We start from the raw sequence: 57,671 nt of genomic DNA on the forward strand, positions 1-57,671 counted from the left end.
GTTGATGGTAGCCGTTCCCTTGCCGCGCTTCAACTCCGCGCCAAATTCGATCGTGCTGATGTAATCGGTCTGGAGCAAATGGTTTTTAGAAACAAGATAGTCAATAAACGGCTTCAGGGGAATGGACGCTTTCAGCAACGGTGTTTTGCTTGCGAATACCAAGACCTTCCACTTCCAGTTGTAAGATGCATTGATGACTGTGTGCTCAAACACCTCAAACTGATTCCCATCAACCGTAATCGTGTCGATTACCGGATCATCTTTCCACGTCTGCTGCACCTTAATCATGATCTCCGCTTTATGCGGCCAGTGGTCCGTAGTGGCAGTCGAATCCACCCAAATGTCATAGGTAAGGTTGTAGTCGCCTGTGGCCGAAATGGCAACGTCGTGATTGACGCTCAACCCTGCGACATCTGCGAATGGAATTGAAGTCATTCCTTTGCCGCCGGGCCTATACAGTATTTCAGGATATGCCTTGATATCGGAGCTGGAGTTTTCGGTCGGCCAATCCCAGCGGAATTGCGCCGTCACGCCTGTCTGTACAGCCGTATTGTCGATCACGGTTCCGACCGACGCGCCACTGATGCATTGCGTGAAATCCGTGATCTTCTCCCTGCCCCAGGGATTGCTGTTCAACGCATAATCTCCGAGCGCAAGTGATGCAAATGACTTATCGCACGATGAAGCCGCGACTGGTTTAAAAACCACCGAGGTAACCGGTGCGGCCTGAGCATCAACAGTTTCATGGTTATCTTCAGAACCGGTCGGCGCTGGCGAACTGCCGCCACCGCAACCCACAAGTGCAGCAACGATGAGGCTGGTCAAAACTAAATTTTTTAACTTCATTTTTCCATTTTCTTAAAATAAGAGGCTGTTGCAAAACGCAATAACCAGCTTCCCAGGTGCGCATGTTTTGCGCTGCAAAATGCCCTCTGTGAAGCGGCTTCTGAGAGTGCTCGCGAAGCGCTTTTGTTTCATGCTCGCAGATAATCCTGCTGCTAGCCGCCACAAGGAAGGGCGGCGACAGACAGGAATTGATGAGATGGCTAGTAATTCATGGACAGACTCTAAAGTCCAGCGGTTCCTACCATGTGCGGCAGTCAACCAGACCAATATTGGCATCTGTGAAGTGACGATGCAACGCACTCCGCCGCCCGACGGCGACAACACTCAATTGTCAGTGGCGTCCAGGGTGAAAATGGCATAGGCCTTGGCAGGTGTCTTCTCGGTCGGTTTCTCAACTTGGAGCTGGACACAATCTTCCACCACCAAACTACGCCAATTTGAAATCCCGGCGTTTGCAAACGCGGTGTTGGCCTTGGATGCCAAGCTAATGTCCAGCGCCAGTCGGGCATTGCGCGCTCCCGTCTTCGCATAGTTGACGCCGCGCAGTTCAAAGCCGAACACGGTCAACCAGGGTTCCCACAGGCCTTTTTCGACGCCGAGTACGATGCGATCGAGCATGTCCTCAAGCGGTAAGCCTTTTTTAATCACGCCGCGCAAAACTTTCAGCGACGGCGCAAAGCGCGCATCGCAACTCTGCTTGCCTGCGCCGCGTTCCGAGATAGCCTTCAATTCTTTCGAGAACGCCGCGTCACGCTCCGTGTAATCGCGCATCCGTACGTAAAACTCGGTATTCAGAAACGGATTTTCAGCGCGCCCTGCAGGCGCATCGATTGTTTTTTTCGCTGGAGGCTGTTTCTTGTTCGTCATGGGTTCGGAGCTAGAGGGTAAGGGGCGCAGTTTAGCACTGCCGGCTCTTAGGCTGAGAGCGCCAGCAAGACCGCGATTGCGGATCAGCGGAGTCGACATTTTTGCTATGCTAGCGACTTTCCACTGGCCGGAGCCGTTGCCTGGGCCGGCGGACCCTATTTACGGAGTAGCACATATGGCTTCTTTGCAAGAGCAGTTTTTGAAAGCCGGCCTGGTCGACAAAAACAAAGTCAAACTGGCCCACCAGGACAAGAGCAAGCAGAAGAAGGTTGAACGCCGGACCGGTACGATCAGTGTCGATGAAGCGCGCCTGGCCGCACTCGATACGCAACGCAAGAATGCCGAGCGGGCCCGCGAACTCAATGCCCAGCGCGACGCGGCCGCCACGCAAAAGGCAATCGTGGCGCAAATTGCCCAGATGGTGCAGAAGAATCGCCAGAGCAAGGGCGCCGGCGACATCGCCTACAACTTTACCCACGACAAGAAGATCGCACGGCTGTATGTGTCGGCCGCGGTCCAGGCGCATTTAATAGCCGGTCGCCTGGTGATCGTCTGCCAGGGCAACGCCACCGAATTGGTGCCCAGGATTATCGCCGACAAGATCGCCGAGCGCGACGCCTCGCTCGTCGTGCGAGTGAACAAGACCAGTACCGAGATCGATGCGGACGATCCGTATGCCGCCTTCCAGATTCCGGACGACTTGATGTGGTAGCGCCAAAGCCTGGCTGACGCTGCGCTTGCTGGACGATTCGGTCGATTTTAGAAGAGGAGTTTGATCGGCGCAGCGCGATACCGGCCGGTGCCGGAAATAGACCGGAGATGATGACTTCCTATTTCTGAAACTAAAACGCCAACCGGTAATGGTTGGCGTTTTAGTTGAGATGTTCTTGGCGGCCTGGGGCGGAATCGAACCACCGACACAAGGATTTTCAAAGCCAGGCTCTGTCGCTTCCGGGAAAGCCAGATGGCATCAGACCGTGGACACGATCTCCACATCGTTGTCGTACACATCGATGCGTTTGTCATACAAGGGAATGGTGGTGCCGTTGACGCGGTTCATGACCAGCTTGCCGAGGTCCACGTCGGCAATCACGATTTGCTCCATGTTGGGTACGCCTTCGGCGGCAATACCGTCGCGCGCGAAGGGGAAGTCCGACGGCGTGATGATCGCCGCCTGGCCATAATGCAAGCCCAGACCTTCGACCGGGAGGTTGCCCACAGTGCCGGTGACCGCAACATAAACCTGGTTCTCGATCGCCCTGGCATGGCAGCAATAACGCACCCGTAAAAAACCCTGGCGGTCATCGGTGCACGATGGCACAAAGATGATGTCGGCGCCCATTTCACACACCATGCGGCTGAGCTCGGGAAACTCGATGTCGTAACAGATCAGGATAGCAATGCGGCCGTGGGGGGTGTCAAACACCTGCAAGTGGTGACCTGGGTCCCCTTTCCATTTTTCCTTTTCCCAGCGCGTCAGGTGAATCTTGTCCTGGGTAAAAACTTTCCCCTCGGGCGTGAAAAGATAGGCGGTGTTCAGAAGCTTGCCGTCGCTTATCGTCGGATGGCTGCCGCCGATCACATGCACATTCCACTGCGCAGCCAGTTCCTTGAACAGCTCGATATAGCGCGTGGTGTAATCGTTCATGTTGCGCACTGCCTGCCGCAAGTCGCTGGTATCCATAAACGACAGCAGCTGAGTGGTGAATATCTCCGGCAGCAGCACAAACTGCGGTTTATAGTCGCCTGCGGCTTTCATCACGAAGCGCACCTGGTTTTCAAAATCGTTCCAGTCGTGGATGGAGCGCAGCAGGTATTGCACCGCCGCGATGCGCACGGTGAGCTGCTTGGGTTCGTATGTGCTGGTTTTGGGGGCGGTTGTCATCTTAGATATCCTTTGCGGCGGCGCGCGCCGCCAGTTGCAGCCCGGTGGGCTTGGAGGCATCGTAATCTGGGTTGATCCAGGCGATCAGCGACGCGTACCCATGCGATTCTTTGTCATCGACAAGGTAATTCGGCATGATGCCACAGTACCTGAATCCCTCGCGCAACTGAAAGCTCAGCACCGGGTCTGTGATGTCCCCCCACAGCACCTTGCGGGCGTAAAGCTCCACTGGCATCTGGTCTGCCAGCTTGTGGTAGCCCGGCAGTCTGCCGCAGGCAATGATGCGGCGCAGATTCAAACTCTTGCACACCCGCCGCCGGGCTTCGTACAGCGCATGGCCCAGCCGCTTGCCGCGCAGCAGCGGCGCGACGAATACTTCCGCGCCGTACAGCGTGTAACCCGCCGCGTCGTGGGTGTCAAAGGTTCCTTTGGCGGTGATCTCATCCCAGGTATGGGGTTCCATCCACTCATCCCACAGGATCACCAGCGAACTGGCGCAGCCCACCAGCCGGTCATTGTAGAACGCGACGAACTGACCCTCGGGGAACAGCTCGATCTGGCGTGCCACGCGGTCGTGCTGCCAGGCCGGAATGGTCGGATAGACTTCGCGCTGCAGGCGCACCAGCGCGTCAATATCTTGCAGCGTGGTATTGCGGACAATTAGTTTGGACATGTATTTAGTAGGGGGCAAAGGAACTGGCGCCAGTTCGCAGGCAGACCGGTGTGGGTCTGATAGAAACCGGACGGCAGCCGACCGTGGCCGATGAAAAACGAGATGCGTGCATCATACGTACCATACGCACCACATTTTTCTCAAATTATTATGGGAGCGGAATTATGATCGAAAACAGTAAAGTCTGCCGGATGTGCCTGCGATTTAAGCATCCGACTTGTTTGGAAATGCAAGATATCCAAGCGGCTGCAAGCTATCCCTAGCGCGTGAGCGATACTACTTCGTATCAGGTGCAGCGGCTCATCTCGGCACATCTCCGCACGAAATGCACCGTCAGCGTGCCCAGGTCGCCATACTGAATGGCGATGTCTTCTCCTACAGGCAAGTCAAAACTCCCCGCGTACGAGCCGGTGATCACTGCCTGGCCTGCTTGCAGCCCCAGGCCTTTGCTGCGTAAAAACTCCGCTAGCCAATACAGCGGCGCACGTGGATCGCCGCTCGGGTGGCGGCCGTCAAGCCGGATTTCCTCGCCCGTCGCAAAGGTGATTGTTATCGCCATCGTGCTGGCGGCGCGTGCTTTCCCGGCATCCGCCTGCGGGCCGATGAACAGGCCGGAATTGAGCAAGCCGTCCGCCAGATTTTCAGCGAAGCTGGCGTCGTCCGGATCGCTGTAACGACTGTCGATCAGTTCCAGCGCGAGGTGGGTGCGCGCAATCGCGGCATCGACCTCGGCCGGCGTGTAGGGCTGGTCGCGAGCAGGCAGGTCGCGCCCGAGAATGAAGGCGAGTTCCGGCTCCACCCGCGCCTGGCCGGCACGGACCCGCACCGCGCATTGCGCGCCGGTGTCGATGGTGTGGACAGTGCCGGCATAGATAGGAGCCAGCACCCAATTCCCGGCTGCGGGCAAGCCGCACTTCCACGCAGCGATGCCAGCGCCGAGTTGCGCGCTGACCGCTGCCTGTATCGCCAGCGCGGCGTCAAGCCCGGATGGCCGGCAGCACTCGGGCAGGCGGGGACCCTGTGCGCCAGACCTGCGGCGCGCCGCCAGGATGGCAGCGGCAATCGAGGCGACAGGGTCGGGTTCAGACATGATTGCTTTCAAACAAGCGCTTGATGAAAATTATGTACATATGGCTGTATATTTTATGTATCAATGAATATATGCGGGAACTGCACTGAAAATAGCGATACTCCAGCATATTTGCGGATAGTAGGGTGGGTGCGTTGCTGCCGACTCAGAATTAACCCAGGCTGCCGAAATCGCTGACCAATCCCAATACACTGCAAATGCTGATCCAGTGCGGGATGGGCAGCTTGCAGGTGGGTCAGTCAAAATCGGCTCCGTAGGTCAATCCGGCATCGGCGCCAACATCCAGAAACAAAAGCGTCCACCGGTGATGGCTGGCGTTCTTTTTTTATTGCAAATTACAAATTTTTACGGATGTTTGCATTACTCCACAGTAACTGATTTAGCCAAATTTCTTGGCTTATCAACATCGGTCCCGAGCAAAGAGGGGACAGGCCACGGTTTTCTGATAGTAAAAACCGTGGTCTATCCTCTATTATTTCTATTATTTGAAGCAAATTTTTCGGTCATCCTGATAGTTGCAATATATCCCAAATTCAAGCAAAATATTTGCATCATCCAGATTGGTGCAAAATGATAGACGAACTTAGACAATTTACTGAAGTGCGTCCAGGACACCCTTTTCGCGGTAGAGTGCCCGAAATTGCTGAAGGTGCTGCATTGGCAATACAGATGCGGGACTTGAGCGTGGCGTCCGGCGTTGCATGGAACAAGGTCGCGCGTACCAGCCCGCAAGGACGCAAGGAACCCGATTGGCTGCAGGCCGGCGACATACTCTTTGTGGCCAAAGGAGCGCGAAATTTCGCGGTCTGTTTGAAAGATATCCCTGCGCCGGCAGTTTGCTCGCAGTATTTTTTTCTTATCCGCGTACGCGATATCAAGGCGCTGCTGCCTGAATTCCTGGCCTGGCAGATCAACCAATTGCCGGCGCAGCGCTTCTTGAGCAAAAATGCCGAAGGCACAGACCAACTCAGCATACGGCGCGGCGTACTGGAAGCGTTACCGATAGCGGTACCGCCGGTTGCGCAACAGCGCCAACTTATCAGCCTGGACCAGGCAGCCCGACAGGAGCGCGATCTTCTGCAGGGACTCATACACAACCGCGAGCAGCAGCTACAGACACTGGTTCTGAAGTTGTTGGCGACCAACCATCAGGCAACGACATGAGCAATAGCCCCATCGAACAATCCGTCATCAATCGCGCGGTCTGGGAAGCCTGCGATACCTTCCGCGGCACCGTCGATCCCGCCATCTACAAAGACTATGTGCTGACGATGCTGTTTCTGAAATACATCTCCGATGTCTGGCAAGACCACTACGACGGCTACAAGGCGCAGTACGGCGACCACCCGGAATTGATCGAAGAAATGCTGAAGAACGAGCGCTTCGTGCTGCCGCCGCAAGCCAACTTCTATGCACTGCATGCGCAGCGGCATCAGCCGGGCAACGGCGAGCGCATCGACAAGGCGCTGCACGCGATCGAAGAAACCAACATCCAGAAATTGCGCGACGTGTTTCAGGACATCATCTTCAATTCCAACAAGCTGGGAGAAGAAGCGCAGAAGAACGACATCCTGCGCCATTTGCTGGAAGACTTCGCCAAGTCCGAACTCAATCTCCGTCCAAGCCGAGTCGGCACGCTCGACGTGATCGGCAATGCTTATGAATTCCTGATCAAGAATTTCGCGTCCACCAGCGGCAAAAAAGCCGGTGAGTTTTACACCCCGCCCGAAGTCTCGCAATTGATGGCTTTGCTGGTCGATCCGCAGGAAGGCGATGAAATCTGCGACCCGACTTGCGGCTCCGCCTCGCTGCTGATGAAGTGCGGCCAGTTGATCCGCAAGCGCAACAACTCGCGCAAATACGCGCTGTATGGACAGGAAGCGATCGGCAGCACCTGGGCGCTGGCCAAGATGAACATGTTCCTGCATGGCGAAGACAACCACCGCATCGAGTGGGGCGACACCATCCGCAATCCCAAGCTGCTCGACAGCGACGCGCTGCTCAAACACTTCGACATCGTGGTTGCCAATCCGCCGTTTTCGCTCGAAAAATGGGGGCATGACGGCGCCGCCGACGACAAATTCAAGCGCTTCCGGCGCGGCGTGCCGCCCAAGACCAAGGGCGACTACGCGTTCATCCTGCACATGATAGAAACGATGAAGCCGGGCACCGGCCGCATGGCCGTGGTGGTGCCGCACGGCGTCTTGTTCCGGGGTGCGGCAGAAGGCGCGATCCGCAAAAAACTGATCGATGAAAACCTGCTCGATGTGGTCATTGGCTTGCCGGAAAAACTGTTCTACGGCACCGGTATCCCCGCCGCCGTGCTGGTCTTTCGCAAGAAAAAGAAAGACGACAAGGTGCTCTTCATCGACGCCAGCCGCGACTATCAGGATGGCAAGAACCAGAACATCCTGCGCGACACGGATCTGGAGCGCATTCTCGCCACCAGCCGCAAACGCAACAGCGCAGACAAGTACGCCTACCTGGCCACCCCGGCCGAAATCGCCGAAAACGACTACAACCTCAACATTCCCCGTTATGTGGATACTTTCGTCGAAGAGGAAGAAATCGACTTGATGGCGCTGCGCGCCGAACGCGAAAAGCTGAAGGCGGAGCTGGCGACGCTGGAAGTGCAGATGGATGGCTATCTGAAAGAGCTCGGTTATGAGTGAGCCGATGTCTTGCTCCCTTCTCCCGCAAGCGAATCGCATGGCGATTCGGGCCCCGGAAAAATCCAAGCCGGGAGAAGGGCCGGGGATGAGGGCGCCCGCAAAATTCCCTATCTAACAACCGTCACGACATAAGCATGGAAAATTACCAGCCACATCACTCAGCCAAACTTCCCGAAGACCTTCGTACCTGGGCCAGGGAAATGCGTGGGCGCATGACCGATGCGGAAGCATTGCTATGGAAGTTATTGCGCAATCGCCGTATCGCGGATGCAAAATTCCGACGACAACACCCGATGGGACGCTACATCCTCGATTTTTATTGTAATGAAAAGAGACTATGCATCGAGCTCGATGGTGGCCAGCATGGAGAGGCGATCGGATACGATCACCATCGGGATGCGTGGCTGCGTGCGCAAGGTGTGCGAGTGCTGCGTTTTTGGAATAACCAGATGCTGACGGAAACGGAAGCTGTTTTGGAGATGATTTATCAAAATTTGCTTGCCGTCGATTCTGCGAGCGCCCTCATCCCCGGCCCTTCTCCCGCCTGCGGGAGAAGGGAGCAAAACAGCGACCTGAGCAATCACATCAATCCTGCTGACCATTTTTCTGATGCCAATAAATTGGTCAGCACGAAAGGATTCGATCGTGAATGAGCCGATGGATGCCAAGCAACCCAGCCGCGGCGAGCTGGTGCTTTACCCGACAGAAGATGGCAACGCACAGTTTTTCCTGCGCGCCGAAGGCGGGACGGTATGGCTGACCCAAGCCGAGATCGCCGACTTGTTCCAGACGACACCGCAAAACATTACGCAGCACGTCAAGGCAATTTACAAAGAAGCTGAGCTAACCGAGGACGCAACTTGTAAGACTTACTTACAAGTTCAAAACGAAGGTCAGCGCACAGTCAAGCGCACGCTCAAGTCTTACAACCTCGACCTGATTCTCGCCGTCGGCTACCGCGTGCGCTCGCCCCGCGGCACCCAGTTCCGCCAGTGGGCCACCACACACCTGCGCGAGTTCCTCGTCAAAGGCTTCGTCATCGACGATGCCCGGCTCAAGGACCCGGCTGCGTGGGATTACTTCGACGAATTGCTCGAACGCATACGCGACATACGGGCGTCCGAAAAGCGTTTTTATCAGAAAGTGCGCGACCTGTTTGCGCTGGCCATCGATTACAGCGACAACACCGACACCGCCCATCAGTTTTTTGCCGAAGTGCAAAACAAGATGCTGTTTGCAGTCACGCAGCACACCGCTGCCGACCTCATCATCCAGCGCTCCGATCCGGCGCAGCCCAATATGGCGCTGCAAAGCTGGAAAGGCGCCCGTGTGCGCAAGGGCGATGTGATCACCGCCAAGAACTACCTTGACAAGGACGAGATCACCGAACTCAATCGCATCGCCACCATGTTTCTCGACTACGCCGAAGACCGCGCCGCCAAGCGGCAGGACATCAAGATGGCGGATTGGCGGCAGTACGTGGATAACTTCCTGCTCTTCAATGAGCGTGCATTGCTGAAGAACGCGGGCAAGAGCAGTCATGAGCGGATGGTGAAGATTGTGCATGAGCGGTACGCCACCTTTGACGGTCAGCGCAGGCACGATGAAGCGAAGTTGGCTGACGCTACGGACATGCAAACATTGGAGGCTGTCGAGCAGAAACTGAAAACAGCGAAGAATAAAGGCAAGGGGAAATGAGTTACGAAGGTAATTGCCGTCTCGGCGATCTGTTTTCCAGTCGCCGTGAAAAAGGCCGTGAAGGCTTGCCCACACTGTCCGTCACCCTCAATAACGGCGTGGTAAATCGCGACGACCTCGACCGCAAGCAGGACACTACCCTGTCTGCTAATGAGCATTTGCTCGTCAAACCCGGCGACATCGCATACAACATGATGCGCATGTGGCAGGGAGCATCCGGGATGGTAGATAAAGAAGGGCTGGTCAGTCCGGCTTATGTTGTGCTGAAACCCAAACCGGCTGTAGATCCCGCATTCGCCTCATACCTTTTCAAAACGAAGCGGATGACTTACCTGTTTTGGGCTTATTCGTATGGCTTGACAGATGACCGGTTAAGACTTTATGCCCGAGATTTCGCGAGCATTCCAGTCAATGTACCGGCGGCAGAAGAACAGAGAAAAATTGCGACGATAATTGCAAAGTGGGATCTCGCAATTGCTGTCTGTGAAAGGCTTATTGAGAACAGCAAATCGCAAAAACGTGCCCTCATGCAGCGATTGCTACCAAAGAGTAGATCTGGCCAGTCAACTCCAAATGGCTGGGCAATGGTTCATCTTGACGAACTGGTTACAGTAAATCCTGGAAAAGCATCGCGCCCACCTGATGGACGGGTTTCATTCTTGCCAATGGAAGCCGTGACTGAAGATGGGCAAATACGACGACTTCTGGAGCGTTCTTATGAATCGGTTTGCTCCGGATACACTGCTTTCATTGATGGTGATGTGCTCGTCGCCAAAATTACACCTTGCTTCGAAAATGGAAAGGGTGCGCTTGTCAGTTGTCTCTTAAACGGCATTGGTTTCGGAAGCACGGAATTTCATGTGCTGAGAGTGAAATCAAACGTATCTGCGAATCTCATTGCCCACATTGTCAGTAGCCATGAATTCAGAACACGGGGCGCATCAGAGATGACTGGCTCAGCAGGACAAAAACGAGTCCCTGCTGATTACATTCGAAGCTTCAATATTGCAATTCCTACCGAAGCTCAAGAGCAAGGTCGAATTGTCTCGATGTTGGATGCCGCAGAAAGAGCTCGCCAAGTGCTTACCATCCAGATGAAAATACTTCAACAACAAAAATCCTCACTGATGCAGCAACTCCTCACCGGAAAACGCCGTGTGCAAGTCGATCAATCACCCCAAGCCGCAGCCTGAAGCCGAACAGACTATGCCCAACCACATTCCCCAAACCAAAGAGCAATTCAGCGCCCACATCCCCGCGCTGCATCTGCTGTGCACACTGGGCTGGACTTATCTGACGCCATCCGTTTGTCTGACCAGGCGCGGCAGCAACCGAGAAGTCATCCTCAAAATCACGCTGGTGGAGGTGCTGCAAACCCGCCGCTTCACTTACAAGGGTGAACTGCATCCGTTGTCGCCGAACGCGATCGACCAGATGGTGCGTGAGCTGTGCACCGCGTCGTTGCAGGAAGGGCTGCCGGCAGCCAATCAGCGGCTGTACGAAAAGCTGACTCTGGGCATCACCGTCACCGAGTTCATGCCGGACGGAAAGAAGCATCAGCCGACCATTGCGATCATCGATTGGCAAAATCCGCAAGCGAACCGCTTCGAAGTAAGCGACGAATTCGAAGTATTGTCGGCACAGGGCACGCACACGCGGCGGCCGGATGTGGTGGGTTTTATCAACGGCATTCCGGTAGCTGTAATGGAAGCCAAGCGTCCCGATTCGGGCAACGTCAATGCGTCGATGATCGCCGAGGGCATCAGCCAGCAGTTGCGCAATCAACGCGTCGATGAAGTGCCGCTGCTGTTCGCGTATGCGCAGTTGCTGTTCTCGATCAGTCATACCGACGGCCGTTACGGCACCACGCATACGGCGGCGAAATTCTGGGCGCGCTGGCGTGAAGAAAAATTCGATGACGCCCATTTTTCCAAAATAAAAAACACGCCGCTGTCGGCCGAGGTGGAGGCGGCGCTGTTTGCCGAGAAACCGCCGCAATTGCGCGCTTATTTCAAGCGCTTGTGGTCAGGACAGATGTTGCCGACCGAGCAGGATCGGCTCTTGGTGAGCCTGCTGACGCCGGATCGATTGCTGGAATTCTTGCGCTTTTTTGTCCTGTTCGACCGCAAGGTGGGCAAGGTGGTGGCGCGTTACCAGCAATTCTTCGGCATCCGCGCACTGATCGAGCGGATCAGTCAGCGCCGCCCGGATGGCGGCCGCGAAGGCGGCGTGGTCTGGCATACGACCGGATCGGGCAAGTCGTTCACGATGGTGTTCCTGACCAAGGCGTTGATTTTGCACGACAGCCTGAAGGAATGCCGCGTATTGGTGGTGACCGACAGGCTGGACCTGGAAGATCAGTTATCGAAAAATTTCATCAGCAGCGGCGCCTTCGGTTCCGCGATCGCGACCCGGAAGGAAGGCGAAAAGTCGAAGGTCGGTTCGGGACGCGATCTGGCCACGCGCATAGGCTCCGGTACCGAGCGGATCATCTTCACGCTGATCCACAAGTTCAACACCGCATCCAGGTTGCCGGAGTGTTTTAATCCATCCAGCAATCTGATCGTGCTTGTCGATGAAGGCCACCGCAGTCATGGCGGCGAAACCCACGAACGCATGCGCCGTGCATTGCCGCGCGCCGCTTACGTCGCCTTCACCGGCACGCCGCTGCTGAAAGATGAGAAGACCGCCAACAAATTCGGCCCGATCGTGCACGCCTACACGATGCAGCGGGCGGTGGAAGATGAGACGGTGGCGCCGCTTTTGTATGAAGAGCGGGTGCCGGAACTGACCATCAACGAAGCGGCGGTGAATAGCTGGTTCGACAAGATCACGGTGGGCCTCTCCGACAGTCAGAAGGCCGACCTGAAGCGCAAGTTCGCCAACAAGGGCGCCATCTATAGTTCCGCCAACCGGGTCGAACTGATCGCCTGGGATATCGCGGTGCATTTCAGCGAGAACATCAAGAAACTGTATCCGGGCCTGAAGGGACAGCTCGCCACCGCCAGCAAACAGGACGCTATCCGTTACAAGAAATATCTGGACCAGACCGGTTTGGTCAGCAGCGCGGTGATCATTTCCGCACCGGACACCCGCGAGGGCAATACCGAGGTCGATGAAGGCGCGTTGCCGGAAGTGCAGAAGTGGTGGAAAGAACATGTCGGCAACGATCAGGACGCCTACGAGCGCAGGGTGCTCGACCATTTTTCGACCGCAGGCGACCCCGATCTGTTAATCGTGGTGGATCGCTTGCTGACAGGTTTCGACGAGCCTGCCAATACCGTGCTGTACATCGACAAACCGCTGAAGCAGCACAACCTGATTCAGGCCATCGCGCGGGTGAACCGATTGCATGAAGCCAAACGTTACGGCGTGCTGGTCGATTATCGCGGCATCTTGAAAGAGCTGGATACGGCGATCCGCGCCTATCAGGTATTGGAGACCCAGACCCAGGGCGGCTACGAGCTGGCGGATATTGAAGGCCTGTATCGGCAGTTCAGCACTGAATACAAGCGCTTGCCCGGATTGCACGATGCGCTGTGGGCCAGCTTCAAAAGCGTCAGCAATCGTCAGGATCTGGAACAGTACCGGCAAGTGTTGATGCCGAAGTACGTCGAGGACGAACAGGGTGAAAGTTATGACACGCGGCAGAAATTGCGTGAGGACTTCTATCAGGCGCTGACCCAATTCGGTCTCTGCCTGCAAATAGCCTTGTCTTCGCGCACTTTCTTTGAGGACGGCAGCTTCTCCGAGCAAGATGTTCGCACCTACAAGGAAGACCTGCGCTTTTTTACGGGCCTGCGCAAGATTGCCCGGCAGGATGCGCTGGAGACGGTGGATTACAGCGTCTACGAAGAGCAGATTCGTCGCCTGGTCGATAAACAGGTGGTCGGTCTCGAGGTACGCGAACCCGAGGGCGTGTACATGGTCCACAAGCTGGGTCAGGAAGAAGACCCTGCTACCTGGAGCGAAGAAAAAACCCGCAACGAAACCGACATCATCCGCACCCGGCTGAAGAAAACCATCGAGCAGGAACTGGCGGGGGACCCGTACGCGCAAAAGGTGTTTGCCGATCTGCTGAAATTGGCCATCGCCGAAGCAGCGGCAATGTTTGAGCATCCGCTGAAGCAGTACGCCCTGTTCACGAAGTTTGAAGAACAGGTGGAAAATCTTGCGGTGGCAGGTGTGCCTGACACCTTCGGCAACAATCGTCACGCGCGCGCCTATTTCGGTACTTTTCGGATGACTTTGGGCGATGCATACTTCAAGGCTGCTGATGCAGCCGAGATGCAGACGTATGTGGAGCAGGCATTGAATATCGACCAGGCGGTCCAAAATGCGGTGGCCGAAAATTCTCTGAACCCGCAAAACATCGAGGCGGCTATCCGCAAAACGCTATTGCCGCGCCTGTTCGCTGTCATGGGTCTGGAAAAAGCCAAGGAAGTGATCGAACAGGTGATTCAAATCACCCGTGTTGGACTGAGCCGCGGGACGCTTTGAAGTGAAGAGTTTCATTGACTACGGAGATGAGCGCATTAGCTTTTCGCTCTGCTTTGTTCCCAAACCAGTCAGGCGTATCGCGATCCATGTCTTTCCTGATGGTTCGGTGCAAGTCGATGCACCGGAGGGAGCGACGACCAGCGAAGTGCTGGAGGCAGTGCGTCGCCGCGCACGCTGGATCTGGCAGCGCTTGACCGAGCACCGTGCAAGGACCAAACATGTGCTGCCCAGAGACTATGTCAGTGGGGAAAGTCATTTTTATCTGGGCAAGCGCTACCCGCTGAAAGTGAGCGTCGACCAGAGCGGGCCGCAAGGCGTGAAGTTGTTGCGCGGTCGTCTTGAAGTGACAACGCAATCCAAAGACCGTGAAGACATCCGGAAGTTATTGGATGCGTGGTATCGGCGCCGTGCAGAAGAAGTGTTTGCGCGCCGGGTGGGTGAATGCGCGTCCAATGCGCGCTGGCTAGAGATTTTGCCTCCCTTCCGCTTGCGCAACATGCGCACGCAATGGGGAAGCTGCTCACCGAGCGGCGAATTGCTACTCAATCCGCAACTCGTGAAAGCACCTCGGCATTGTATTGACTACGTGATTTTTCACGAGCTCTGTCATCTGAAAGAGCACAACCATAGCCCCGCGTATTACAGGCTCCTGAAAAGTTATTTGCCGGATTGGGAGCAGCGCAAGGCCGAGCTCGACAACCTGGCGGAGACTTTATTAAATCTCTGAGAAAACTGACGTTTTCAAGCTTGATCATCTAGCGTTCGTTTTCTTCTGCCGCCGCTGCTCCAGCCAATAGGCGGGACGCGACAAACTGGAGCGTGTTTGTATAAGCACGGAGTATAGCAATTTTTATGGTATTTACCGCATATATTCATTGCGAAAACTAAATATACTCATGCAATAAACCGTGTTTGTCCGGTTAGTTACCACATCTTAATAGGGGACAGATCACGGTTTTCTGATAGTAAAAACCGTGATCTGTCCCCTATTATTTCCTACATACTGCTTCATCTCAGCCGCTATTTATTCTTGGGCAGCCGCAACAAAGACAAAATAACCAAGCCAAACATGGCGCTGAGAACCGCTGTGGCTTCCAGCCCCATGCCCGCTGCGACTCCGACTGCCGCGGTGAGCCAAATGCCTGCCGCGGTCGTCAATCCCTTAATGTCTTCATTCCGCAGTTTTATGATTGCGCCCGCGCCCAGGAACCCGATGCCTGCCGTTACACCCTGCAATACTCTTGAGATGTCTTCCAGCGACATGCCGGCTTGTAAAGGAACCAGTATGAAGAGCGCCGATCCGAGCGATACCAGCATATGTGTGCGCAGTCCTGCAGCTGCGCCAGCCGATTCGCGTTCATATCCAAGGATGGCGCCAAGAACAACCGCAACCAAAAGCCGGACGCAGACCCGCGTGATGTCCGATGGATCGCCTAAGTCTGAAAATTCCTTCTGAATTGTTATCCAACTTTGTGCCCACCACATTTAACTTCTCCTATCAATTGTTCACTATATTCACTGAACCTGAGGCCCCGGCGGATTCATTTTCTGGCTCAGCAACAAAGAATGGCCACAGTTGAATCTGCGGCCATTCGATTGCATCTGTTTTCCCCGCCAATCCGGCCAGGCCGTGGGTATCTGCCCGCTGATGCGCTCAATGGCGTGCGCACCGCATAGCTGTTGGGCGAAGCTTGCCGACAGAGGCCGTGATCGGGGCTTGCGTTCCTACTTTCCGATGGAGATCAGTTCGACTTCAAAGTTGATCGTGCTGTTCGGCGGTATTGCGCCAGCGGCGCCGCGTTCGCCGTAAGCGGTTTTCGGCGGGCAAACCAGCTTGGCCTTGCCGCCGATCTTCAGCTTTTGAACGCCTTCGGTCCAGCAGGGAATCACTTGCGACAGAGGGAACGTGGCGGGCGCCTTGCGTGCATAGGAACTGTCGAATTCCTTGCCATTTTCCAGTGTTCCACGGTAATGGACGGTGACAGTGTCGGATGCTTTCGGACTGGCGCCAGTGCCAACCTTGATGTGTTGAACCGATACGCCGGAAGGCAATACCTCCGGTGCGTTGGCAGCAGGGGCCGCGATAGTGGAAGTGGCGAAAATTGTCGAAACGAAGGCAAGCACGATGCGCATGAAGAACTTTCTGGAGCGTGGATAAGGCGAATATAAATGTGTGGGGCGGTTCGGCATCTTATCCCAGAAGCGGGACGTGGCAAATAGGGGACAGGCCACGGGTTTCTGATAGTAAAAACCGTGGCCTGTCCCCTATAAATCCTCAAACCTCGCTGGTGTTGCGCAAGAGCAAATCTGCATAGAATACGCCGGCATAGAATACGCCTCGTGTTCCAGAATCTGATAATTCCGTACCAAACCTTTGTCCTGACCAGAAAACCTACTCAGACCAAATGAGATCGCTTGATGTATTTACTCTGATGTTTATGACGGCGTTTATTTGCGTCGGCATGAGTATTATCATGTTTTCTGTGCACCGCAGCTTCCGAAACGAGGTTCAGGGAGTGGGGCATTGGGCTTGGAGCCAGCTAGCCATGGTGCTGGCTGGATTGATGCTGGCCTTGCGCGGGACGTTGCCGGACGTGCTGTCCGTGCCGGCATCCAACGCAGCTCTTTTGTGGGCTGTCGGTCTGTCGATGATCGGTACCCAATTGTTCTACGGGCAATCGGCTAGCTGGCGTCTGTTCCATATAATCTGGGGAAGTTGTTTGCTAGGCTTGCTCTGGTGGCTGGTCGTGACCCCGAATTTTGCCCTGCGGGTGGCACTCTTTTCTATTGCAGAAGTGGCTCTGCATATGATGCAACTGCGTTTAGTTGTACGTTATGGCGAACGGCATTTCACCAGCTATTTCTTCTTCGCGCTGTTGCTGATGCAATCGGCCTTGGTACTGATGCGAGGTGTAACTGCGTTAGTTTGGGGCGGTACCAGTGTGGATCTTCTGAAAAGCACGGCGCTAGCAACCAGCTATTTAGCGATATCCAATTTAGTCATCATGTTGCTTAGCGTGGCCTTCTTGGTGCTGGCCTCACGTCGTTTGCAGCTGGTGCTGGAGCAGCGCTCCACACACGATCCGTTGACGGGGGCGCTGAACCGGCGTGGGTTCGGGGAATTCTTTCAACGCGCGCAGATACACGCGCGCCAAGGCGACTGGCCGCTGGCGCTTATGTCGATCGACCTGGATCACTTTAAGGCAGTGAATGATAGCTACGGCCATGCGATAGGTGATCGGGTCCTCGTACACGTGGTGGCGCTGGTCCGACAGGCGTTGCGCGAGCGTGATCAGGTGGCTCGCTTTGGCGGCGAGGAATTCGTCGTTTTGTTGCCTGGAACCTCCGCAAAAGAGGCAATTCAGGTGGCATTGCGCATCCAGACGACGCTGCGCGATGCCATAACTGATCTACCTTCCTGCACCCTCAGTATCGGCATTGCTAGCCAGTCGAGCACACTTGAAGACTTCGACAGTCTGCTGGCGCGCGCTGATGCCGCCCTATATCAGGCCAAGGCAGATGGCCGCAACCGCATAGTGCTGGCGGACGAGGTGGTGCTGCGTTGCGTCGCCGGATGAGGACGAGTAAATAGGGGGACAGACCACGTTCTTACTATCAGATAACCGTGGTCTGTCCCCTATTACTGCCTTCAGCGAGACCTAGATAACTGGGATCGCTGCAGAATCATTACTATGTTGGGTTGTCTGAAAAAACCAGCACTAATCGGCAATTTCGTGGGTGTGAAACGAACGAGTTGGGCTATAGGCCTAAGGAAATAGCTCGCGGACTGGGAGGAACGGCGCCCCGGTTTCTGCTGCGCGTCTCACCTTGCGTTCCAAAACATGATTGAGTGGAATTTCGCGGTCTAGAGTGTCGTAGAGGTCCAGGCCGTCCATACAGATGACCCGTTTGCCTCTACCGAAAGCTACAAGCCCATCCGGCGTAAATCCGCTGTTGCTGACAAACAGTCCGCGCGTCCAAGCAGCTTTCTGCTCGATTTTTCCGTGAAAAGTATGCAGTTCGGCGACGCCGGTCGCGAGGTTCTGCCACTTGGCTTCCACCAAATACGTCTCGTTGCCAAGTTGAAAGCTCCCATCGATTTGCTCGCCTCGAAGTCGAAATGGATCATGTGCGGACAAGCCGTAGGCATCGAAAAGACGCTTCAATAACTTCTCGAAAGCGAATCCCCTTGGTTGAGGTGCCAGGCCTGAAATGGCGAGCAGATCGACCTTGATTTGTGCGAGTGTTGGCCGGTCGAAGGCTTGAGCTGGTGGTCGTCCTGCAGGAGGTGTGTTTTCCGCTCTTCCCTCAATCCGATTGATTAGGGAAAGGAAGCGACCGCAGGAATTTTCAATCCGGTCAGCTTGGCCGGAACGCTGGAGTAGCGCTTCGCGGTATTCCCAAAGGACCTTGAGGGTTCGAGCAATGGTTGGTTTATCGACTGTTTGAAGGAAGCAGCGTAAGCGTTTCGCCTTGGAGGTTCCATTCTTGGCGTACGTTGGATTGTCGATCTCGATATTGAGTTCTTCGACAAAAAATTGCGAAAGCGTCCGATCCGAGAAATTGAGAACATAGCCCCCACCCATATCGAAAATATCGTCGATAAACATCATATCGAGCGCGCGGATATTACTCATCTTCTTCTCCAAAAGCAGGCATGGTTTCTTTGGCGGGATCTCTAAATTGGTGACACCTTTCGGCAATCGAGCAACTGATCGCGTCACAAATCGCTAGCCTCCAGGGGGGCGAAATAGTAGTGGCCGAATGTACATATTTCCCATTGGAACGTCAACCTCAGACGATTGTTTGACTCGATAGCGCATTGGCCAGAGCCTAACCATCCTTCTCGTCTAGGTTTAAGTGGCCATATTCTGTAACGTAGTTTTTATGCGAAATCGCTCGATGGACGTTTGGACGATTCGGTCGGCCTTTGTCGCTTGGCGTGATCCTCTGTTGTACCGGAAATAGAACGGACACGAGGACTTCCAGAGTCCCGGAAACAAAAACGCCAACCTGCATGGTTGGCGTTTCGTGAGTTATGTTCTCGGTGGCCCGGGGCGGAATCGAACTGCCGACACAAGGCGTTTCAATCCTTTGCCCCCAAGACGCACTGAATGTACATGACTAGTGTTCCGAAGTTTATTTCTGCACTTCGTTGAAAAGTTCCGAACTTTATTCCAAAGGAACAATCAAGAATCGCAAAATTCACGTCTTACTCAACTGTGACCGATTTCGCTAAATTCCGTGGCTTATCGACATCGGTTCCGCGTGCCAGCGCGGTGTGATACGCCAGCAATTGCAATGCCACCACATGCAAAATCGGGGAAAGTTGGCCGTAGTGTTCCGGCAGGCGGATTACGTGCAAGCCTTCGCCGGGTTTTACACGTGAGTCGCCGTCGGCGAATACGTAGAGTTGGCCGCCGCGGGCGCGCACTTCCTGCATGTTCGATTTCAGCTTTTCGATCAGCGCATCGTTGGGGGCGATGGTGACCACCGGCATCTGGTCGGTGACCAGCGCCAGCGGGCCGTGCTTGAGCTCGCCGGCCGGATAGGCTTCGGCGTGGATGTAGGAAATTTCCTTGAGTTTGAGCGCGCCTTCGAGCGCAATCGGGTAGTGCAGGCCACGCCCCAAGAAGAGCGCGTTTTCCTTGCGCGCGAAGTCTTCCGACCAGGCGATGATTTGCGGCTCCAGCGCCAGCACGGCGGCAATCGCTACCGGCAGGTGGCGCATTTGCTTCAGATAATCGGCTTCATTTTGTTCCGCCAGCGTGCCCTTGACTTGCGCCAGCGTGAGCGTGAGCAGGAACAGCGCGGCCAATTGGGTGGTGAAGGCTTTGGTCGAGGCGACGCCGACTTCGACCCCGGCGCGGGTGATGAAGGCGAGCGCGCATTCGCGCACCATGGCGCTGGTGGCGACGTTGCAGATCGTCATGGTGTGCGCCATGCCGAGCGCGCGGGCGTGTTTCAGCGCGGCCAGCGTGTCGGCGGTTTCGCCGCTTTGCGAAATGGTGACGACCAGCGAGCGTGGATTCGGCACGCTGTCGCGGTAGCGGTATTCGCTGGCGATTTCGACGCTGACCGGGATTTTGGCAATCGATTCGATCCAGTATTTGGCGGTCATGCCGGCGTAGTAACTGGTGCCGCAAGCCAGAATCAGCACCGAATCGATTTGCTTGAAGATGCCATAGGCGCTGTCGCCGAACAGCTCCGGCATGACGGCGTCGATTCCTTGCAGCGTATTGGCGATGGCGGTTGGCTGCTCGAAAATTTCCTTTTGCATGTAATGGCGATACGGCCCCAGTTCGGCAGCGCCGGTATGAGCCTGTACGGTGCGCACTTCGCGCTGTACCGATTTGCCGTCGGTGTCGACAATCCAGCAGCGCTGCAATTGCAGATCGACTACGTCGCCTTCTTCCAGATAGATGATTTGATCGGTCACGCCGGCCAGCGCCATCGCGTCCGAAGCCAGGAAATTTTCGCCTTGGCCGACGCCGACGATCAGCGGCGAGCCTTGGCGTGCGCCGATCACGCGGTGCGGCTCGTCGCGGCAAAATACCGCAATCGCATACGCGCCATCGAGCCGTTTGACCGCTTGCTGCACGGTGTCGAACAGGTCGCCCGCATACATGTGGTCGATCAGGTGGGCGATGACTTCGGTGTCGGTCTGGCTCTGAAATACGTAACCGAGCGCGCGCAGTTCATCGCGCAGTTGGTCGTGGTTTTCGATGATGCCGTTGTGTACCAGCGCGATGCGCGCATCTTTGTCGCTGGGCGAAAAATGCGGATGGGCATTGTCCGAAGAGGGCGCGCCGTGCGTGGCCCAGCGGGTGTGAGCGATGCCGGTGAAGCCGGCCAGTCCGGTGGCGGCAACCTGCGTTTCGAGTTCCGCCACGCGCGCGGTGCTGCGCGAGCGTTGCAGGCGGCCATCGACATACAGCGCCACGCCGCAAGAGTCATAACCGCGGTATTCGAGCCGTTTCAAGCCTTCGATCAGGATGGGGGTGATATTGCGTTGCGCAACCGCGCCGACGATACCGCACATGGCAGCCTCTTGATGTTTAAGTTGTTGAAGCCTGCATCGTAGAGGACTACGGTTGAAATATGCTGTCTTAATTATTTGAAATATGATCGAATATTTCAATGCAATGCATTGATGGCATAATATTTCAATAAATTTAAAACTATGGAATATTTATGATAACTGAGCCTGTTGTGCAGTTCGATGAACTCGATCGCCGCATCCTGAATGCGCTGCAGCTTGACGCATCGCAAACTAATCATGCGCTGGCGGCGCGGGTGCATGCGTCGCCGCCAACTTGTCTGCGGCGCGTCAAGCGCTTGATGGAAACTGGCGTGATTGCGCGCCAGGTGGCGATTGTCGCGCCCGACAAGGTTGGGGCCGGATTGAGCGCGATTGTCGAGATCACGTTGGATAATCAGGCGTCTGAGCGGATGGTTGAGTTTGAATCTCTGGTGGCGGCGGAAGATGCGGTGTTGCAGTGCTACCGGGTAGCGCCCGGGCCGGATTTCGTGCTGCTGGTGCAGGTGGCCGATATGCCGGCGTACCACGCGCTGGCGCATCGGTTATTCGCCGGGCAAGCCAATGTGCGAAATGTACGCAGTTTTTTTGCGATTCATCGCAGCAAGTTCGAGACCCGGATTGCGGTGTGAAGGTGTTTTTCGGGCAGTGGAATGTCTTGTGGGCTGTTTGTACAGATTTACATAGCGGCCAAGTGCGGGCGTAGTGGCGCGTCCTTCGGTCGACTGACCCCACTTCCCAACATCAATCGAACCGGACTTTCTCAACCAGAAAATCGAGCAGCGCGCGCACCCGCGAAGGCAGATAGCCGCCTTGCCCGAGGAATACTGCATGGACTTCCTCCAGATCCCCCGGATTACATGCTTCCAGCACCGGCAGCAACCGGCCGGCCGCAATGTCGTCCTTGACCTGGAATGCTGCGAGCCGTGCCAGACCGAGTCCGGCAAGGACCAGGCGCAGCAGTGCTTCGCCATCGCTGACTTGGGCATTGCCGTTAGTCGTTATGTTGATGGTTTGGCCTTGGTCAAGCAGCAGCCATCCGTCCATGGCTCGCGCATAGTTGAAGCCCAGTCGGTTGTGCTGCTCAAGGTCAGCCACTTGAGTTGGTACGCCATAACGCTCCAAGTAGGCAGGCGCGCCGACAATGACCATGCGCGTTTCGCCCAACTTGCGTGCCAGCAAACTCGAACTCTTCTGCGGACCGGCGCGCACTGCAACGTCCGCGCGTTTCCCTAGGATATCGATCACTTCATCGGTCAGCACAATGTCGAGGGTAATGTCGGAATATTTATTCAGAAACTCGGGCACTAGCGGCAGCAAAAAGCGATCGCCAAACGCCACATTGGCGTTCACGCATAGCCGCCCGCGCGGCGCATCGTTGGTCGCAGCGCCGCGCTCCGCTTCTTCCAGATCGGCCAGCACTCGCACGCTGCGCTCGTAAAACACACAGCCCTCGGGGGTTAGTTGCACTTGTCGGGTTGAACGATTGAGCAAGCGTACCGCTAACCGACTTTCGAGCCGTCCCACCAGCTTGCTGACCGCAGATGGCGTCATGCGAAACGCACGCGCAGCGGCAGAGAAACCGCCCAGTTCGACTACGCGGACGAAGACATCCATTTCTCCTGATCGGTTGACATCCAGACGCGCCATATTGAAGTGAACTCACAAGTGTTTTTCCTGAAGGCAGTCTACTCCACAAGTTGATTTGAATTCATAATTTATCCTTCGATAGCAGATCAATTCACAGGACTCCGACTTATGCCAATTGCTCTTTATGCACTAACCGCAGGTGCCTTCGGCATCGGTGTCACCGAATTCGTCATCATGGGTTTGCTGCTGGAAGTCGGTGCCGAGTTTGGCGTCTCAATCCAGGCGGCTGGCTGGTTAATTTCCGGCTACGCGCTGGGCGTCGTTGTCGGAGCGCCGCTGCTTACGGCGATGACTGGGCGTTGGCCGCGCAAGACCGTGCTGCTGGGCTTAATGGTGATTTTCACTCTGGGCAACGCTGCGTGTGCGCTGGCGCCAAGTTATGGTTTTTTGATGGCTGCCCGCGTGTTGACTGCGTTCGCCCACGGTACTTTCTTCGGCGTCGGTTCCGTGGTTGCCACCGGTTTGGTGGCGCCGGATAAACGCGCATCCGCAATCGCTTTCATGTTTACCGGTCTGACGCTGGCCAATATTCTGGGCGTGCCGTTCGGCACTTGGCTGGGCCAGGCGTTCGGTTGGCGCGCCACTTTCTGGGCGGTGGCTGGGGTCGGCGTTGTCGCACTCGGCGTCATCAGTTTTTTTGTCCCACGGGATCGAAACGTGCAGTCGGGCTCTGACTGGCGGGCTGATTTAGTTGCGATGGCGCGTCGTCCGGTGCTGCTTGGGCTGCTGACCACCGTGCTGGGCTATGCCGGTGTTTTCGCTGTATTCACTTACATAGCGCCATTGCTGACGCAGGTGGTTGGCTTCGATGCGACAGCGGTGTCACCAATCCTCTTGGTTTTCGGCGCGGGCTTGGTCGCCGGCAATTTGCTCGGCGGCAAGCTGGCAGACCGCTATCTGGTGCCAACCGTGCTCGGTAGCCTGATCGCGTTGGCGGTGGTCCTCGGCTTGATGACTTTTGCGCTCCACAGCCAGATATTGGCCGTGATCTTCGTCGGGCTGCTGGGCGCATCTGCGTTCGCTACCGTGGCGCCGCTGCAAATGTGGGTGCTGGAAAAAGCGCAGGGCGCGGGCCAGAGCCTGGCATCAAGTTTCAATATCGCCGCTTTCAATCTCGGCAATGCCATCGGTGCCTGGCTGGGCGGCGTCGTCATCGCGTACGGCCCCGGACTCAGCGCTATCACTTGGGTGGCGGCGCTGGTGCCGTTGTGCGCATTTGGCGTGGCGCTGACTGCCATTCGGCTGGAACGTGGGCAACGTCAGGTTTCCCATGTCAAGCCTCTTCATAAACTGTGTGACTAAATAAAGATAAGGACTAATCATGACAATGCATACTATTGTTCGCCCCTCTGGCCGCCATTTGATAGGACTTCATCGATTCACCGCAATCGTGTTGGCGGCTTTGCTGGCAGCGTCCGCTGTCGTGAGTACGGCCAGCGAAATCAATAACTCCAGCAACTCCTGGATCGGCACGTGGGCCGCTAGCCCACAACCGATTTGGGGACCGGACTTCGCTTTCCCCACCAACATTCCAGCCACGTTGCAGGACCAGACCATTCGGCAAGTCGCCCGCATCAGCCTGGGCGGCAAGCGTATCCGCATCGTGCTGTCCAATGAATACGGAAGCCAACCGCTGGTTATCGGCGCCGTGCATGTCGCGTTGGCCGATGCCGGGTCGGCGATTGTTGCCGGCACGGATCGGCCCATCACTTTCGGCGGCAAAACCTCTGCCATCGTACCGCCGGGCGCGCCGCTGGTGAGCGATCCGGTCGATCTGACAGTCGCACCTTTAGCTAATGTGGCGGTCAGCGTTTTCCTGCCGAACAAAACGCAGGCCACCACCTTTCATTGGGATGGTCGCCAGACGGCTTATCTGGTGAAGGGTAATCAAGTCGCGGCCAAACATATCGAGACAGATACCACCACAGGTGCGCGCATCTTCCTGCGCGGAATTCAGGTTGAAACTGCCGCACCTGCCAGCACGGTGGTCGTGATCGGCGACTCGATCACCGACGGCAATGGCGCAACCATCAATGCCAATGCGCGCTGGCCCGATTTTCTTGCCGCACGTTTGGTATCGAGAAACGTGGCGGTGCTCAATGCCGGTATTTCTGGCGCCCGCCTGCTCGGCGACCGCATGGGCGTCAATGCACTGGCGCGCTTTGACCGGGACGTGTTGAGTCTGCCGCGGGTCAAGACGGTCGTGGTCCTCCTCGGCATCAACGACATCAGTTGGCCAGGCACGGCATTCGATCCTCAAGGCATCAGGCCGTCGGTCGACGCGCTGATCGCCGGCTATCGCCAGCTCATCGCGCGTGCGCATACCCATGGCGTGCGAGTCGCCGGCGCGACGCTGACGCCGTTCGAGGGCGCATTGCCGGGCACGCCGCTGGACAATTACTACCACGCGGACAAGGACCAGCTGCGTCAGCAAATCAACACATGGATACGCAACAGCGGCGAATTCGATACAGTGATTGACTTCGACGCGCTGGCCAGAGACCCGGCGCATCCGGCCCGCTTGAAGCCTGAATTCGACTCGGGCGACCACCTGCATCCAGGTGATCGCGGCAACAAGGCGATGGCTGACGCCATCGATCTGGACGCGCTTTTCGAGCGCTGATGGCGCACTTCTCATCTTCATCAAGAAAGGACTACACCATGAAAATCGACCTCTCCGGCAAAACTGCCATCGTCACAGGTTCCACCGCCGGCATCGGCTACGCCATCGCAAAAGGACTGGCGCAAGCGGGTGCCGAAGTAATAGTGAACGGCCGCACGACCGCCGCCGTTGAACGTGCCGTTGCCAAGCTGAAGTCGGAAGTTGCACAAGCGAACATCCGTGGCGTTGCGGCCGATGTCGGTTCTGCCGATGGCTGCGCGGCGCTGGTGGCGGCGCAGCCATCGGCCGACATCCTGGTCAACAACGTCGGCATCTACGGGCAGCAGGATTTCTTCGAGATTCCGGATGCCGAATGGACCCGCTTCTTCGAGGTGAATGTCATGTCGGGGGTGCGGCTGTCGCGTGCCTATCTGCCCGGCATGACGCAACGTCATTGGGGCCGCGTACTGTTTCTATCCTCGGAGTCGGCGCTGAATATTCCTGCCGACATGATCCACTACGGCTTCACCAAGACAGCACTCCTTTCGATTTCACGCGGGCTGGCCAAGCGTGTTGCGGGCACGGGCGTTACCGTCAACGCCATTCTGCCCGGTCCAACCTTGTCGGATGGACTCGAAGCCATGCTGAAAGAAGAGCAGAGGGCATCGGGCCTGTCGATGGAAGAGACGGCGGCCGCCTTTGTGATGAAGCATCGTCCCAGTTCGATCATCCAGCGCGCAGCGACCGTGGAAGAAGTGGCGAATCTGGTCGTCTACGCCGCCTCTCATCAGGCTTCGGCCACCACCGGTGCGGCACTTCGGGTGGATGGTGGCGTGGTCGAGACCATCGCTTGATGGCATGCGTATGTTCCGCTCCTACAACAACGATTTGGCGAATCGGTGCATCCAGCTTCCATCTCTCGACGCTTGAGAGTCGGAGCCTATCGCGCCGACTTTGCGCGGTCGACCGCCGGCACGACAAAGAACAGAGAAAAAATCGGGGGAATTTGCGCTTAAAACGGAGCCAGTGGCAAAGTGACGTTTGCCAACCGTGGCCCAGAGCAGTTTCTGCCGTTTATTTAAGCTGCCATCAGTATATTTTAAATAGCAATGTTCATATGCGGGAACGGCATTGTTTTTGGCTATACTCCCTGTAAAAATTAATCCTATTGCTTCAGCTTCACCGGTCGTTGCCAATCGGTCAGCGTCACCTGTTTGGCGCGCGAGATCGTCAGTGCACCGGCTGGCGCATCCTTGGTCAGCGTGGTGCCGGCCCCCAGTGTTGCGCCGCGGCCGACCGTGACCGGCGCCACTAACTGGCTGTCACTGCCGATGAAGGCGTCGTCTTCGATCACGGTGCGGAACTTGTTGGCGCCGTCGTAATTGCAGGTGATGGTGCCAGCGCCGATGTTGACGCGGCTGCCGACGGTGGCGTCGCCCACGTACGCCAGGTGGTTGGCCTTGCTGCCGGCGGCGATCTGGCTATTCTTGATTTCGACGAAGTTGCCGATGTGTACGCCTTCCGCCAGCGTGGTGCCGGGGCGCAGCCGGGCATACGGGCCGATGATGGATTGGGCGCCGACCGTCGCATCTTCGATATGGCAGAACGGCTTGATCTGCGCGCCGCTGGCAATTACGGCATTCTTGATCACGCAATGGGCACCGATCGTGACGCCGTCGGCCAGCGCGACCGTGCCTTCGAAGATGCAGCCGATATCAATCGTGACGTCGCGCCCGCAAGTGAGCGTACCGCGGACGTCGAAGCGCGCTGGGTCGAGCAGCGTCACGCCTTGTTCCAGCAATCGGTTGGCGATGTTGCGCTGGTGGATGCGCTCCAGTTCGGCCAGTTGCACCTTGCTGTTGACGCCCAGCGTTTCCCATTCCGCAGCCGGTTGCGCGGACGCTACCGGCACGCCGTCGGCCACTGCGCGGGCCACGATGTCGGTCAGGTAATACTCGCCCTGCGCATTGTGGTTCGACAGCGTCGCCAGCCATTGCTTGAGCTGTGCGGTGGGTGCTATCAGGATGCCGGTATTGACTTCGGTAATCGCGAGTTCGGCCTCGGTGGCGTCTTTTTGCTCGACGATGCGCAAAATATTTCCCTTTTCACCATGCTCGCGCACGATGCGCCCGTAGCCGGTCGGGTCGCTCATGTGCACGGTCAGGATCGCCAGCTTGTCATTGCCGGCGGCAGCGATCAGGCGTTGCAGCGACGCCGCATCGGTCAGCGGCACGTCGCCGTACAGCACCAGCGTCGGCACTGCGTCATCGAGATGTGGCGCGGCTTGGGCTACCGCATGGCCGGTGCCGAGTTGCGGCTCCTGGCGGGCGAAAGTCACGTCGGGCGCAGCTAACAGGCCAGGCACCTGTTCGCCGCCGTGGCCGTAGATTACGCACAGGGTCGAGGGCGACAGCCGGCGCGCGGTATCGAGCACGTGCAACAACAGCGGTTTGCCGGCCAGCGGGTGCAACACTTTTGGCAGTGCCGATTGCATGCGTTTGCCCATGCCGGCAGCGAGAATGACGATGTTCATAGGATAGGGTGCGAGGGGTTCGGAAAAGCGCAAAAGTGTATCATTTCTCCGCGCCGCGCCGCAGCAGGAAGATTGCCAGCCCATGTTTCGCCCGCAGCAGGTTGCGAGCGCTTATCGCGATCCGCAATTTCCCATTGCAGGATAAAGCTTGACCGCGGTGCGCCTCGAAGAGTATGCTTCTGGCTCTTCGGAGTGTGGCGCAGCCCGGTAGCGCACCTGGTTTGGGACCAGGGGGTCCAAGGTTCGAATCCTTGTACTCCGACCAGTTTCAAGAAAAAAGATCGTCTCTGACGGTCTTTTTTTCGTTTCTGCGGCAGTTTATTTGCGACAGTGCATCGGGCCTTCCATGAAAGCTATTCAGCCGGCAACAAAGACCAAACACATGCTCTTGCTGCGCCCACTTTACCGGCTTGGCGTTGTTTTGACGGGCGCGCTGCTGTTACTGCTGCTGGCGTCCCACGCGCGCGCAAGCAATCCCACACCGGTGCGCATCGGTGTGCTGGCGTATAAAGGCGCCGAAGCGATACAGGAAGATTGGTCCCATGTCAGGAATTGGCTGGCAGCGGCGCTTCCGGGCCATCGTTTCATTTTGCTGGATTTTGACCAGGCCGGGCTGACGCGTGCGGTGCACGATCAGAGCATTGATTTCGTCATCACCAACAGCGGTCACTATGTCGCCCTCGAACATAGCGATGGCGCCAGTCGCATCGCGACCATCGCGTCGCCCTGGGCCCTGTCGCCCAGGCAATCGATCGGATCGGCCATCGTGGTGCGCAGCGCTGCGCCCTTGCAGAACTTGGCGGATTTGGTCGGCAAGCATGTGCTGGCGGTTGATCCGGATGCATTCGGCGGCTACCAGATCGCGGCGCGTGAATTGCTGGAAATCGGCATCGATCCCGAGCAGGATTTTGCCAGGCTGGAATTTGCCGGTTTTCCGCTGCAAAGCATGGTGCATGCAGTGCGCGCCGGCCAGGCTGACGCCGCCATCATTCGCACCTGCCTGCTGGAGCAGATGGTCAATAGTGGCGAGATTGACGCCGGTGAATTGCGGGTGCTGGCGCCGATCGCCGCCCAGGGTTTCCAGTGCCAAACATCGTCCCGCTTATACCCCGACTGGCCGATTGCCGCCTTGCGCCATACTTCGGCGCAGTTGTCCAAGCAGGTAACCATCGCCTTGCTGCGCATGCCGCGTACTGCGGATGGCTATAGTTGGGCGGTGCCGGCCGATTATCAGGTGGTCGACGAACTGTTCCGTGAACTGAAAGTCGGCCCCTATACGTATTTGCGGCAATGGACTTTTGAGGGCTTGCTGCGGCTGTATTGGGGTTGGCTGCTGCTGATTCTGGCTTTATTGGTGGTGTGGGCGGTGCATACGGTGCGGGTTGAATACCTGGTGAGTCAGCGTACCCGCGATCTGCGCGACGCGCAGGAGCAGCAGCGCCGCATGGCAGAACAGGCGCGTATGCGTCAAACCACGCTGGACCATACCGCCCGACTGGCGATCCTGGGTGAAATGGCAAGCGCGATTGCGCACGAGTTGAATCAGCCGCTGGCGGCGATTGGCAATTTCGCGCGCGGCATGGCGCGGCGCATTGCCGCAGGTCGACTGGAGCCAGCGCCCTTGCTGGACGGCACCAACGAAATCGTCACGCAAAGCGAGCGGGCGGCAAGCATCATTCGCAACATCCGCACCTTCGCCAAAAAAACCACGTCGGAACAACAATCGGTCGATTTGATTGCGGTTCTGGGCGAAGCCATCGCCCTGTTCGCCGGCGCCCATCCGCAGGCGCGCGTACTCTGGCAGCCCGGTGCAGCGCAGGAACCGGCCAGAGTGATGGCCGATCCCCTGCAAATCCAGCAGGTCATGCTCAATCTGCTGAAAAACGCACTGGATGCGCAGCAGAGCGCCGGCCATGCGGATGCGCCGATCGAAGTCCTGTTCTATGCTGACGCCAGCAGCTATTGCGTCACCGTACGCGATTGTGGTTGCGGGCTTGCGCCTGAACAATTCGCACGGCTGTTCGAACCCTTTTTTACCACCAAAGCCGAAGGACTCGGTTTGGGCTTGTCGCTGAGCAAAGGCATCATTGAATCGCTGGGGGGAACGCTGTCGGCAGTGGCAAATGACGATGGCGCAGGATTGTCGGTATGGTTCAGCCTGCCTAAAGAACAACCATCGGGAGCAATATGAACGAGCGCGATGCAGTGTTGTTTGTGGTCGATGACGATGCGGCGATGCGCCGTTCGTTGGCTTATCTGTTCGATTCGGCCGGATGGCGGGTGCAGACTTTCGATTCGGCGCATGACTTTCTCGATCATTACGACGGGCACGTGCCAGGCTGTCTGGTGCTTGACGTGCGCATGCCGCTGATGAGCGGATTGCAGTTACAACACACGCTCAAGAATCAGGGCAACCATTTGCCGATCATCTTTCTGAGCGGCCACGGCGATTTGGCCATGGCCGTGCAGGCGATGAAAATCGGTGCCTGCGATTTTCTCGAAAAGCCTTGCAAGGATCAGGTCTTGCTCGATGCGGTGACGCGCGCGGTGCAACGCAGCATCGAGGACAGCCGGGTCAATACTCAAACCTGCGCCGCGCAAACTGCGCTGGCGACCCTGACCGCGCGCGAGCGCGAGGTGGCGGAGTTGATGGCCGCCGGCAAGCCCAACAAAATCATTGCCCGCGAGTTGGCAATCAGCGACAAGACGGTCCAGGTACACCGCCACAACACGATGGAAAAACTGGGCGTGCATTCGGCCGCGGAAATCACCCAGTTGTTGATGGAGGCAAAAGTAGGGCTTCCTGGTGCGCATTAAGGGCTGCTATTCAGAGCATTTAATGTTTGATGAGTATATTTTATAACCGCAATTAATATATGCGGTAAATGCCATGAAAATTACGATACTCCCTATTTTTTGTGACGCGTAAACTATTCGGTAGCGCAATGTGTATCGCTCAGTCAGTTATCTGAACTTGTGCGCAACCGGTTTAATTTGCTCGCCAGCGAGGCTGCCGATAGCGGGCCCAGGTGGGTATCCAGCAGCCGCCCGCCGGCGTCATAGAACAAGGTGGTGGGCAACGCTCCCGAGCCGACTGCGCGCCCAAGGCGGCTGCCGGGGTCGAGCAGTACATTGGCCAGATCGGGTTGAGCGGTGCCGAGGTAGCGCTGAACCGTTGCGCCATCCTCGCCCTGATTGACAAAGACAAAGCGCACTTCCGTTTGCCGTTTTTGCGCGGCGGCCAGCACCGGCATTTCGCGCCGGCACGGCGGGCACCAGCTGGCCCACAGATTGACCACCATGGGTTTGCCGGCAGCCAGCGCAGCCAAGTCTGCCGGTGCGCCGGCTAAGGTCGTCAACGACACCCTGGGCAGCGCCGGCTTTTCCGTCATGCGCAGCGCACCGAACAGCGCGCCCCCGACCAGCGTCCCCGCCGCCAGCCCCAGGAGCAGCGGTTTGCGCAGCGCCGGCCGGCGCCAGCCGTGCCACAGCGCCACCAGCAGCGCCGCCGCACTCCCGGCCCACGCGGTGAAACCGCCGTCCCGGATATCGAGCATGGACCACGGCGCACTGCGGTAAGCGTCGAACCAGATCGCAACGAAAGCCACGCGCGCCACCAGCACGGCGGCGAGCAGCATGTCGCTCAAGGTATTGCCGATGCTTATTTTTCGACTACGCCCGACCTGTCGGCCTACTCCCGCTGCAACCAGCAGTGCTGCCAGCAACAGCAGCAAGCTGGAGGACAGCGCGAAGGGCCCAAGATTCACGGATATCATGTTCAACTTTCTCTTGCTTGTGCCAGCCCGCGTTGCCAGTGGGCCCACTCACAGCATGAAGTGGACCCGAGACCGCAGTCGATTGATGCACCAACGGCATGTGACGACTGGCTGAGTACGCTCAGGTCCATTTTTTTGCTTCGGAATGGCAGCGTTTTGTCATGCCTTACGCAAGACTGTCAGCAACTTCCTTGCGCAGATCCTGCAATTATCAGAAGCTGTGGCGCACGCCCAGGTTGAATGCCTGGTCGCCAGTACCTTCTTCAGTATTGTTGCCGACGGTGTAGCCGGCGCCATTCTTGTTCTTGATCTGTGCATAAGAGCTATACAGGCTGGTGCGCTTGGATAGCGCATAGGTATAGCCGAGCGCCCATTGGTCAGCATCCTGATTCAAGCCGGTCTTGTCGTCCTTGCGGATATACGAAGCGAGAATCGTGCTGGCGCCAAACGGCACTGCGACACCAACCAGCAGATCGCTGCTGTCGGTAGATGCAGCAGGTTGTCTCTGAGGGGCGACAGCGCCGAAAGGATTCGGATTCGTCTTGGTCGTCGGCAAATCGGCGCTGTGTGTGCCCTTGTCGACCCCGTACGCCAGGAATGCCTTTGCCACACCGAAATTGTAATTCGCGGCCAACAGCGTATTCCTGCCGATAAGTTGCGTGGCGTCAGTAGCTGTATCGTTATTTCTGTTGTTGTAGGCGAGGCGGACATTCAACGGGCCATTTGCATAAGCGAGTGCGGCGCCAAACTGGCGGCCAGCTGCATTGCTGCCGGCTTGCTCACCGAGGCTGTAGGCGAGTTCGCCAGAAAAACCGCTTGCTTGCGGCGATTTGTACAGGATCGTATTGCTGGTACGCGTGTTGTCGCCTACCGTGGGGAACAAGTTCTTGGCGCTGCCTGCAGAGCCGGCACCGAATGGATCAGCAACCGAGCTGACGGTGATGAAATACGGTGTGTATTGACGCCCCAGCGTGACCGCACCGAAGCCGTTTTTTAATCCCACATAGGCCTGACGGTTGAAAAGCGTGCCTGCCAATTCACCGGTATCGATTCTTGGGCCGGACTCAAGGACGAAGTTTGCCGACAAACCTCCGCCCAGATCTTCCGTGCCGCGGAAACCCAAGCGCGAAGCAGACGCCACGCCGCTGCTCAATTTGGTAACGGAGCCTTTAGCGCCGCCGCGCTCACTGACAATACCGGCGTCGAGAAGACCATAGATGATGACGCCCGATTGTGCATAAGCAATTCCTGAAAAGGCGCCCAATACTGCAATGGCGACAAAGGATTTTTTCATTTTTTAGTTCCCTTGTTGATGAAGTTGTTTTATTTGTATATTGAAGAGCGTGCTGCAGCCTTACTGCGCTCGCAGTCGGTAAACCCCACGTTTTTTGTTTCGCACAATGAGTGAGGAACGATTCACGTTCTAAAATTACAAAGCGCAACGAATAGGCTGGGGTGGTTAACTCGACTCCACCCCCATTTTTTGCGGAAGCCCCGCTTGGTGATCGCTGCGCCGTTAAAGTCGTCTGTCGTCATGGCAGCGAACGGTCCTGTCGCCTCCCGAGCCAAGCCAAGCCATTTACTCACGGGAAGCCGCGCGCATTCCGGGCACTTTTAAGCGCGTCCTCAATCGGCTGAAACGGGCCAAACGTATGCTGCGCCTTCGGAAACATCGGCGGTTTGCTCGGATCGTCGGTCGCTGCACCGAAGCTGCTGCGCGGCATGGTGAAATCATACGAAGCGCTAGAAGCCTTGCGCAGCCAGTTCGGCATGCCATCCGGTCCCGTGCCGCTCCAATCGGCGACGTAGCGCTGGTCGAACGGGTGACTGTTCGATAGCAGGTAAGCAGCAACGTCCCAGGCATCCTCTTGCGGCATGCGCGTGCTCACATTCATCGCATTGACCTTGTCGCGCGGCATGGTGCCCCATACCATCGTCGCGGCAGTGGCGAGCCGGCCCATGCCCGACATCAGGCCAAAACTGTTATTTCCCCACACCGCCGGAACGTCATAGCGCTTTTGTTCATTATTCCAACTGCCTTGGCCGTTGTCCTCGTGGCAACCCTTGCATTGATCGTGGAAAATTTCCTGACCGCGCACCGGGTTGGCGGCACGTGTAAGCAGTGCTACTGCCGGATACCCCTGGCCGGGCACTTGTTTAAAGGTATAGCCAGGCTGGATGCCGGTGGCGAGAAACTCCATATACGCCACAATGTCTTTCATCCACTGGCTATCCCTGGGAATTGCTTCACCGGCGAGCGAGCGTTCCATGCAGTTATTCACCCGGCTCGGGACATCAAGAAGGATGTTCGAGCGCGAGTTGAAAATTCCGGGCGGCGCATACTTTTGCGCGACCACGACGAACGGCGAGGCATTCGGTTGGGTACCGTCTGCCATGTGGCAATTGGCACATGCGAGCTTGTTGCCCACGAATGGACGCCCGTTGGCAGCAAGGTTGCCGCTTTCGGCCCCCAGATATTTGTAGGTCGAATGAATGAGTTCCTTGCCGCTCGCGGCGGACGAGGACATCGTCGCCGGATCGGGTAGCTGGTAGGCGGGCGCATAGAAGCTATTGAACTCGCGCGGATTGGTGGCGGAGTCCATATCGTTCGCATGGGCAAGGCTGAAAATTCCGGCGAGTAGCATCGCTGGAAACAGGTGTAACGGTAAAGTCTTCATGGCACATTCCTTTTTAACAAATATTTCATGCTGACCACCGCCCTGCTTGTCGGGTCTTCGACCCTGCCTTTGCAGGGGTTGACGGTTCTGGGCTTGTACACTGCACGCTTCCTCGTCCGGCTGCATGTGTCCGCCATCCCCGTGGCAAATCGTAGGCCGGCTCATGGCACCCAGCCTGCGGGGCCTGCCACGTCCTGTAATACTTAAGTCATGCGCTGGAGCGCTGAGAAGTTGCCGTCCGTGGCCCTCTTACGACAGCACAAAGGGTCTTTGCTACTGCCGTGCAACCGCTTGCAGCGCTCGTTTTTCCAGCGTCCACTGATGCAGCGAGCCGTCATAAAGACGAGCCTGCTTGTTGCCGAGAATCTCGGACAGTACAAACCAGTTGCCCGCAGCCAGAGTGCCGGTGTTGCAATAGGTGATTGCAGGCGCTTGCGGATCAACGCCGCTCGCCTTGTAAATATCGCGGTAAGTGGCAACCGATAACATGCGGGTCGCATCGCCCTCTGTGGTCAGCAATTCCGAGGAAACATTTTTTGCGCCCGGAATATGCCCATAGCCAAACACCATATCTTTTTTGCTCAAACCTAAATACTGAGAGGTGATGCGGGAATCAATCAACTGCGCGCTCTTGCCGGCAAGAGCTTTTTCAACATCTTCGGAAGTTGCCAACAGTTCGGTGCGCATGGGCTTGAGCGCCCAGTTGCCTTCACCCACCTTGGTCGGCACCGTGGTGATTTCCCGGCCTTCGGCCAACCACGCCGCGGTGCCTCCGTTGACGATGGCAATATTGTCTTCGCCGTACACTTTGAACTGCCAGTAAAGCCGGGCCGCATCGTTCATGTCTACCGGATTCTGGCCTGCTGCCACGATGATGACAGGGTGGCCCTCCCGCACACCCCATTTGCGTGCCAGCTTCTCAAAATCAGCGCGCTCCGGCAGCAGGAACTTGACTTTGAGCGCACCGATGGTGCGCTCAACACGTACGCTGCTATTTTCTACCGGCGCGGCATCCTGAATGTGGCCGCCGAGTTCGACAAGCACTTTTTTGCCGGTCGTTTTGTTGGTTTTAAACTGCGGTGCCGTCAGAAAAGTTTTCTGATTCGGACGTACATCCAGTACTGTGACTTCCGCCTTGTTCTTGGCGAGCCATTCGCCGTCAACCACTGGACCTGGCACCTGCAAGGCCCAGCTCAGTTGAGCCAGCCCGAGCAATGCGCCGCCCGTCATATATTTAATTTGTATTTTCATCTTGAACTCCTTCAGTTGCGTTGCCTTGTAGATCACCGGCCTTGAGGTGTGCGACCCACCTGGCCGTCATCATGTGCGAGCGATGCGCTGACAGCTTGCTTGGTCCAATCCCGACTTCGTTCTGGAGACCAGAGCGCCGCGCAAAAGCACCCCGCCTACTGCCGATGTCAAGACCGGCGTCCGGTCAGGCCCGCACCAGGCGTGCCGGCAAACCCTGCCGCACAGTAGTTCCTGCCACCGGATCGACGAACACATTGCGTGCGTTGCGGGTCGGGTCGCGCAATCCCATATCATTGAGATTGATGCCGGCAGCAATCGCCGGTTCTTGCGGCTGCACTGTGTCGCCGATGCGATGGGCCCGCGCACCGAGTTCGCGATGGCCAAAACCGTGTTCAATCGCCACCACCCCGCGCTGCACGCCGTGGCGCAACATCACGGTCGCTTTGGCGCGTCCTCCCGGGGTTTCCAGATAGACCTGGTCGCCGCTACGTAATCCCAGTCGTGCGGCATCGTCCGGATGCAGCGCCACCGGGTTGTCGGGGTGGATGCCGCGCAAGCGCCGGGCGCCGATGCTGTACGAGTTTTGCAGCGGCGATTTGGTGCTGATCAATTGCAGCGGCCATTCTGCCTCCGGGTATTTGGTGCGTACCGGCGTGCCGTCGGCGAAGGCCGGTTCCTGCCACGACGGAGAGCCCGAAAAACGCTTGCCGGTCAGGCTGTTTTTGGTGGTGCCGACGTTTTCGTTATACAACATCATGGGCTTGGTGAAGCGGTGTGTTGACCAGTCTGCAGGATAAGGCGTGTCTTCTGGCGTCGCTTGGATGGCAGCGCCTGCCACCGTGGCCGCTGCCGGTGCTGTCGGTGCTTTGGGATCAACTGGCGGTGGCAAGCGCAAGCCGAACATTTCCTTGTAATTTTGATAGCGTCCGCCCCGCGCCAGCATGAAAGCCACCTTGCGCCACTCTTCCGGCTTCAGGGTTTTTTCCAGCAGAGGGCGGATGCGCGACACGCCGGACAGTGCGATATCGTCGTCGCTGGCTTCCGGCACCGCGGTCTTGCCTTGCCACGCGATGTTGGCGCCACCGCGCAGATACCAATCCTCGGGGCGTTCCAGCGGGAAAGGCTGGCCTTCGCTGTCGGCCAGACCGGCCGGACCGAAGCCAGGCAAATCCATGGCCTTGGCCAATGCGATGAAAAAGGTTTCCATGCCGATTGCCTGGCCATCGGGCAGCTTCTGGGCACGGGGTTCGACCACCGGCCAGCGCGCTGTGCTCATCTTGACTGCAACTCCAGCCCAGGCGCCGGCCCAGCCCCAGCTTTCATACAGCAGCGAATCCGGCACGATATAGTCGGCAAAGGCGGTGGTTTCATTGATGAACGGGTCTACCGCCACGATCAGCGGCAGCTTCTTCGGGTCGGCCAGGTCTTTTTCTATTTGGGCGCGCAGTCCCGGTACGCCGTACAGCGGATTGCAGCTCCACAAGATCAACGCTTTGAGCGGATACGGATAGCCATTGATGGCGCCGGTCAGCCATTCGGAGGCCAGGCCCGGAGCGTTCGGATACCACGGTGCCTGCGCCGGGTAAGCCTTGCCGCCGGCCTTCTTACGCTTGAACTCGGAGGTCTTTTCGTAAGGTACGTTGCGTCCGATCGGTATCCCGTTCGGCTTGACCGCACCGGCAAAACTTTCCAAATTGTAGCGCGGTCCTGCGCCGACATCCTTGAAGCTGCCGCCGCTGACCAGGGTGCCACCCTGACGGTTCAGATTGCCAATCAGGGTATTGAGCATCACCAGCGCATAGGTGTTGTAGAACCCGCTGCCGGCCATCATGCCGCCATGGGCATTGACTGCAGCACGCTTGCCGTGGCTGGTGAATTCGCGCGCCAGCCCTTCGATGATCTGCACCGGTATCCCGCAGGCAGCGGAATAATCGGCCAGGCTATGTTTCAGTGCTTCGGCGCGCAGCATGCTCATCGCGCTTTGCAGCTTCAGCGTTTCGGCGCCAATCTGCAGCGCGCCGTCAAAAAACAGCTCGGCCTCAGCCTTGGCTTCGGTGTGAACCATGGGCTTTTGCGTCACGGGGTCGAACACGACGAACGGGTCCTTTTCCTTGTAGCGTTCCTCTTCGGTGAAGACCAGGCCCAAATCCGAGCCGCGCACATAGCGGCCGTCGCGCGCATGGCCCGGTTGCACGATCACCAGGTGGGTGGCGTTGCTCCAGCTGGATTCGCCGGCCGCCTCGGCCGTTTTAAGGTTGGGCTGGACCAGATAGTGCCGGTCGTAGCGCTCTTGCTCGATAATCCAGCGGATCATTGCCATCGCCAACGCGCTGTCGGTGCCGGGTTTGATCGGCACCCAGCGGCTGCGGTCGCCGGATGCCAGACTGTCGGCATTGGTCAGCACCGGATCGATCACCACGTAGCTGAATTTCCGGTTGCCCGAACGGGCCTTGGTGAGCAGCGTGCCCTGGCGCTTGAACGGGTTGCCGGCATTGCCGGGTGCAGTGCCGACGAAGAGGCAGAATTCGACGTTATCGAAGTCCGGCTTGGCGTGCGGCATTTTCTTCATGTCGCCGAACATCGCTCCCGAGCCGCTGCGATACGCGCCGCCGCAGTAGGAGCCATGCCCTACCGCGTTGATGCTGCCGTAGGATTGCTTGATGAAACGGTCCACAAAGGCCAAACGGCCCTCGTTGGTGCTGGACATCAGGCCGACCTGATTGACCTTGGGGCCGAGTTCAGGTTGCTGCGGATCGATTGGGGTATGCAGGTCGCGCAAGGCGCGCAAACCCTGCACTTCGCCTTCGCCGAACAGGTTGCCGCCCTCGGTAATTTCTTTGATCAACTGATCGAAAGCGATCGGCTGCCACTGGCCGCTGCCGCGCGGACCGGAGCGCTTCATCGGCGCCAGCACGCGGAACGGCGAATCCATCTGTTCCAGCACGCCGTTGCCGCGCCCGCAAGCGGTCGAACGGCCGGCCAGTCCTTTTTCCTGATGGCGCGTGAGTGAGAGGAAGCTGTTGCGAATCGGAGTCTGGAATGGCAGCGGCACCTCGGCCGACAACGGGCTGTAAGGATTGCCGGCCACGCGCAAAACCTTGCCGGTTTTTTTATCGATGCGCACCCGCACCCCGCAGAACGTGGTGCAACCCATGCACATGGTGTAACTGACCTGCTGTTCCGGGTTGATGCTGAGTGCGCCGGTGGCGGGATTGACGCTGAACTCGGGCGCCAGCGAATTGCCATTGAGGCGCTGCTGCGGCTGGTCCTTGCCAAGCACGTGATCGAGCATGCGCGCTGCAGTGGTCGATGAGCCGGCGGCAAAAGCGGTGAGTCCACCACCGATTGCGGCCTTGCGTAAAAATGAGCGACGTTTGTCTTCCATGCTAATCCCCTTGTGTGCGGTGACTTAATGCCGGGCAATCGCGCTAGCGGCGATTGCGTTGGTTTCTTTGGTGGTGCGACTGGCGAATGCCTGACCGGCCCATGGCAAATACTCCACCATCAATAGCAGCAGCGCGATCCACAAACCCAGCGTGCCGACAATCCCGAGCAGGCCGTCACTGCCGAGCGGCAGATGGTAGTCGTACAAACCGGCGCCGGTTTTGGGGATGGACTGGCCACCGATGAAGATGGTCCAGCGCATCATCCATGCACTGTGCACCGCAATCAAACCGGTAATCAGGCCACTGGAAGCAGGGCGCCAAAGCGCCAGCGCCATCGGCAGAACCGTTGCCAGCACTGCCCACACTGCGCTCAATTGCCATTGCGGCATGCCTGCTACCTGGCTGAAAGCGGCGCTATGCGAAGCGCTGATGCCGGACAGGCTGACAAACAGCCATCCTCCACCCAGCGTCAGCACCACCGCCAGTGCCAGCACCAGCAGGCGGTTGAGGCCAATTTCCAACTGGATATCGCGACCACCGATAAAGCGGTTGAACAGCAGGCATAAACCGATTGCACCGACGAAGGCGGTGGTCACGAACTGCAGTGGCAGGAAAGGCGTGTTCCACAGTGGACGCGCTTGAATCACCATCACTTCCATGCCGGTATACAGTGCCACCAGCACAGCACCGATCAGGGCCAGCACCGCGGCGGCGGAAATTGCCATTTGCGGTGCTGCGCCGCCACGCCCGGCCAAGCGATACAGGCGGGTCAGAAATGTGCGGCCGTCCTGGCCCCGCACCGCAAAATCTCCACGCAGTGCCAGCCACGCATACAACAGCAAGCCGCCCAGATAAACCGGGATAAAGAACGCGCCCCACGACATCCAGGATTGCGGCTGGAAATGCAGGTAAAAATTCAGAAAACGCCCGGGACCGTGCAAGTCAGCCAGCAGGGCGACCGGCGCGGTCAGGCCGCAAACCAGCGCACCGAGCAGCGCCAGGCGGGCCAGTCTTTCGTGTTGCGCACGACCGAAGACAAAATACGGCAGTGTCAGCATGAAGCTGCTGTAACTAAGTCCGATCAGGAAAAAATAGGACACTGCCCACGGTAGCCAGGCAGTTTCACGCGTAACGTTGAGTACTTCGATGATTTGGCTATCCATGATTTAAGCTCCGTGTCCACTCGGTTGCCATAATGTGCCTTCACCCTCGACCTGGCCCTGAAAGCGCTGGTCCAAACCAAGATAAAACACATGCGGTTGTGTGCCCATTTCCGGCTTCAGCACCTTGACCTTGTTCTGATCGACCAGCTGGCGCACGGCGCTGTTCGGATCGTTGAGGTCGCCGAAGATGCGTGCTCCGCCGACGCAGGTTTCGACGCAGGCCGGCAATAATCCGGCATCGACCCGATGCGCGCAAAACGTGCATTTATCCGCTTTGCCGGTGTCGTGATTGATAAAGCGCGCGTCGTAAGGGCAAGCCTGCACGCAGTAGCCGCAACCGACGCAACGGTCGCCATCCACCACCACGATGCCGTCCTTGCGCTGAAAGGTAGCGCCCACCGGACACACCGGAATGCAGGGCGGATTGTCGCAATGGTTGCACAGACGCGGCAGCATGTAAGTGCCTGTGTGTTGGCCTTCGTGCACCTCGTAAGTGGAAACGATGGTGCGGAAGCTGTTCTCCGGCACCGCGTTTTCCATGATGCAGGACACCGTGCAGGCTTGGCAGCCGATGCACTTTCGTACGTCGACCACCATCGCCCAGCGATGCTTGCCATCCGCTGCGCCTGCCGCCGAAGCGATTGCCGGAGACGGGGCCAGCACCGCGCCGACCGTGATGGCCGGCAAGGCGCGTAAGAAACTGCGTCGGGACTCAATCATTTCCCCTCCTTTTGCTGTAATCGAGCCTTATTGGCTTATTCGCATGATAGGAGGGAAGGTGCTGCGAAGATATTGGGTATTTGTTGCGGCCGGCTACATGAAATAGCCAATATGCATGGCGCGAATTTTATGGTAGCAGGCAATCATCCTGGAAACCTCAGTTGGACGGGGCCGAGTTTGCATTTTTCCGGCGCATTACGGCCGCATCTGCAGCGGTATGAAATTGGCCGTGCCGGTAGTGGCGCAAGGCTCGTCGTCGAAAGCGATGTCGCCGTTCGGGTTGGCAACGCCGTCCATCTGCAAATCCTTGAAATTGAACAAGTCGCGGTCCATCAGGTGCGACGGCACCACGGTGGACAGCGCCGAAAAGATGCTTTCGACCCGGCCCGGAAATTTCTTTTCCCAATCGCGCAGCATGTGCTTGGTGTGTTTGCGCTGCAGGTTTTCCTGGCTGCCGCACAGGTTGCACGGGATGATCGGGAACTGCTTGATTTCGGCGTAGCGGCTCGAATCCTCTTCCTTCACGTAGGCCATCGGCCGGATCACGATGTGTTTGCCGTCGTCCGACTGCAGCTTGGCCGGCATCGATTTGAGCTTGCCGCCGAAAAACAAATTCAGGAAGAAGGTTTCCAAAATGTCGTCGCGATGGTGGCCGAGCGCGATCTTGTTGGCACCGAGTTCGTCGGCGACCCGATACAAAATGCCGCGCCGCAGCCGCGAACACAGCGAGCACGTGGTCTTGCCTTCCGGGATCACGCGCTTGACGATGCTGTAGGTATCTTGATTTTCGATGTGGAACGGAATGCCGAGCTTGCTCAGATAAGCCGGCAGCACGTCTTCCGGGAAACCCGGCTGCTTCTGGTCCAGGTTGACCGCGACGATCTCGAAATTGATCGGTGCGCGCTGGCGCAGCGTCAGCAAAATGTCGAGCAGCGCGTAGCTATCTTTGCCGCCGGACAGGCAGACCATTACCTTGTCGCCTTCTTCGATCATATTGAAGTCGCCGATTGCCTGGCCGACCTGGCGGCACAGGCGCTTGTGCAACTTGTTATTTTCGAAGGTGGTTTTTTCGACTTGCTTGACGCTTGGCGCAGGATTGTCGGGGGTTTCTAATAGGGCGTTCATGTGCTGCTCTTGATCTGAAATACTTCCACCCCGACGCCTTCGCAATCGGGATAGACGTCGGGTTTCATGGTGGATACGCGCACTGCGCGCACGTTCGGATGTGCCAGCATGCTGCGCGCCACATCGTCGCACAGGGTTTCCTGCAACTGGACGTGGCCTTGCGCGGTGCGATTGGCGATGGTTTCGCGCATGAAATCGTAATCGACCACCTCGTTGAGATTGTCGTCCTTGGGCGTGGACAGCGCCAGCGGGATGTACAGATCGACGTTGATCAGCACGCGCTGCTCGCCTCTCTTCTCGTAATCGTGGACGCCGATATTGATCCGCACTGCATAGTTGCGCAGGAACAGGCGGCGGCAGTCGATCAGTTCTGGGTGGGACAGGGCGGAAATCATGGTTTTTTCTCAGGGTGTGGCGACGAACATCACGTCGCGTTGCAAAGGGGTCAAATGCTGGCCGCCATCGACTACGATGGTGGTGCCGGTGATCGCGCGGTTTTCAAGCGCGAAGCAAACCGTGGCGGCGATATCTTCGGGCGTGCTGGAGCGCCCCAGCGGCGTGCGCTGGTGTGCGCTGGCAAAGCCGGCTTCGGTTTGGTCGCCCGAGATCAGCGTGATGCCGGGCGCAATCCCGACCACCCGCAGCTTCGGCGCCAGCGCTTGCGCCAGCATGGTGGTGGCGGTGTGCAGTGCAGCCTTGGACAGCGTGTAAGACAGGAAATCCGGGTTCAGGTTGAACAGTTTCTGGTCCAGCAGATTGATCACGACCGCTTGCGCGCCTTCCTTTGTTGCCGCGTGCAGCGCCTGCGCCAGCAGAATCGGCGCGGTCAGATTGGCGTGCATGTGACGCTCCAGCATGGCTTGCGAAAAGTCGGTCACGCTATCGTGCTCGAACAGGCTGGCGTTATTCACCACGCAGCCAAAACTCGATAGCGGCAGTTGCAGGGCGCTAGCAGCACGCGCCAGCAGCGTGCGCACCGCGGCTTCATCTGCCAGATCGCACTGGACCGCGGCGGCGTGCGCGCCGAGCGCACAAATCTGGCGCACGGTGTCGGCGGCATCCAGCCCGGATCGGCCATAATGGACGGCGATATTCCAGCCGCGCTGCGCCAGCGCCAACGCGATGACGCGCCCGATGCGCCGGGCGGCACCGGTGACGAGGACGCTTTTCTGTTGTTGTATATGCATAGTGTTGGTATCGAACGCCGACTAAATTACAAACTTACAAACCACGTATTTATAACAATTTAATTACAATCTTCCAGATGCAACTACCTGAACCCCATCCCGACGCGCTGGCAGCATCCAACCAACTCCAGCATGTGATCGCGGCCGAGATCGCCCGGCATTCCGGCTGGATTCCATTTTCGCGCTTCATGGAACTGGCGTTGTATGCGCCCGAACTCGGCTATTACAGCGGCGGCGCGCAAAAGCTGGGAAAGGACGGTGATTTTACAACCGCACCGGAAACTACGCCGCTTTTCGGTGCCGCGCTGGCACGCGTGGCGGTGGATTTATTAGCCCAAACCGTGCCGCAGATCATGGAATTCGGTGCCGGCAGCGGCAAACTGGCATTCGATATTCTGAGCGAGTTGAGCGCTTTAGGGATACACGTCGAGCAATATACGATTCTGGATCTGTCGGGCGAGTTGCAAGCCCGGCAAGAGCATTTGCTGCGCGACTTTCCACAAGTGGTGTGGCGTCAGCAGATGCCGCCGGCGTTTTCCGGTTTGGTGATCGGCAATGAAGTGCTGGACGCGATGCCGGTGGAACTGGTGGTGAAGACTGAACTTGGCTGGCAACAGCGCGGCGTGGGCATGATGGGCAACGGATTCTGCTGGATCGACCGTCCGTGCGACGCCGCATTAGTAGAGCAGATTCCGCAGGTTGATGCTTTGCCGCTCGGCTATCTGACCGAAGTCCATCCGGCAGCGCAAGGCTTCATCCGTTCGCTGGCCGATATGCTGCAAGCCGGGCGCAGCCTGCACGGTCAGGGCAGCGCGGCGATTTTCATCGATTACGGCTTTCCGGCCGCCGAGTTTTATCTGGACCAGCGCAGCCAAGGCACGTTGATGTGCCATTACCGCCACCACGCGCATGCCGAACCGTTTTATTTGCCGGGCTTGCAGGACATTACCGCGCATGTGGATTTCACCGCGATGGCGCTGGCGGCGGTGGACGGCGGACTGGAGGTGCTGGGCTACACCAGTCAGGCGGCGTTTTTGATGGCGGCGGGCATTGGCGAGCTGTTGTTGCGCACGCCGCCGACTGACGCGATGCGCTATCTGCCGCAAGCCAACGCGCTGCAAAAGCTGATTTCCCCGGCGGAAATGGGCGAATTGTTCAAGGTGCTGGTGCTGGGTACCAATGTGGAATTAGCACCTGCGCTATTGCGCAACGACCGCAGTCATCGCTTGCTATGAACCGCTTGCTATGAATATATACCACAATGGGTATTTTAATTGCCGCACTAATATAAAGCGGGAATTGCCATGTTTTTCAAAAAATGACGGGAGTATCTATGTTGACATATAAGGAGTCGCGTCCATGATCCGCTGGGTAATCGTCATCTTCGTGGCGCTGATCGTATTTTCGACGTTGTTGCCGTGGCTGGAAAAACTCGGCATCGGGCGCTTGCCGGGCGATCTTCGCTTCAAGCTGTTCGGCCGCCAGTTTTCCCTGCCGTTCGCCTCCACCATCCTGATTTCGCTGGTCGTGCTGCTGATCGGGCGCTTTCTGTAGGGCCGGCGCGATGCGAACCGCGTATTTTTCCGGCATGTGCCAGCAGGCGACCATCGCCGCCCAGCCCACTGAAGCCCACTAAACTCCTTATGCGGCCGACTCTCGAAGAATTGCGCGCCCGTTACGGCAAACGCTACAAGTGGTGGGTTTTGCTGACGGTCATGATCGGCACCATGGCGTCGATCCTGTCATCGACCATCGTCAATGTCGCCATTCCCGATCTGAGCCAGTATTTCCATCTGGGGCAGGAGCGCGCGCAGTGGGTCTCGTCCGGCTTCATGCTGGCGATGACGATCTCGATGCTGAGTACGCCCTGGCTGCTGTTGCGCTTCGGGCTGCGCCGCACCTACACCGGCGCCATCCTGCTGTTGCTGGCAGGCGGCGTGATCGGCGGTTTCAGCGTCAACGTGCCGATGCTGTTGTCGATGCGGGTGGTCGAAGGGCTGGCGGCCGGCATTTTGCAGCCGATTCCGGTGATCGTCATCATGCGTGCGTTCGACGCCAGGGAACAGGGGCGGGCGCTCGGCATCTTCGGTTTCGGCGTGGTGCTGGCACCTGCGCTCGGGCCCAGCGTCGGCGGTTTTCTGGTCGAACAGTTCGGCTGGCGCTCGATTTTCTTCGTGGTGGTGCCGTTTTGCCTGGTGGTGCTGGCGCTGACCCGGCGCATGCTGGCAGTCAATTCGCCGATGATGGGCGATGCCAGAGAGCTTGACTGGAAAGGCTTGCTGCTGGTCGCCATCAGCACCATCAGCCTGTTGAACGGCCTGGTGCATTTGCGTAGCGACGGCTGGCAGGCGGCCGGTTTTCTGGCGCTGGGGAGCCTCAGCCTGATCGCCTATATCGCGTATCAGTTGCATGCCGAGCAACCGCTGATGCACATGAAATTGTTTAGCTTCCGGCAGTTTTCGATGGGTGCGCTGGTCGCCTTTATCTACGGCATGGGACTGTTCGGTTCGACCTATCTGCTGCCGGTGTATATGCAGATGGCGCTCCACTACACGCCGTCGCAGGCGGGGCTGATCCTGCTGCCGGCCGGCATCGTGCTGGCCGTGATCATCCCGCTGGCCGGCGCACTGGCTGATCGCTTCCCGCCGAATATTCTGGTCGCCTGCGGGCTCGGTTTGCTGGCGTTGTCGCTTGCCCTGATGGCATTCGATAGCAGCGCCGGCAGCTATTTTTTGCTGATGACGTGGGCCATCATTGGCCGCATCGGGCTCGGGTTTGTGTTGCCGGCGCTGAGTCTGGGTTCGTTGCGCGGCCTTACTCCCGAACTGATTGCACAAGGCTCCAGCGCGATTAATTTTGTTCGTCAACTGGGCGGCGCGATCGGCATCAGCCTGGTCGGCATCGTGCTGGAATGGCGGCTGGCTGCGCACACGAGCGATGCCAGCGGGCGCATTGATGCGTTTGATGACACCTTTTTGCTGGTAGCCGGCCTGTGCGCACTGGCGATACTGGCGGCCTGGCGGATGCGGGAAGCGCCGAAGTTAGAATGACTTTCTTATGCTGTGCGCAATAACGCGTGCAATTGCTCCGGCGGCCGCCCTATCACGGCGCGCCCCTGATATATCACGATAGGGCGTTGCAGTAGTTGCGGATGCGATGCCAGCGCGGCGAGCAAGGTTTCGTCGCTGGCATGCGTTAGTTGCAGCGTGTCGAAAATTGTTTCGCCATCGCGCACCATGTCGCGTGCCGGAATGCCCAGTTGTTGTTGCAAAACATGTAATTCGGCAAGTTGCAAAGGCGAGGTCTGATAATCGATTACGGATAGCGCAATATCGTTGTCATCGGCGAAGTGCTGCGTCAGTGCCAGCGCGGCCCGGGATTTGGAACAACGCGGATTATGTATGATGGTGATCATATGGTCGGGAGCGTGAATAAAGATGAATTACATTCGCGTAAGCCGAAAGATTGATGCAGTCGGTATGCGCGCCCGGGCAAGTGTATACGGAAAGGCGACTTTCCATTCTGCCCTGGAAATTATTCGCATCTTCTTCCAGGATCGACATGGATGCTCGAGCCTTGTGTGCCTGCTACATGCAAACCACACGCATTTCCGAAGAGTGCGCGCCGCATACGCCGGGCTGTTTGAAACGAACTAAATCCCGGTTCCCATCGTTAGTCGTGCAATAACCGTAAAAAAATTATAAGTAATTAATCGATTAATGGCTGCAATCGGTTGACAACGCCTGGGGAAGCCCCCATAATCCAGGGCTCATTGCGGAGGGGTGGCCGAGTGGTTAAAGGCGACAGACTGTAAATCTGTTCTCTTACGAGTACGCTGGTTCGAATCCAGCCCCCTCCACCAATATTTAGTAATGTTGCAGTAAATAAAGGTTGCGGCTGAAGTGGTCGCCCTCGCGGGTGTAGCTCAATGGTAGAGCTGAAGCCTTCCAAGCTTATGACGAGGGTTCGATTCCCTTCACCCGCTCCAGAATTAAATAGTATGTGTAGATTAGCGCGCATGCGACAGTAGCCCTTGTAGCTCAGTGGTAGAGCACTCCCTTGGTAAGGGAGAGGTCACGTGTTCAATCCACGTCAAGGGCACCAGGTTTAGTCAAGCGTATCAGCAAGAAGTCGGGCGTGTGCCTGGGCATTCTCATCAAAATCGTTAGGAGTCTATAATGGCAAAAAGCAAATATGAGCGGACCAAGCCGCACGTGAATGTAGGCACGATTGGACACGTTGATCACGGCAAGACCACGTTGACGGCAGCGATAGCTACCGTATTGTCGAAGAAATTTGGTGGCGAAGCCAAGGGTTACGACCAGATTGACAATGCGCCGGAAGAAAAGGCCCGCGGCATCACCATCAACACCTCGCACGTTGAATACGAAACAGAAGCGCGCCACTACGCCCACGTAGACTGCCCAGGCCACGCCGACTATGTCAAAAACATGATCACCGGCGCGGCGCAAATGGACGGAGCAATCCTGGTGTGTTCCGCAGCCGACGGCCCAATGCCGCAAACGCGCGAACACATCCTGCTGGCACGTCAAGTCGGCGTACCCTACATCATCGTGTTCCTGAACAAATGCGACATGGTTGACGACGAAGAATTGCTCGAACTCGTCGAAATGGAAGTGCGCGAACTGCTCGTCAAATACGAATTTCCTGGCGACGACCTGCCCATCATCAAAGGCTCCGCCAAGCTCGCACTCGAAGGCGACAAAGGCCCGCTGGGCGAAGAAGCCATCCTTGCCCTCGCCAATGCCCTCGACACCTACATTCCGACCCCGGAACGCGCGATCGACGGTGCCTTCCTGCTGCCGGTAGAAGACGTATTTTCCATCTCTGGTCGCGGCACCGTAGTCACCGGACGTATCGAACGCGGCGTCGTTAAAGTTGGCGAAGAAATTGAAATCATCGGCATCAAAGACACCGTCAAAAGCACCTGCACCGGCGTTGAAATGTTCCACAAGTTGCTCGACCAAGGTCAAGCCGGCGACAACGTAGGCGTACTCCTGCGCGGCACCAAGCGCGAAGACGTAGAGCGTGGTCAAGTACTGGCCAAGCCAGGCTCCATCAAGCCGCACAATCACTTTACGGGTGAAATCTACGTATTGTCCAAAGACGAAGGTGGCCGTCACACGCCGTTCTTCAACAACTACCGTCCGCAGTTCTACTTCCGTACTACCGACGTAACTGGCTCGATCGAATTGCCAAAAGACAAAGAGATGGTCATGCCGGGCGACAACGTCTCCATCACAGTTAAGTTGATCAACCCGATTGCGATGGAAGAAGGCTTGCGCTTCGCTATTCGCGAAGGCGGCCGTACTGTAGGTGCTGGCGTCGTTGCAAAAATTCTTGAGTAAAAATGCTTGTTCTGCGAGGTTGAGTTAATCTTCCTCGCAGTGCCAATACAAGTAAGTGTTTTAGATGTAGGGGAGTAGCTCAATTGGCAGAGCGTCGGTCTCCAAAACCGAAGGTTGGGGGTTCGATTCCCTCCTCCCCTGCCATGGATTCAGCCGCAATGGCATCGAAAGTCAAACTGTATGTCAAATCATCCCGTTCAAACCGTCACCACGTCGAGCGATAAACTGAAAATCGCACTATCGGTTGGCGCCGTGATTGTGGGTGTAATCGGTTTTTATTATTTGTCGGATAAGTCAACGCTATTGCGCGCCGGTGTGTTGTTTGGGGCGATGCTAATCGCTATCGCTATCGCCTGGACATCGACCTCCGGTCGTGAATTTATCGGCTTCGCCAATGATTCGGTACGTGAAACCAAAAAGGTTGTATGGCCGAAGCGTAAGCAGGCGATGCAAATGACGGCCATTGTTTTTGGATTCGTGCTTGTGATGGCTATTTTCCTATGGGGAACCGACAAGTTGCTCGAATTCCTGTTGTATGACATCATTCTTGGCTGGAAAAAATAATGAGCGAAAATATGCAAGACGGCACGCAGGAATCTGCCGCAGTTGCACCGCCGGCCAGCAAGAAACGTTGGTATGTAGTGCATGTCTATTCCGGAATGGAAAAAAGCGTACAGCGTGCATTGACTGAGCGTATCGAGCGAGGTGGGATGCAGGATCAGTTTGGGCAAATACTGGTCCCTACAGAAGAAGTGATCGAAGTTAAGAACGGTCAGAAATCGGTTACAGAAAGACGTTTTTTTCCAGGCTATGTGTTGGTAGAAATGGAAATGACCGATGAGACCTGGCATCTGGTAAAAAATACCAATAAAGTTACTGGTTTTATCGGCGGAAAATCCAATAAGCCGACCCCTGTTCCGGCGCGCGAGATCGATAAGATCATGCAGCAAATGCAGGATGGTGTGGAGAAGCCCCGTCCTAAGGTTTTGTATGAAGTGGGTGAGTTGGTGCGCATCAAGGATGGCCCATTCACCGATTTCAATGGCAATGTCGAAGAAGTTTTTTACGAAAAATCGCGGGTGCGCGTCACTGTGACCATTTTCGGTCGTGCTACACCTGTGGAGCTTGAGTTCGCTCAAGTGGAAAAAGTCTAAGCGGCTTGTCGTCCAAATATTAATCAAGCGCTTACCTGGAGTGCTGCAAAGTCAAATTTGTAAAATCCAGGGAGGAGCCCTAATAACCTGCCGCCGGCAGGGGAACAGGCGCTAATACTCAATCTGAGCGGGAGCCATCATGGCAAAGAAAATTATAGGTTTTATCAAGCTGCAAGTACCAGCTGGTAAGGCAAATCCATCACCACCAATTGGCCCAGCACTTGGCCAACGCGGTTTGAACATCATGGAGTTCTGCAAAGCGTTTAACGCGCAGACACAAGGCTTGGAAGCGGGCATGCCGATCCCTGTCGTGATTACTGCTTTTGCTGATAAGTCTTTCACTTTTGTGATGAAGACCCCACCAGCAACTTTTTTGATCAAAAAAGCGGCGGGTATTCAGAAGGGTTCTGCCAAGCCACATACAGATAAAGTCGGCACGCTAACGCGCCAGCAGGCTGAAGAAATTGTAACTTTAAAACGACCGGATCTTACGGCAGCTGACATGGACGCAGCAGTGCGTACTATTGCCGGTTCAGCACGTTCGATGGGCATCACGGTGGAGGGTCTGTAATGGCTAAGTTATCCAAACGCGCAAAAGTATTCAAGACAAAGATCGATCGCACCAAGGCTTATTCCTTTGACAGCGCAATGTCGATCGTCAAGGAATGTGCAACTGCCAAATTCAATGAATCGATTGATGTATCCGTCCAGTTAGGCGTTGATCCAAAAAAATCCGATCAAGTTGTTCGCGGCTCAGTAGTGTTGCCAGCCGGTACAGGAAAGACAGTGCGAGTGGCTGTGTTTGCTACCGGTGAAAAAGCCGAACAGGCAAAAGCGGCAGGTGCAGATATTGTTGGCATGGAAGATCTTGCTGAACAAATCAAGGCTGGCAATATGCCATTTGATATCGTTATCGCCTCGCCAGACACTATGCGTATTGTCGGCACACTGGGCCAGATTCTCGGCCCACGCGGCATGATGCCTAACCCTAAGGTTGGCACTGTCACGCCCGATGTTGCGACTGCAGTCAAGAATGCAAAAGCTGGTCAGGTGCAGTATCGTACTGACAAGGGCGGCATCATTCACGCAACTATCGGACGCAAGTCGTTTAGTGATGAAGCGCTAAAATCAAACTTGCTGGCACTGATGGACGCGTTGAGCAAGGCTAAGCCAGCGTCAAGTAAAGGCGTTTACCTGCGCAAGGTTTCCTTATCGTCCACAATGGGCGTTGGTGTGCGCGTAGATCAGGGCACTTTGGTCGCCTAATTAGCAGAATCAAGTCCTCCTGCCGGCATGGCAAGAGGCAGATCTTTGGGGTGGAGTTATACCGGCATGATTGGAATAGCTCCATAAGTCAAAGACCGTTGGGCGGCACGGCTAGTTTTGTGTGACGTTAAACCGCTTATGCGTAATCGTAGGCACCCAACGCAGATGGTGCACCCGATCAAGTTTTGTAGTCTCTATGCTGGTTTGTCAGCTCTGAACTCCTAACTTCGGACGCCGTGTTCGAGTCGATGCAAGATGGCTGTTCGCTTATGAGCAGTATGTTGCGCATCATTAATGGAGGTTGACCGTGAGTCTCAATCTGAATGACAAAAAGGCTGTCGTCGCTGAAATCTCTGCAAAAGTAATATCTGCACAGACGATCGTCGTAGCCGAATATCGTGGCATCCAGGTCAGTCATTTGACACAATTGCGTGCCAAAGCGCGTGCCCAGGGTGTGTACTTGCGAGTGTTGAAAAATACATTGGCACGTCGCGCAGTTGAGGGCACAGTATTTGCAAGCCTCGCCTCCGAGATGACCGGCCCGTTGATCTATTCGATCTCCGAGGACGCCGTTGCTGCTGCTAAAGTTATTTATGACTTTGCTAAGGGCAATGACAAACTGGTTGTTAAGGCAGGTAACTACGCAGGGAAGTCGCTCGATAAAGCGGGTGTTGCTGCGTTGGCAAGCATTCCTAGCCGCGAAGTTCTGCTAGCCCAGATCGTGGGTATGATGCAGGCGCCGGTTGCAGGTTTCGCACGTGGTTTGGCTGCTTTAGCAGCGAAGAAAGAAGCAGAGACAGCATAATTTTGCTATGTATTTAGCATTGTTTTCTCAGCATTATCTTTTGTCAAAATCGATTAGATGTAATTACAGAATCAATTTAGGAGTTTCAAATGGCAATTAGCAAAGACGATATCCTTGAAGCCGTAGGCGCAATGTCCGTAATGGACTTGAATGACTTGGTTAAAGCGTTTGAAGAGAAGTTTGGTGTTTCCGCAGCAGCAATGTCTGTTGCAGGCCCTGCAGCTGGTGCTGCTGTTGCTGAAGAGCAAACAGAGTTCACCGTTATTCTGACTGAATTTGGTGCAAACAAAGTCAGCGTTATTAAGGCTGTTCGTGAACTCACTGGTCTTGGCTTGAAAGAAGCAAAAGACTTGGTTGATGGCGCACCTAAGCCAGTTAAAGAAGCTGTATCGAAAGCAGATGCAGAAGCAGCAAAGAAGAAATTGGAAGAAGCTGGCGCAAAAGCCGAAATCAAGTAATTCCAGTTTGTTAGCGCATATTGCTGCGCCGGAGTCAAAATGCAGAATTCTCTCTGAAAAGAGCGGGTTCTGCTTTGGCTTCTTTGTCGTTTCGGTTATTTGTATGGTTGTACGCAATATTCAAAGTGTTGTTTCCGCAAAGCCAAGCTGATCTTGAAGGGTCGAGACTTGAGGTTTCGTAGATTTATAGGCATTGTTTTTCGATGCACGAATCCTGAATTCTCTATCCTTTCTGTCACTCACGGAGTGTCCATGCATTACTCATTTACTGAGAAGAAGCGCATTCGTAAATCATTCGCGAAGCGTGCTAACGTTTATCCAGTCCCGTACTTATTGGCGACCCAACTCGAGTCATACATAGGCTTCTTGCAAACGGAAAAAACACCTTCCCAGCGCAAAAATGAGGGCTTGCAGTCTGCTTTCACGTCGATTTTCCCGATTGTGTCGCATAACGGCTTCGCTCGTCTTGAATTCTTATCTTATGTTCTGGGGGACCCACCGTTTGACGTAAAAGAATGTCAGCAGCGCGGCTTAACCTATGCCTCGCCCTTGCGTGCCAAGGTAAGACTGGTGATTCTCGACAAGGAATCGCCTACCAAGCCGGTGGTCAAAGAAATGAAAGAGCAGGAAGTGTATATGGGCGAGTTACCGCTCATGACAACAACCGGTTCTTTTGTCATCAATGGTACAGAACGTGTGATCGTATCTCAGTTGCACCGTTCTCCGGGCGTGTTTTTTGAGCACGATAGAGGCAAGACGCACTCATCCGGCAAGTTGTTATTCTCCGCACGCATCATCCCTTACCGCGGTTCGTGGCTTGATTATGAATTCGACCCGAAAGACATTCTGTTTTTCCGTGTCGACCGTCGCCGCAAGATGCCGGTGACGATATTGCTCAAGGCTATCGGGATGAGTCCCGAGCAAATTCTTGCCAATTTCTTCGTCTTTGATAATTTCATGCTACGGGCAGATGGTGCCGAGATGGAATTTGTAGCGGAGCGTCTGCGCGGTGAAGTTGCACGCTTTGACGTGGTTGACAAGGCGGGCAAATCACTGGTGACGAAAGACAAGCGCATCAATGCCAAGCAAGTGCGTGAAATCGAAGCCGCAGGCATCAAGCACCTGTCGGTTCCAGAAGATTATCTGCTCGGACGCGTGCTGGCCAAGAACATAGTTAATGCCGATACTGGTGAAGTCGTAGCTAGCGCCAACGATGAACTGACTGAAGAGTCGCTGGCACGTTTGCGCGAAGCTAATATTTCCGATATACAAACTCTGTACACCAACGATCTAGATCAGGGTGCATACATATCGCAAACTCTGCGCGTGGATGATACAACCGATCAGATGGCGGCAAAGGTTGCGATATATCGGATGATGCGCCCTGGCGAACCACCTACTGAAGATTCAGTCGAGGCTTTGTTCAACGGCTTGTTCTATAACGCAGATCGTTATGACCTGTCAGCAGTCGGCCGCATGAAGTTTAATCGTCGCATTGGACGCGATGAGCTGACAGGTTCGATGACTTTGTCGGATGAAGACGTACTTGCGGTCATTAAAATTCTGGTTGAATTGCGTAATGGGCGTGGCGAAGTCGATGATATCGACCATCTTGGTAATCGGCGTGTTCGTTGTGTCGGTGAACTGGCTGAAAATCAGTTCCGCGCCGGTTTGGTGCGTGTCGAACGGGCGGTCAAGGAGCGTCTTGGTCAAGCAGAGGCTGATAATTTGATGCCGCACGATCTGATCAACTCTAAACCGATTTCCGCTGCCATTCGTGAATTTTTCGGGTCGTCGCAATTGTCGCAGTTTATGGATCAGACCAACCCGTTGTCCGAAATTACCCACAAGCGCCGCATTTCAGCTCTTGGTCCGGGCGGTTTGACGCGGGAGCGTGCCGGTTTTGAAGTGCGCGACGTGCATCCCACCCATTACGGTCGAGTCTGCCCGATTGAAACGCCGGAAGGCCCTAACATTGGTTTGATTAACTCGCTGGCATTGTATGCGCGCCTGAACGAATATGGATTTTTGGAAACACCATATCGTAAGGTGGAAAGCAGCAAGATAACCAGCCAGATCGATTATTTGTCGGCAATCGAAGAAGGTCGCTACATTATCGCGCAGGCGAATGCGTTTATCGATAGCACGGGCAAACTGTCAGATGAACTGGTTTCCGCTCGTGAAGCTGGCGAAACTCTGCTGGTATCCCCTGAACGAATTCAATACATGGACGTGGCCCCTGGCCAAGTGGTGTCGGTGGCAGCCTCACTCATTCCATTTTTGGAACACGATGATGCGAACCGCGCATTGATGGGTGCCAACATGCAGCGTCAGGCGGTGCCTTGCCTGCGCCCAGAGAAAGCGTTTGTCGGAACAGGAATTGAACGTACCGTTGCGATCGACTCTGGAACTACGGTACAGGCTTTGCGCGGCGGTCTAGTGGATTATATCGATGCGGGTCGTGTAGTGATCCGCGTTAATGATGCTGAAGCGACAGCTGGCGAAGTTGGTGTGGATATCTATAACCTCATCAAATATACGCGCTCGAACCAGAATACCAATATCAACCAGCGTCCGATCGTTAAAGTCGGTGACCGTGTTGCCAAGAATGATGTCATTGCAGACGGTGCTTCAACTGATCTTGGCGAATTGGCACTCGGGCAAAATATGCTGGTCGCATTTATGCCTTGGAATGGTTTGAACTTCGAAGATTCGATTCTGATTTCCGAGAATGTTGTGAAAGATGATCGATATACCTCGATTCATATCGAAGAACTGTCGGTCGTTGCACGTGACACCAAACTCGGTGCAGAAGAGATTACGCGCGATATTTCTAATCTGGCCGAGAACCAGTTAGCCCGTCTGGATGAAGCCGGTATCGTTTATATCGGTGCGGAAGTTACTGCCGGCGATACGCTGGTAGGTAAAGTAACGCCTAAAGGCGAGACGCAATTGACACCTGAAGAAAAATTGCTGCGTGCGATTTTCGGTGAAAAAGCATCCGATGTGAAAGACACTTCGTTGCGCGTGCCTTCCGGCATGATCGGTACAGTTATTGATGTCCAGGTATTTACGCGTGAAGGCATCCAGCGCGACAAACGAGCACAGCAAATTATTGACGATGAATTAAAGCGTTACCGCCTCGATTTGAATGATCAGATGCGTATCGTTGAAGGTGATGCGTTCCAGCGTCTGGAGAAAATGCTGATTGGCAAAACGGTCAACGGCGGTCCGAAAAAATTAGCCAAGGGTGCAAAAGTCACCCACGAGTACTTGGCTGATCTCGACAAATATCATTGGTTTGATATCCGTCCCTCCGATGATGATAGTGCGACAGCACTGGAAGCCATCAAGGAATCCATTGCCGAGAAACGACATCAGTTTGATCTGGATTTTGAAGAAAAACGCACCAAATTGACGCAAGGCGATGATTTGCCACCTGGCGTGCAAAAGATGGTCAAGGTGTATCTGGCCGTCAAACGCCGCCTGCAGTCTGGCGACAAGATGGCGGGGCGCCACGGCAATAAAGGTGTGGTATCTCGGATCATTCCGGTAGAAGACATGCCTTATATGGCTGACGGTACGCCAGCGGATGTTGTGTTGAATCCGCTGGGTGTGCCATCGCGCATGAACGTAGGGCAGGTGCTGGAAGTTCACTTGGGTTGGGCGGCTAAAGGTTTGGGCCTGCGTATTGGTGAAATGCTGAAGATGCAGGCAAAAGCAGCTGAATTACGCAAATTCCTGACGACGATTTACAACGAGACAGGTAAGAGCGAAGATCTCGATAGCTTCTCGGATCAGGAAATTCTCGATCTCGCCAATAATCTCAAAAATGGCGTGCCATTTGCAACGCCGGTATTTGATGGCGCCAACGAAGAAGAGATTAGCCGCATGCTGGATTTGGCTTATCCGGACCCGGTTGCAAAGCAGCTTGGCATGACGCCATCCAAAAATCAGGTAACGATGTACGATGGCCGCACCGGTGAAGCATTCGAGCGTTCGGTCACTGTGGGTTATATGCACATGCTAAAACTGCATCATTTGGTTGATGACAAAATGCATGCACGTTCCACTGGCCCGTATTCGCTGGTTACTCAGCAACCTTTGGGCGGTAAAGCGCAATTCGGTGGCCAACGTTTCGGTGAGATGGAAGTTTGGGCTCTGGAAGCGTATGGCGCCTCGTATGTATTGCAAGAGATGTTGACAGTCAAGTCCGATGACGTGAATGGCCGTACCAAAGTGTACGAAAACCTCGTCAAGGGTGATCACGTCATTGATGCCGGCATGCCGGAATCCTTCAATGTGTTGGTGAAGGAAATTCGTTCGCTGGGCATCGACATTGATTTAGAGCGTAACTAGTCGGATTGCAGGGGCACGATGGCCTTCAATCGGCTGTCGTGGTCCCGGCACGATTTCGAGTCTTAGAGACTCAGTTTCCATAATGAATTTTTTCACGCCAACCTGGAGTGATACATGAAAGCACTGCTCGATTTATTCAAGCAAGTTCAGCAAAATGAACAATTCGACGCGATTAAAATCGGCCTCGCGTCGCCTGATAAAATCCGCTCTTGGTCATACGGGGAAGTCAAAAAACCCGAAACCATTAACTACCGAACCTTTAAACCAGAACGCGATGGTCTGTTCTGCGCCAAGATATTTGGCCCGATCAAGGATTATGAATGCTTGTGCGGCAAGTACAAGCGCCTGAAACATCGCGGTGTCATCTGTGAAAAATGCGGTGTTGAAGTTACGCTTGCCAAGGTGCGCCGTGAACGCATGGGGCACATTGAACTAGCCTCGCCAACTGCGCATATCTGGTTCCTGAAATCGCTGCCATCGCGCCTCGGAATGGTGCTTGATATGACATTGCGCGATATTGAACGCGTGTTGTATTTTGAGGCCTATGTCGTGACTGATCCTGGTATGACGCCACTGAAAAAGTGTCAGATCATGTCGGAAGACGATTACGCCGCCAAATACGACGAATATGGTGACGACTTTACAGCTTTCATGGGAGCGGAAGGCATTCGTGAATTGCTGCGCTCGATCGATATTCATCGCGATGCAGAAACGCTGCGCGTCGAACTGAAAGAATCGAAGTCCGAAGCCAAGATCAAGAAATACGCAAAGCGCCTGAAAGTGCTTGAGGCGTTCCAGCGTTCCGGCATCAAGCCGGACTGGATGATCATGGAAGTACTGCCAGTCTTGCCACCCGAACTGCGCCCATTGGTGCCACTCGATGGCGGTCGCTTTGCAACTTCCGACCTGAACGACCTGT

The 57,671-nt window shown here is 56.1% G+C and carries 50 protein-coding genes and 5 tRNA genes (2 of these 55 only partly in view); 33 read left to right on the plus strand and 22 right to left on the minus strand.

Features of this window, described 5'->3' with window-relative positions; translation table 11 throughout:
- Together KGFNPO_RS00805 and KGFNPO_RS00810 are read right to left on the minus strand one after the other, a co-directional pair.
- Window positions 1-846, minus strand: partial view of a GH12 family glycosyl hydrolase domain-containing protein gene (locus KGFNPO_RS00805; RefSeq protein WP_472632673.1) — the 5' portion only. Its footprint begins 21 nt before the window's first position; 846 of the gene's 867 nt are visible here — the first part of the coding sequence; its start codon is at window positions 844-846; the stop codon falls past the left edge of the window.
- A gap of 324 nt (window positions 847-1,170) precedes the next feature.
- Entirely contained in the window at window positions 1,171-1,713 is a 543-nt protein-coding gene (locus tag KGFNPO_RS00810; protein ID WP_472632674.1) for a hypothetical protein, read from the minus strand.
- Window positions 1,714-1,888: 175 nt separating this feature from the next.
- Here KGFNPO_RS00810 and KGFNPO_RS00815 point away from each other — a divergent pair, with 175 nt between their 5' ends.
- Complete coding sequence (locus tag KGFNPO_RS00815) at window positions 1,889-2,425, plus strand: DUF2058 domain-containing protein (RefSeq protein ID WP_472632675.1); 537 nt, start codon at window positions 1,889-1,891, stop codon at window positions 2,423-2,425.
- A 258-nt stretch (window positions 2,426-2,683) separates the two neighbouring features.
- On the opposite strand, the gene KGFNPO_RS00820 is transcribed toward KGFNPO_RS00815, so the two are convergent.
- The 3 genes from KGFNPO_RS00820 to KGFNPO_RS00830 form a co-directional block, all read right to left on the minus strand.
- Window positions 2,684-3,598: a carbon-nitrogen hydrolase family protein gene (locus KGFNPO_RS00820; protein WP_472632676.1), complete on the minus strand. Its 915-nt coding sequence runs from the start codon at window positions 3,596-3,598 to the stop codon at window positions 2,684-2,686.
- Window position 3,599: 1 nt separating this feature from the next.
- Window positions 3,600-4,289: a GNAT family N-acetyltransferase gene (locus KGFNPO_RS00825; protein ID WP_472632677.1), complete on the minus strand. Its 690-nt coding sequence runs from the start codon at window positions 4,287-4,289 to the stop codon at window positions 3,600-3,602.
- Window positions 4,290-4,557: 268 nt separating this feature from the next.
- On the minus strand, window positions 4,558-5,361 hold the full coding sequence (locus tag KGFNPO_RS00830) for a fumarylacetoacetate hydrolase family protein (protein WP_472632678.1): 804 nt from the start codon (window positions 5,359-5,361) through the stop codon (window positions 4,558-4,560).
- 208 nt (window positions 5,362-5,569) lie between these two features.
- Between KGFNPO_RS00830 and KGFNPO_RS00835 the strand changes: the two genes are divergently transcribed.
- From KGFNPO_RS00835 to KGFNPO_RS00870, 8 genes are all read left to right on the plus strand, one after another.
- A complete protein-coding gene (locus KGFNPO_RS00835; protein ID WP_472632679.1) occupies window positions 5,570-5,935 on the plus strand; it encodes a hypothetical protein in 366 nt (121 codons plus the stop codon).
- A gap of 95 nt (window positions 5,936-6,030) precedes the next feature.
- Entirely contained in the window at window positions 6,031-6,525 is a 495-nt protein-coding gene (locus KGFNPO_RS00840; RefSeq protein WP_472632680.1) for a restriction endonuclease subunit S domain-containing protein, read from the plus strand.
- Complete coding sequence (locus KGFNPO_RS00845; protein ID WP_472632681.1) at window positions 6,522-8,033, plus strand: type I restriction-modification system subunit M; 1,512 nt, start codon at window positions 6,522-6,524, stop codon at window positions 8,031-8,033. The genes KGFNPO_RS00840 and KGFNPO_RS00845 overlap by 4 nt, the downstream gene beginning before the upstream one ends.
- Window positions 8,034-8,167: 134 nt before the next feature.
- Window positions 8,168-8,686 (plus strand): endonuclease domain-containing protein, encoded by a 519-nt coding sequence (locus KGFNPO_RS00850; protein ID WP_472632682.1) that lies wholly within the window; start codon window positions 8,168-8,170, stop codon window positions 8,684-8,686.
- A complete protein-coding gene (locus tag KGFNPO_RS00855) occupies window positions 8,679-9,731 on the plus strand; it encodes a virulence RhuM family protein (RefSeq protein ID WP_472632683.1) in 1,053 nt (350 codons plus the stop codon). The genes KGFNPO_RS00850 and KGFNPO_RS00855 overlap by 8 nt, the downstream gene beginning before the upstream one ends.
- Entirely contained in the window at window positions 9,728-10,924 is a 1,197-nt protein-coding gene (locus KGFNPO_RS00860) for a restriction endonuclease subunit S (protein ID WP_472632684.1), read from the plus strand. The genes KGFNPO_RS00855 and KGFNPO_RS00860 overlap by 4 nt, the downstream gene beginning before the upstream one ends.
- 13 nt (window positions 10,925-10,937) lie before the next feature.
- Entirely contained in the window at window positions 10,938-14,231 is a 3,294-nt protein-coding gene (locus KGFNPO_RS00865; protein WP_472632685.1) for a type I restriction endonuclease subunit R, read from the plus strand.
- A 1-nt stretch (window position 14,232) separates the two neighbouring features.
- Window positions 14,233-14,958: a M48 family metallopeptidase gene (locus tag KGFNPO_RS00870; RefSeq protein ID WP_472632686.1), complete on the plus strand. Its 726-nt coding sequence runs from the start codon at window positions 14,233-14,235 to the stop codon at window positions 14,956-14,958.
- 293 nt (window positions 14,959-15,251) lie between these two features.
- Here KGFNPO_RS00870 and KGFNPO_RS00875 read toward each other — a convergent pair whose 3' ends face one another.
- Both KGFNPO_RS00875 and KGFNPO_RS00880 read right to left on the minus strand, forming a co-directional pair.
- Window positions 15,252-15,716: an MgtC/SapB family protein gene (locus tag KGFNPO_RS00875; protein ID WP_472632687.1), complete on the minus strand. Its 465-nt coding sequence runs from the start codon at window positions 15,714-15,716 to the stop codon at window positions 15,252-15,254.
- Window positions 15,717-15,956: 240 nt separating this feature from the next.
- Window positions 15,957-16,364 carry an FKBP-type peptidyl-prolyl cis-trans isomerase gene (locus tag KGFNPO_RS00880; protein ID WP_472632688.1) on the minus strand — a complete coding sequence of 136 codons (408 nt, stop codon included), beginning with the start codon at window positions 16,362-16,364 and terminating at the stop codon, window positions 15,957-15,959.
- Window positions 16,365-16,636: 272 nt separating this feature from the next.
- On the opposite strand from KGFNPO_RS00880, the gene KGFNPO_RS00885 reads away from it, so the two are divergent.
- On the plus strand, window positions 16,637-17,809 hold the full coding sequence (locus KGFNPO_RS00885; protein WP_472632689.1) for a GGDEF domain-containing protein: 1,173 nt from the start codon (window positions 16,637-16,639) through the stop codon (window positions 17,807-17,809).
- Window positions 17,810-17,998: 189 nt separating this feature from the next.
- On the opposite strand, the gene KGFNPO_RS00890 is transcribed toward KGFNPO_RS00885, so the two are convergent.
- A complete protein-coding gene (locus KGFNPO_RS00890; RefSeq protein ID WP_472632690.1) occupies window positions 17,999-18,868 on the minus strand; it encodes a restriction endonuclease in 870 nt (289 codons plus the stop codon).
- Between the two features lie 575 nt (window positions 18,869-19,443).
- Entirely contained in the window at window positions 19,444-21,273 is a 1,830-nt protein-coding gene (gene glmS / locus KGFNPO_RS00895; RefSeq protein ID WP_472632691.1) for a glutamine--fructose-6-phosphate transaminase (isomerizing), read from the minus strand.
- A 152-nt stretch (window positions 21,274-21,425) separates the two neighbouring features.
- On the opposite strand from glmS, the gene KGFNPO_RS00900 reads away from it, so the two are divergent.
- The gene (locus KGFNPO_RS00900) at window positions 21,426-21,902 is read left to right on the plus strand and encodes an Lrp/AsnC family transcriptional regulator (RefSeq protein ID WP_472632692.1); all 477 of its coding nucleotides are present in this window, start codon (window positions 21,426-21,428) and stop codon (window positions 21,900-21,902) included.
- Window positions 21,903-22,014: 112 nt separating this feature from the next.
- On the opposite strand, the gene KGFNPO_RS00905 is transcribed toward KGFNPO_RS00900, so the two are convergent.
- Window positions 22,015-22,920, minus strand: coding sequence for a LysR family transcriptional regulator (locus tag KGFNPO_RS00905; protein ID WP_472632693.1), 906 nt, complete (start codon window positions 22,918-22,920; stop codon window positions 22,015-22,017).
- A 108-nt stretch (window positions 22,921-23,028) separates the two neighbouring features.
- On the opposite strand from KGFNPO_RS00905, the gene KGFNPO_RS00910 reads away from it, so the two are divergent.
- The 3 genes from KGFNPO_RS00910 to KGFNPO_RS00920 are packed head-to-tail and all read left to right on the plus strand — an operon-like array spanning window position 23,029 to window position 26,376.
- Window positions 23,029-24,222 (plus strand): MFS transporter, encoded by a 1,194-nt coding sequence (locus KGFNPO_RS00910; protein WP_472632694.1) that lies wholly within the window; start codon window positions 23,029-23,031, stop codon window positions 24,220-24,222.
- Between the two features lie 19 nt (window positions 24,223-24,241).
- Entirely contained in the window at window positions 24,242-25,543 is a 1,302-nt protein-coding gene (locus KGFNPO_RS00915; RefSeq protein ID WP_472632695.1) for an SGNH/GDSL hydrolase family protein, read from the plus strand.
- 38 nt (window positions 25,544-25,581) lie between these two features.
- Window positions 25,582-26,376: an SDR family NAD(P)-dependent oxidoreductase gene (locus KGFNPO_RS00920; RefSeq protein ID WP_472632696.1), complete on the plus strand. Its 795-nt coding sequence runs from the start codon at window positions 25,582-25,584 to the stop codon at window positions 26,374-26,376.
- A gap of 311 nt (window positions 26,377-26,687) precedes the next feature.
- On the opposite strand, the gene glmU is transcribed toward KGFNPO_RS00920, so the two are convergent.
- A complete protein-coding gene (gene glmU, locus KGFNPO_RS00925) occupies window positions 26,688-28,055 on the minus strand; it encodes a bifunctional UDP-N-acetylglucosamine diphosphorylase/glucosamine-1-phosphate N-acetyltransferase GlmU (protein WP_472632697.1) in 1,368 nt (455 codons plus the stop codon).
- Between the two features lie 188 nt (window positions 28,056-28,243).
- Between glmU and KGFNPO_RS00930 the strand changes: the two genes are divergently transcribed.
- The 3 genes from KGFNPO_RS00930 to KGFNPO_RS00940 all read left to right on the plus strand — a co-directional run bounded on the left by KGFNPO_RS00930 (window position 28,244) and on the right by KGFNPO_RS00940 (window position 30,872).
- Window positions 28,244-28,320 (plus strand) — tRNA-Pro (locus tag KGFNPO_RS00930).
- An 81-nt stretch (window positions 28,321-28,401) separates the two neighbouring features.
- Window positions 28,402-30,246 carry a sensor histidine kinase gene (locus KGFNPO_RS00935; RefSeq protein ID WP_472632698.1) on the plus strand — a complete coding sequence of 615 codons (1,845 nt, stop codon included), beginning with the start codon at window positions 28,402-28,404 and terminating at the stop codon, window positions 30,244-30,246.
- The gene (locus KGFNPO_RS00940; RefSeq protein WP_472632699.1) at window positions 30,243-30,872 is read left to right on the plus strand and encodes a response regulator transcription factor; all 630 of its coding nucleotides are present in this window, start codon (window positions 30,243-30,245) and stop codon (window positions 30,870-30,872) included. Before KGFNPO_RS00935 ends, KGFNPO_RS00940 begins: the two co-directional genes overlap by 4 nt.
- 143 nt (window positions 30,873-31,015) lie before the next feature.
- Here KGFNPO_RS00940 and KGFNPO_RS00945 read toward each other — a convergent pair whose 3' ends face one another.
- From KGFNPO_RS00945 to KGFNPO_RS00990, 10 genes are all read right to left on the minus strand, one after another.
- The gene (locus tag KGFNPO_RS00945) at window positions 31,016-31,831 is read right to left on the minus strand and encodes a TlpA family protein disulfide reductase (RefSeq protein WP_472632700.1); all 816 of its coding nucleotides are present in this window, start codon (window positions 31,829-31,831) and stop codon (window positions 31,016-31,018) included.
- 211 nt (window positions 31,832-32,042) lie between these two features.
- A complete protein-coding gene (locus tag KGFNPO_RS00950) occupies window positions 32,043-33,125 on the minus strand; it encodes a porin (RefSeq protein ID WP_472632701.1) in 1,083 nt (360 codons plus the stop codon).
- A 289-nt stretch (window positions 33,126-33,414) separates the two neighbouring features.
- Entirely contained in the window at window positions 33,415-34,509 is a 1,095-nt protein-coding gene (locus KGFNPO_RS00955) for a c-type cytochrome (RefSeq protein WP_472632702.1), read from the minus strand.
- Between the two features lie 273 nt (window positions 34,510-34,782).
- On the minus strand, window positions 34,783-35,760 hold the full coding sequence (locus KGFNPO_RS00960) for a rhodanese-like domain-containing protein (RefSeq protein WP_472632703.1): 978 nt from the start codon (window positions 35,758-35,760) through the stop codon (window positions 34,783-34,785).
- 184 nt (window positions 35,761-35,944) lie between these two features.
- Entirely contained in the window at window positions 35,945-39,145 is a 3,201-nt protein-coding gene (locus KGFNPO_RS00965) for a molybdopterin dinucleotide binding domain-containing protein (RefSeq protein ID WP_472632704.1), read from the minus strand.
- Window positions 39,146-39,169: 24 nt separating this feature from the next.
- Window positions 39,170-40,309 carry an NrfD/PsrC family molybdoenzyme membrane anchor subunit gene (gene nrfD / locus KGFNPO_RS00970; protein WP_472632705.1) on the minus strand — a complete coding sequence of 380 codons (1,140 nt, stop codon included), beginning with the start codon at window positions 40,307-40,309 and terminating at the stop codon, window positions 39,170-39,172.
- A 3-nt stretch (window positions 40,310-40,312) separates the two neighbouring features.
- Window positions 40,313-41,029, minus strand: coding sequence for a sulfate reduction electron transfer complex DsrMKJOP subunit DsrO (gene dsrO / locus KGFNPO_RS00975; RefSeq protein WP_472632706.1), 717 nt, complete (start codon window positions 41,027-41,029; stop codon window positions 40,313-40,315).
- Between the two features lie 195 nt (window positions 41,030-41,224).
- The gene (gene ttcA, locus KGFNPO_RS00980) at window positions 41,225-42,154 is read right to left on the minus strand and encodes a tRNA 2-thiocytidine(32) synthetase TtcA (protein ID WP_472632707.1); all 930 of its coding nucleotides are present in this window, start codon (window positions 42,152-42,154) and stop codon (window positions 41,225-41,227) included.
- On the minus strand, window positions 42,151-42,549 hold the full coding sequence (locus KGFNPO_RS00985; protein ID WP_472632708.1) for a dihydroneopterin aldolase: 399 nt from the start codon (window positions 42,547-42,549) through the stop codon (window positions 42,151-42,153). The genes ttcA and KGFNPO_RS00985 overlap by 4 nt, the downstream gene beginning before the upstream one ends.
- 9 nt (window positions 42,550-42,558) lie before the next feature.
- The gene (locus tag KGFNPO_RS00990) at window positions 42,559-43,341 is read right to left on the minus strand and encodes an SDR family oxidoreductase (protein ID WP_472632709.1); all 783 of its coding nucleotides are present in this window, start codon (window positions 43,339-43,341) and stop codon (window positions 42,559-42,561) included.
- A gap of 77 nt (window positions 43,342-43,418) precedes the next feature.
- Here KGFNPO_RS00990 and KGFNPO_RS00995 point away from each other — a divergent pair, with 77 nt between their 5' ends.
- The 3 genes from KGFNPO_RS00995 to KGFNPO_RS01005 all read left to right on the plus strand — a co-directional run bounded on the left by KGFNPO_RS00995 (window position 43,419) and on the right by KGFNPO_RS01005 (window position 46,391).
- The gene (locus KGFNPO_RS00995) at window positions 43,419-44,576 is read left to right on the plus strand and encodes a class I SAM-dependent methyltransferase (protein ID WP_472632710.1); all 1,158 of its coding nucleotides are present in this window, start codon (window positions 43,419-43,421) and stop codon (window positions 44,574-44,576) included.
- Between the two features lie 124 nt (window positions 44,577-44,700).
- Complete coding sequence (locus KGFNPO_RS01000; protein ID WP_472632711.1) at window positions 44,701-44,895, plus strand: DUF2905 domain-containing protein; 195 nt, start codon at window positions 44,701-44,703, stop codon at window positions 44,893-44,895.
- An 89-nt stretch (window positions 44,896-44,984) separates the two neighbouring features.
- Window positions 44,985-46,391, plus strand: coding sequence for a DHA2 family efflux MFS transporter permease subunit (locus KGFNPO_RS01005; RefSeq protein ID WP_472632712.1), 1,407 nt, complete (start codon window positions 44,985-44,987; stop codon window positions 46,389-46,391).
- 5 nt (window positions 46,392-46,396) lie between these two features.
- Here the strand turns inward: KGFNPO_RS01005 and arsC are convergent, their stop codons facing one another.
- A complete protein-coding gene (gene arsC / locus KGFNPO_RS01010; protein ID WP_472632713.1) occupies window positions 46,397-46,756 on the minus strand; it encodes an arsenate reductase (glutaredoxin) in 360 nt (119 codons plus the stop codon).
- Between the two features lie 361 nt (window positions 46,757-47,117).
- Here arsC and KGFNPO_RS01015 point away from each other — a divergent pair.
- The 13 genes from KGFNPO_RS01015 to rpoC all read left to right on the plus strand — a co-directional run.
- Window positions 47,118-47,203, plus strand: a tRNA-Tyr gene (locus KGFNPO_RS01015).
- Between the two features lie 52 nt (window positions 47,204-47,255).
- Window positions 47,256-47,329 (plus strand) — tRNA-Gly (locus KGFNPO_RS01020).
- A gap of 41 nt (window positions 47,330-47,370) precedes the next feature.
- Window positions 47,371-47,445: transfer RNA gene (locus KGFNPO_RS01025), tRNA-Thr, on the plus strand.
- Window positions 47,446-47,519: 74 nt separating this feature from the next.
- A complete protein-coding gene (tuf, locus tag KGFNPO_RS01030; RefSeq protein ID WP_472614340.1) occupies window positions 47,520-48,710 on the plus strand; it encodes an elongation factor Tu in 1,191 nt (396 codons plus the stop codon).
- A 68-nt stretch (window positions 48,711-48,778) separates the two neighbouring features.
- Window positions 48,779-48,854 (plus strand) — tRNA-Trp (locus KGFNPO_RS01035).
- Window positions 48,855-48,890: 36 nt separating this feature from the next.
- On the plus strand, window positions 48,891-49,274 hold the full coding sequence (gene secE / locus KGFNPO_RS01040) for a preprotein translocase subunit SecE (RefSeq protein WP_472614341.1): 384 nt from the start codon (window positions 48,891-48,893) through the stop codon (window positions 49,272-49,274).
- The gene (nusG, locus tag KGFNPO_RS01045; RefSeq protein WP_472632714.1) at window positions 49,274-49,864 is read left to right on the plus strand and encodes a transcription termination/antitermination protein NusG; all 591 of its coding nucleotides are present in this window, start codon (window positions 49,274-49,276) and stop codon (window positions 49,862-49,864) included. The genes secE and nusG overlap by 1 nt, the downstream gene beginning before the upstream one ends.
- 139 nt (window positions 49,865-50,003) lie before the next feature.
- A complete protein-coding gene (rplK, locus tag KGFNPO_RS01050) occupies window positions 50,004-50,435 on the plus strand; it encodes a 50S ribosomal protein L11 (RefSeq protein WP_472614343.1) in 432 nt (143 codons plus the stop codon).
- Complete coding sequence (gene rplA / locus KGFNPO_RS01055) at window positions 50,435-51,130, plus strand: 50S ribosomal protein L1 (RefSeq protein ID WP_472632715.1); 696 nt, start codon at window positions 50,435-50,437, stop codon at window positions 51,128-51,130. Before rplK ends, rplA begins: the two co-directional genes overlap by 1 nt.
- Before the next feature lie 307 nt (window positions 51,131-51,437).
- Complete coding sequence (gene rplJ, locus KGFNPO_RS01060; RefSeq protein ID WP_472614345.1) at window positions 51,438-51,935, plus strand: 50S ribosomal protein L10; 498 nt, start codon at window positions 51,438-51,440, stop codon at window positions 51,933-51,935.
- 89 nt (window positions 51,936-52,024) lie between these two features.
- Window positions 52,025-52,393, plus strand: a complete 369-nt coding sequence (gene rplL, locus KGFNPO_RS01065; RefSeq protein ID WP_472614346.1) for a 50S ribosomal protein L7/L12 — start codon at window positions 52,025-52,027, stop codon at window positions 52,391-52,393.
- Between the two features lie 252 nt (window positions 52,394-52,645).
- Window positions 52,646-56,752, plus strand: a complete 4,107-nt coding sequence (rpoB, locus tag KGFNPO_RS01070) for a DNA-directed RNA polymerase subunit beta (protein ID WP_472632716.1) — start codon at window positions 52,646-52,648, stop codon at window positions 56,750-56,752.
- A gap of 114 nt (window positions 56,753-56,866) precedes the next feature.
- A protein-coding gene (gene rpoC / locus KGFNPO_RS01075) for a DNA-directed RNA polymerase subunit beta' (RefSeq protein WP_472632717.1) crosses the window boundary here: on the plus strand, window positions 56,867-57,671 show its start. Its footprint extends 3,428 nt past the window's final position; only the first 805 of its 4,233 coding nucleotides appear in the window; the start codon lies at window positions 56,867-56,869; its stop codon lies beyond the right edge, outside the window.

This window comes from Gelidimonas diazotrophica (assembly GCF_055694025.1).

Bases quoted from the DNA above. Each gene is read 5' to 3' on its own strand.
- KGFNPO_RS00810 (WP_472632674.1), bottom strand. From the start codon at position 1,713: ATGACGAACAAGAAACAGCCTCCAGCGAAAAAAACAATCGATGCGCCT.
- KGFNPO_RS00815 (WP_472632675.1), top strand. From the start codon at position 1,889: ATGGCTTCTTTGCAAGAGCAGTTTTTGAAAGCCGGCCTGGTCGACAAA.
- KGFNPO_RS00820 (WP_472632676.1), bottom strand. From the start codon at position 3,598: ATGACAACCGCCCCCAAAACCAGCACATACGAACCCAAGCAGCTCACC.
- KGFNPO_RS00830 (WP_472632678.1), bottom strand. From the start codon at position 5,361: ATGTCTGAACCCGACCCTGTCGCCTCGATTGCCGCTGCCATCCTGGCG.
- KGFNPO_RS00840 (WP_472632680.1), top strand. From the start codon at position 6,031: ATGCGGGACTTGAGCGTGGCGTCCGGCGTTGCATGGAACAAGGTCGCG.
- KGFNPO_RS00845 (WP_472632681.1), top strand. From the start codon at position 6,522: ATGAGCAATAGCCCCATCGAACAATCCGTCATCAATCGCGCGGTCTGG.
- KGFNPO_RS00850 (WP_472632682.1), top strand. From the start codon at position 8,168: ATGGAAAATTACCAGCCACATCACTCAGCCAAACTTCCCGAAGACCTT.
- KGFNPO_RS00860 (WP_472632684.1), top strand. From the start codon at position 9,728: ATGAGTTACGAAGGTAATTGCCGTCTCGGCGATCTGTTTTCCAGTCGC.
- KGFNPO_RS00865 (WP_472632685.1), top strand. From the start codon at position 10,938: ATGCCCAACCACATTCCCCAAACCAAAGAGCAATTCAGCGCCCACATC.
- KGFNPO_RS00875 (WP_472632687.1), bottom strand. From the start codon at position 15,716: ATGTGGTGGGCACAAAGTTGGATAACAATTCAGAAGGAATTTTCAGAC.
- KGFNPO_RS00880 (WP_472632688.1), bottom strand. From the start codon at position 16,364: ATGCGCATCGTGCTTGCCTTCGTTTCGACAATTTTCGCCACTTCCACT.
- KGFNPO_RS00885 (WP_472632689.1), top strand. From the start codon at position 16,637: ATGAGATCGCTTGATGTATTTACTCTGATGTTTATGACGGCGTTTATT.
- KGFNPO_RS00890 (WP_472632690.1), bottom strand. From the start codon at position 18,868: ATGAGTAATATCCGCGCGCTCGATATGATGTTTATCGACGATATTTTC.
- glmS (WP_472632691.1), bottom strand. From the start codon at position 21,273: ATGTGCGGTATCGTCGGCGCGGTTGCGCAACGCAATATCACCCCCATC.
- KGFNPO_RS00900 (WP_472632692.1), top strand. From the start codon at position 21,426: ATGATAACTGAGCCTGTTGTGCAGTTCGATGAACTCGATCGCCGCATC.
- KGFNPO_RS00905 (WP_472632693.1), bottom strand. From the start codon at position 22,920: ATGGCGCGTCTGGATGTCAACCGATCAGGAGAAATGGATGTCTTCGTC.
- KGFNPO_RS00910 (WP_472632694.1), top strand. From the start codon at position 23,029: ATGCCAATTGCTCTTTATGCACTAACCGCAGGTGCCTTCGGCATCGGT.
- KGFNPO_RS00915 (WP_472632695.1), top strand. From the start codon at position 24,242: ATGACAATGCATACTATTGTTCGCCCCTCTGGCCGCCATTTGATAGGA.
- KGFNPO_RS00920 (WP_472632696.1), top strand. From the start codon at position 25,582: ATGAAAATCGACCTCTCCGGCAAAACTGCCATCGTCACAGGTTCCACC.
- glmU (WP_472632697.1), bottom strand. From the start codon at position 28,055: ATGAACATCGTCATTCTCGCTGCCGGCATGGGCAAACGCATGCAATCG.
- KGFNPO_RS00935 (WP_472632698.1), top strand. From the start codon at position 28,402: ATGAAAGCTATTCAGCCGGCAACAAAGACCAAACACATGCTCTTGCTG.
- KGFNPO_RS00940 (WP_472632699.1), top strand. From the start codon at position 30,243: ATGAACGAGCGCGATGCAGTGTTGTTTGTGGTCGATGACGATGCGGCG.
- KGFNPO_RS00945 (WP_472632700.1), bottom strand. From the start codon at position 31,831: ATGATATCCGTGAATCTTGGGCCCTTCGCGCTGTCCTCCAGCTTGCTG.
- KGFNPO_RS00950 (WP_472632701.1), bottom strand. From the start codon at position 33,125: ATGAAAAAATCCTTTGTCGCCATTGCAGTATTGGGCGCCTTTTCAGGA.
- KGFNPO_RS00955 (WP_472632702.1), bottom strand. From the start codon at position 34,509: ATGAAGACTTTACCGTTACACCTGTTTCCAGCGATGCTACTCGCCGGA.
- KGFNPO_RS00960 (WP_472632703.1), bottom strand. From the start codon at position 35,760: ATGAAAATACAAATTAAATATATGACGGGCGGCGCATTGCTCGGGCTG.
- KGFNPO_RS00965 (WP_472632704.1), bottom strand. From the start codon at position 39,145: ATGGAAGACAAACGTCGCTCATTTTTACGCAAGGCCGCAATCGGTGGT.
- nrfD (WP_472632705.1), bottom strand. From the start codon at position 40,309: ATGGATAGCCAAATCATCGAAGTACTCAACGTTACGCGTGAAACTGCC.
- dsrO (WP_472632706.1), bottom strand. From the start codon at position 41,029: ATGATTGAGTCCCGACGCAGTTTCTTACGCGCCTTGCCGGCCATCACG.
- ttcA (WP_472632707.1), bottom strand. From the start codon at position 42,154: ATGAACGCCCTATTAGAAACCCCCGACAATCCTGCGCCAAGCGTCAAG.
- KGFNPO_RS00985 (WP_472632708.1), bottom strand. From the start codon at position 42,549: ATGATTTCCGCCCTGTCCCACCCAGAACTGATCGACTGCCGCCGCCTG.
- KGFNPO_RS00990 (WP_472632709.1), bottom strand. From the start codon at position 43,341: ATGCATATACAACAACAGAAAAGCGTCCTCGTCACCGGTGCCGCCCGG.
- KGFNPO_RS00995 (WP_472632710.1), top strand. From the start codon at position 43,419: ATGCAACTACCTGAACCCCATCCCGACGCGCTGGCAGCATCCAACCAA.
- KGFNPO_RS01000 (WP_472632711.1), top strand. From the start codon at position 44,701: ATGATCCGCTGGGTAATCGTCATCTTCGTGGCGCTGATCGTATTTTCG.
- KGFNPO_RS01005 (WP_472632712.1), top strand. From the start codon at position 44,985: ATGCGGCCGACTCTCGAAGAATTGCGCGCCCGTTACGGCAAACGCTAC.
- arsC (WP_472632713.1), bottom strand. From the start codon at position 46,756: ATGATCACCATCATACATAATCCGCGTTGTTCCAAATCCCGGGCCGCG.
- tuf (WP_472614340.1), top strand. From the start codon at position 47,520: ATGGCAAAAAGCAAATATGAGCGGACCAAGCCGCACGTGAATGTAGGC.
- secE (WP_472614341.1), top strand. From the start codon at position 48,891: ATGTCAAATCATCCCGTTCAAACCGTCACCACGTCGAGCGATAAACTG.
- nusG (WP_472632714.1), top strand. From the start codon at position 49,274: ATGAGCGAAAATATGCAAGACGGCACGCAGGAATCTGCCGCAGTTGCA.
- rplK (WP_472614343.1), top strand. From the start codon at position 50,004: ATGGCAAAGAAAATTATAGGTTTTATCAAGCTGCAAGTACCAGCTGGT.
- rplA (WP_472632715.1), top strand. From the start codon at position 50,435: ATGGCTAAGTTATCCAAACGCGCAAAAGTATTCAAGACAAAGATCGAT.
- rplL (WP_472614346.1), top strand. From the start codon at position 52,025: ATGGCAATTAGCAAAGACGATATCCTTGAAGCCGTAGGCGCAATGTCC.
- rpoB (WP_472632716.1), top strand. From the start codon at position 52,646: ATGCATTACTCATTTACTGAGAAGAAGCGCATTCGTAAATCATTCGCG.